The 57,671-nt window shown below is 63.3% G+C and carries 40 protein-coding genes (2 of these 40 cut by a window edge); 23 read left to right on the top strand and 17 right to left on the bottom strand.

Annotation, left to right across the window (positions count from 1 at the left end; genetic code table 11):
- Positions 1–2,265 carry the 5' portion of a DNA polymerase I gene (gene polA / locus H0921_RS11030; RefSeq protein ID WP_194538138.1) on the bottom strand. 735 nt of this gene lie to the left of the window's left edge, so 2,265 of the gene's 3,000 nt are visible here — the first part of the coding sequence; it begins with the start codon at positions 2,263–2,265; its stop codon lies beyond the left edge, outside the window.
- 215 nt (positions 2,266–2,480) lie between these two features.
- Positions 2,481–3,344 (bottom strand): RpnC/YadD family protein, encoded by an 864-nt coding sequence (locus H0921_RS11035; RefSeq protein WP_194538139.1) that lies wholly within the window; start codon positions 3,342–3,344, stop codon positions 2,481–2,483.
- A 376-nt stretch (positions 3,345–3,720) separates the two neighbouring features.
- Between H0921_RS11035 and H0921_RS11040 the strand changes: the two genes are divergently transcribed.
- From H0921_RS11040 to H0921_RS11060, 5 genes are all read left to right on the top strand, one after another.
- On the top strand, positions 3,721–4,332 hold the full coding sequence (locus H0921_RS11040) for an RNA polymerase sigma factor (RefSeq protein WP_194538140.1): 612 nt from the start codon (positions 3,721–3,723) through the stop codon (positions 4,330–4,332).
- A 315-nt stretch (positions 4,333–4,647) separates the two neighbouring features.
- On the top strand, positions 4,648–7,020 hold the full coding sequence (locus H0921_RS11045; protein ID WP_194538141.1) for a WD40 repeat domain-containing serine/threonine protein kinase: 2,373 nt from the start codon (positions 4,648–4,650) through the stop codon (positions 7,018–7,020).
- A 398-nt stretch (positions 7,021–7,418) separates the two neighbouring features.
- Entirely contained in the window at positions 7,419–8,228 is an 810-nt protein-coding gene (locus tag H0921_RS11050) for a MauE/DoxX family redox-associated membrane protein (protein WP_390622564.1), read from the top strand.
- A 623-nt stretch (positions 8,229–8,851) separates the two neighbouring features.
- Positions 8,852–9,907, top strand: coding sequence for a hypothetical protein (locus H0921_RS11055; RefSeq protein WP_194538143.1), 1,056 nt, complete (start codon positions 8,852–8,854; stop codon positions 9,905–9,907).
- 30 nt (positions 9,908–9,937) lie between these two features.
- Positions 9,938–10,840 carry a DUF1559 domain-containing protein gene (locus H0921_RS11060; protein ID WP_194538144.1) on the top strand — a complete coding sequence of 301 codons (903 nt, stop codon included), beginning with the start codon at positions 9,938–9,940 and terminating at the stop codon, positions 10,838–10,840.
- Positions 10,841–11,012: 172 nt separating this feature from the next.
- On the opposite strand, the gene H0921_RS11065 is transcribed toward H0921_RS11060, so the two are convergent.
- The 3 genes from H0921_RS11065 to H0921_RS11075 form a co-directional block, all read right to left on the bottom strand.
- The gene (locus H0921_RS11065; RefSeq protein WP_194538145.1) at positions 11,013–12,284 is read right to left on the bottom strand and encodes a pyridoxal phosphate-dependent aminotransferase; all 1,272 of its coding nucleotides are present in this window, start codon (positions 12,282–12,284) and stop codon (positions 11,013–11,015) included.
- A 126-nt stretch (positions 12,285–12,410) separates the two neighbouring features.
- Positions 12,411–13,160, bottom strand: coding sequence for a hypothetical protein (locus tag H0921_RS11070; protein WP_194538146.1), 750 nt, complete (start codon positions 13,158–13,160; stop codon positions 12,411–12,413).
- A 379-nt stretch (positions 13,161–13,539) separates the two neighbouring features.
- Complete coding sequence (locus tag H0921_RS11075; protein WP_194538147.1) at positions 13,540–15,108, bottom strand: alpha,alpha-trehalose-phosphate synthase (UDP-forming); 1,569 nt, start codon at positions 15,106–15,108, stop codon at positions 13,540–13,542.
- Between the two features lie 677 nt (positions 15,109–15,785).
- On the opposite strand from H0921_RS11075, the gene H0921_RS11080 reads away from it, so the two are divergent.
- The 12 genes from H0921_RS11080 to H0921_RS11135 all read left to right on the top strand — a co-directional run bounded on the left by H0921_RS11080 (position 15,786) and on the right by H0921_RS11135 (position 32,057).
- Complete coding sequence (locus tag H0921_RS11080; RefSeq protein WP_194538148.1) at positions 15,786–17,417, top strand: sensor histidine kinase; 1,632 nt, start codon at positions 15,786–15,788, stop codon at positions 17,415–17,417.
- Between the two features lie 42 nt (positions 17,418–17,459).
- Entirely contained in the window at positions 17,460–18,890 is a 1,431-nt protein-coding gene (locus H0921_RS11085; RefSeq protein WP_194538149.1) for a sigma-54-dependent transcriptional regulator, read from the top strand.
- 454 nt (positions 18,891–19,344) lie between these two features.
- The gene (locus tag H0921_RS18225; protein WP_194538150.1) at positions 19,345–19,692 is read left to right on the top strand and encodes an RNA recognition motif domain-containing protein; all 348 of its coding nucleotides are present in this window, start codon (positions 19,345–19,347) and stop codon (positions 19,690–19,692) included.
- Positions 19,693–19,848: 156 nt separating this feature from the next.
- Positions 19,849–20,070 carry a translation initiation factor IF-1 gene (gene infA, locus H0921_RS11095; RefSeq protein WP_194538151.1) on the top strand — a complete coding sequence of 74 codons (222 nt, stop codon included), beginning with the start codon at positions 19,849–19,851 and terminating at the stop codon, positions 20,068–20,070.
- Between the two features lie 476 nt (positions 20,071–20,546).
- Positions 20,547–20,834 carry a hypothetical protein gene (locus H0921_RS11100; RefSeq protein ID WP_194538152.1) on the top strand — a complete coding sequence of 96 codons (288 nt, stop codon included), beginning with the start codon at positions 20,547–20,549 and terminating at the stop codon, positions 20,832–20,834.
- A 213-nt stretch (positions 20,835–21,047) separates the two neighbouring features.
- Entirely contained in the window at positions 21,048–22,709 is a 1,662-nt protein-coding gene (locus tag H0921_RS11105; protein WP_228499419.1) for an NAD(P)/FAD-dependent oxidoreductase, read from the top strand.
- 203 nt (positions 22,710–22,912) lie between these two features.
- Positions 22,913–24,208 carry a metallophosphoesterase gene (locus H0921_RS11110; RefSeq protein ID WP_194538153.1) on the top strand — a complete coding sequence of 432 codons (1,296 nt, stop codon included), beginning with the start codon at positions 22,913–22,915 and terminating at the stop codon, positions 24,206–24,208.
- A 142-nt stretch (positions 24,209–24,350) separates the two neighbouring features.
- Positions 24,351–25,253, top strand: a complete 903-nt coding sequence (locus H0921_RS11115; protein ID WP_194538154.1) for an ion transporter — start codon at positions 24,351–24,353, stop codon at positions 25,251–25,253.
- Between the two features lie 497 nt (positions 25,254–25,750).
- Entirely contained in the window at positions 25,751–26,650 is a 900-nt protein-coding gene (locus H0921_RS11120; RefSeq protein WP_194538155.1) for a DUF1559 family PulG-like putative transporter, read from the top strand.
- Between the two features lie 222 nt (positions 26,651–26,872).
- Positions 26,873–27,313: a carboxypeptidase-like regulatory domain-containing protein gene (locus H0921_RS11125; protein ID WP_194538156.1), complete on the top strand. Its 441-nt coding sequence runs from the start codon at positions 26,873–26,875 to the stop codon at positions 27,311–27,313.
- A gap of 540 nt (positions 27,314–27,853) precedes the next feature.
- Entirely contained in the window at positions 27,854–30,475 is a 2,622-nt protein-coding gene (locus H0921_RS11130; protein WP_194538157.1) for a hybrid sensor histidine kinase/response regulator, read from the top strand.
- Positions 30,476–30,707: 232 nt separating this feature from the next.
- On the top strand, positions 30,708–32,057 hold the full coding sequence (locus tag H0921_RS11135) for a hypothetical protein (protein WP_194538158.1): 1,350 nt from the start codon (positions 30,708–30,710) through the stop codon (positions 32,055–32,057).
- On the opposite strand, the gene H0921_RS11140 is transcribed toward H0921_RS11135, so the two are convergent.
- The 3 genes from H0921_RS11140 to H0921_RS11150 all read right to left on the bottom strand — a co-directional run bounded on the left by H0921_RS11140 (position 32,003) and on the right by H0921_RS11150 (position 35,018).
- Positions 32,003–32,338: a hypothetical protein gene (locus H0921_RS11140; RefSeq protein WP_194538159.1), complete on the bottom strand. Its 336-nt coding sequence runs from the start codon at positions 32,336–32,338 to the stop codon at positions 32,003–32,005. The genes H0921_RS11135 and H0921_RS11140 overlap by 55 nt on opposite strands.
- A gap of 44 nt (positions 32,339–32,382) precedes the next feature.
- Positions 32,383–33,882, bottom strand: a complete 1,500-nt coding sequence (locus H0921_RS11145; RefSeq protein WP_194538160.1) for a DUF1501 domain-containing protein — start codon at positions 33,880–33,882, stop codon at positions 32,383–32,385.
- 245 nt (positions 33,883–34,127) lie between these two features.
- The gene (locus H0921_RS11150) at positions 34,128–35,018 is read right to left on the bottom strand and encodes a ParB/RepB/Spo0J family partition protein (RefSeq protein WP_228499425.1); all 891 of its coding nucleotides are present in this window, start codon (positions 35,016–35,018) and stop codon (positions 34,128–34,130) included.
- A gap of 802 nt (positions 35,019–35,820) precedes the next feature.
- Between H0921_RS11150 and H0921_RS11155 the strand changes: the two genes are divergently transcribed.
- The 4 genes from H0921_RS11155 to H0921_RS11170 all read left to right on the top strand — a co-directional run bounded on the left by H0921_RS11155 (position 35,821) and on the right by H0921_RS11170 (position 38,817).
- The gene (locus H0921_RS11155; RefSeq protein ID WP_194538161.1) at positions 35,821–36,912 is read left to right on the top strand and encodes a PseG/SpsG family protein; all 1,092 of its coding nucleotides are present in this window, start codon (positions 35,821–35,823) and stop codon (positions 36,910–36,912) included.
- A 103-nt stretch (positions 36,913–37,015) separates the two neighbouring features.
- Positions 37,016–37,237: a hypothetical protein gene (locus H0921_RS11160; protein WP_194538162.1), complete on the top strand. Its 222-nt coding sequence runs from the start codon at positions 37,016–37,018 to the stop codon at positions 37,235–37,237.
- 45 nt (positions 37,238–37,282) lie between these two features.
- Positions 37,283–38,383: a Nif3-like dinuclear metal center hexameric protein gene (locus tag H0921_RS11165; protein WP_194538163.1), complete on the top strand. Its 1,101-nt coding sequence runs from the start codon at positions 37,283–37,285 to the stop codon at positions 38,381–38,383.
- A 203-nt stretch (positions 38,384–38,586) separates the two neighbouring features.
- Positions 38,587–38,817 carry a hypothetical protein gene (locus tag H0921_RS11170; protein ID WP_194538164.1) on the top strand — a complete coding sequence of 77 codons (231 nt, stop codon included), beginning with the start codon at positions 38,587–38,589 and terminating at the stop codon, positions 38,815–38,817.
- A 92-nt stretch (positions 38,818–38,909) separates the two neighbouring features.
- Here the strand turns inward: H0921_RS11170 and H0921_RS11175 are convergent, their stop codons facing one another.
- The 6 genes from H0921_RS11175 to H0921_RS11200 form a co-directional block, all read right to left on the bottom strand.
- Complete coding sequence (locus H0921_RS11175; RefSeq protein WP_228499427.1) at positions 38,910–39,866, bottom strand: glycerophosphodiester phosphodiesterase; 957 nt, start codon at positions 39,864–39,866, stop codon at positions 38,910–38,912.
- 277 nt (positions 39,867–40,143) lie between these two features.
- On the bottom strand, positions 40,144–41,601 hold the full coding sequence (locus tag H0921_RS11180; RefSeq protein WP_194538165.1) for a sigma-54-dependent transcriptional regulator: 1,458 nt from the start codon (positions 41,599–41,601) through the stop codon (positions 40,144–40,146).
- A gap of 69 nt (positions 41,602–41,670) precedes the next feature.
- Entirely contained in the window at positions 41,671–43,215 is a 1,545-nt protein-coding gene (gene nhaA / locus H0921_RS11185; protein ID WP_194538166.1) for a Na+/H+ antiporter NhaA, read from the bottom strand.
- 151 nt (positions 43,216–43,366) lie between these two features.
- A complete protein-coding gene (locus H0921_RS11190) occupies positions 43,367–46,780 on the bottom strand; it encodes an efflux RND transporter permease subunit (RefSeq protein ID WP_194538167.1) in 3,414 nt (1,137 codons plus the stop codon).
- Positions 46,781–46,823: 43 nt separating this feature from the next.
- Positions 46,824–50,399, bottom strand: coding sequence for an efflux RND transporter permease subunit (locus tag H0921_RS11195; protein WP_194538168.1), 3,576 nt, complete (start codon positions 50,397–50,399; stop codon positions 46,824–46,826).
- Between the two features lie 28 nt (positions 50,400–50,427).
- Positions 50,428–51,696 (bottom strand): efflux RND transporter periplasmic adaptor subunit, encoded by a 1,269-nt coding sequence (locus H0921_RS11200; RefSeq protein WP_194538169.1) that lies wholly within the window; start codon positions 51,694–51,696, stop codon positions 50,428–50,430.
- Positions 51,697–51,884: 188 nt separating this feature from the next.
- On the opposite strand from H0921_RS11200, the gene H0921_RS11205 reads away from it, so the two are divergent.
- Positions 51,885–54,530 (top strand): KTSC domain-containing protein, encoded by a 2,646-nt coding sequence (locus H0921_RS11205; protein WP_194538170.1) that lies wholly within the window; start codon positions 51,885–51,887, stop codon positions 54,528–54,530.
- The gene (locus H0921_RS11210) at positions 54,527–55,069 is read left to right on the top strand and encodes a hypothetical protein (RefSeq protein WP_194538171.1); all 543 of its coding nucleotides are present in this window, start codon (positions 54,527–54,529) and stop codon (positions 55,067–55,069) included. The genes H0921_RS11205 and H0921_RS11210 overlap by 4 nt, the downstream gene beginning before the upstream one ends.
- A gap of 40 nt (positions 55,070–55,109) precedes the next feature.
- Here H0921_RS11210 and H0921_RS11215 read toward each other — a convergent pair whose 3' ends face one another.
- The 3 genes from H0921_RS11215 to H0921_RS11225 all read right to left on the bottom strand — a co-directional run.
- Positions 55,110–55,421: a hypothetical protein gene (locus tag H0921_RS11215; protein ID WP_194538172.1), complete on the bottom strand. Its 312-nt coding sequence runs from the start codon at positions 55,419–55,421 to the stop codon at positions 55,110–55,112.
- A 29-nt stretch (positions 55,422–55,450) separates the two neighbouring features.
- The gene (locus tag H0921_RS11220; protein WP_194538208.1) at positions 55,451–56,866 is read right to left on the bottom strand and encodes a DUF1501 domain-containing protein; all 1,416 of its coding nucleotides are present in this window, start codon (positions 56,864–56,866) and stop codon (positions 55,451–55,453) included.
- A gap of 266 nt (positions 56,867–57,132) precedes the next feature.
- Positions 57,133–57,671 carry the 3' end of a PSD1 and planctomycete cytochrome C domain-containing protein gene (locus H0921_RS11225; protein WP_194538173.1) on the bottom strand. It continues 2,026 nt past the right edge of the window, so only the last 539 of its 2,565 coding nucleotides appear in the window; its start codon lies beyond the right edge, outside the window — the gene reads right to left on this strand; the stop codon is at positions 57,133–57,135.

The following is a 57,671-nucleotide window of genomic DNA, read 5'->3' on the forward strand; positions in this document are numbered from 1 at the left end:
TAGAAACGCCTTGCGGAGTTGAGCGCCCCGCTCGCTCCGTGCCGGAATGTTCTGCACATTGGGGTCGCTGGAGCTGAGCCGGCCCGTTTCGGTCGCCGTTTGATGGAACGAAGTGTGAATACGCCCCGTGCGCGGATGCACCAATTGCGGCAGCACATCCACATACGTGTTCTTGAGCTTCGCCAGTTGCCGGTACTCGATGAGCTTTTTCGGCAGCACGTGTCCTTCCGCTGCCAATCGCTCCAGTGTCTCCTGATCTGTACTTGGTTCGTTCTTAATCCCTGTGCGGCGGTACACCGGCAGCTTCAACTCTTCGTAAAGAACTTTCTGCAGCTCCCGCAGCGAGTTGATCGAGAAAGAGTGCCCCGCGAGTTGGTGAATTTCCGCTTCCAATTGAGCCAACTCCTCGGCCATCGCCACGCTGAGCGACTGCAAAAAGGGAACGTCCAGGCAGATGCCTGTCAGTTCCATATCGGCCAAGACGGTGATGAGGGGGATTTCCAGCTCGGTGTAGAGGCGGTCCAACCCCTGCTGGCGCAATTGGCCTTCCAGCAGTTCCGTGAGCCGCCAGGCGGCATCGGCATCTTCGCAGGCGTAATCCCGGACTTGGGCCGCCGGGACGCGGTCCAGTGTGGGGGGCTTGCCCGATTTCTTCCCTCCGGTGTGGATCAGAGCACTCAGGGGAATGTTGCGATGGTGCAGGTACTGTTCGCTCAGTTCATCCAGGCCGTGGCTGCGCGCACCGGGTTGTAACAGATAATGAGCGAGCATAGAGTCGCCTGCGATGCCCGCCAGACGGACGCCATTCGCCCAGAGCACTTCCAGATCGAACTTGATATTGTGGTTAACCTTGGCGATGGCGGGGTCTTCCAGGATGGGCCGCAGGGCTTCGCGCACCTTGTCGGCAGGAAGATGGGCTTCGCCGGGAGGGGCCTGCACGGGCAGATAATAGGCCTGCCCCGCCTGCCAGCAGATGGCGTACCCCACGATCGGATCGCTGAGGGGGTCCAGCCCGCGGGTTTCCAGGTCAAGGGCGAAGCGGCTTTGCGAGCGCAACAGACGCAGAAAGCGCTGGAATTGCTGCGGCGTGTGCACCAGGTGATAGTCGGCGTAGCTCCAGGTGTCGCCAGGGATCGGCGGGGGGAGTTCCTCCGCTTCGGGGAACAATTCGCCTTGCGAGGCTGCGGCGGTTTGACGATGTGCACGTTTAGTGGTCTTTTTTCCAGATGCCGAGGAGGCTGCTGGCGAGGGGCGCGGGGTGTCTTCCGTCGCCGGGGTCTCGAAGAGAACAGGTTGGGTCCTGCCGGCGGGCGGGGAGGCAGAGGCCGCTGCGGGGGATGAAGCTGCGCTGGCTTCCGCGGCCAGCATCTTACGGACCCGTTCGGCCAAGGTACGGAACCCCAACTCGTGAAAAATATCCAGCAGGCGGGGATAATCCCAGCGCTGGCGCCGCCACTGCGCCCAGTCGCATTGTAAAGGAACGTGGCGATCCAGCGTCACCAACTGGCGGCTGCGCTGAAGGGTGCCATCTTCGGCTGCCTGGCGCAAAGCCGCCCGCAACTTGGGACTGCCGGGCAGTTCGTCCAGATGGGCGAGGATGTTTTCCAGAGTGCCGAACTGCTGCAACCACCGCGCCGCTGTCTTCGGGCCGACACCGGGAACTCCCGGCACGTTATCCGAGGGGTCTCCTGTCAAAGCCAGATAGTCGATCACCTGTTCCGGACGGATGCCCCATTCCCTCTCCAGAGTGGCGGCATCGATGATCTCTTCTTCCCCTTTGCGGCGCAGATGCAGAATCTGAATATGCTCGCTGATCAACTGGCGGCAATCTTTGTCGGCGGTACAGAGGAACACATGCAAACCCCGCTCCTGCGCCTGGGTGGCTACTGTCGCCAGAATGTCATCGGCCTCATAGCCCGGATAGCGCAGTTGAGGAATATGCATTGCTTCCAGAATCTGATAGATGATCGGTTCCTGGAGCAGTAAATCCGGCGGAGGGGGAGGACGATGGGCTTTGTAATTCGGGTCGATCGCCTCGCGGAAGGTCGGCTCCGCGCTGTCCATCGCCGCCAGTAGGTAGTCCGCCCCTTGTTCATAGAAACGGATCAAAGTCCGCGTGACTCCGAAGACAGCATTCGTTGGCCGGCCATCCGGGGCTGTCATCGGCCCGACACCATAAAACATCTGATAAATCAAGCCGTGAGTGTCGAGCAGATACATGGTGCCAGCAGCGGTCTTCTCGGCTGGCTTCCCTGTTTGGGCCATCGACTAGCCCTCATCTCTCCATGACGGTGCAGGAAACTTCTCGGACTTGACAGTACATCCTCTCTGCAAGACTTTTCAAGAAGACTCTCTCGAATTCGGGCCAAGGATAAGATCGCGGTCGATGAGGGGGAGATCCAGGGTCGCCGCTAAGGGGCCAATTTCTCCTTACCTCCCACTTGCCGGGAATAGCCAAGCGATTGCCCCCTCCGAAACGCTCACCACTGTAGCTCTTCGGGACGTTGCACCCGCAACAAGGACAACAACATCCCCCGCAACCGCTCCACGTCCCCCACACCCCGCACCTTCGCCTCCACTTCCCCCGGCACCTCCCCAAATCGCTCTCGATACACCAACAACACATTCTCCTGCAACGCCAACACCTGACCCTCCACCCGGCCTTCGTCCAAAATCCGCCGATAGGTCGATGACTCTTTCATCCCTTGAGCCTCCGCAAACCACCGGGCTATCTCCACCCCATCATACAACAAACCCAACAAAATGTAAGCCCCGTCCAACAACGCCGTCGCCCGCTCCCGATCCGCCACCTCCCGCTCCACCCGCCGAATGAACCGCCGCGTCCACTCCTCCACCCGCTCCCGTACCGACTCCGTCAGCAGCCCCAACATCGCCGCCCCCAACGGACCCTCCAACAACGCCTCCCCCGGCAACTCCCACACCCGCACCACATCATACTCGAACCGCAAATACACCTGCCCCTGAATGTCCCGATATTCGAGGAGGCCGCAGGAGGCGGGGGGTTCCACCCGGCGATGGAGCAACAGCACCACACTGCGAACCGGCAGGCGTCGCTGACCCCGCAGAAAGACGTTGTACTCCAGCATTCGCTGGGGGAGGTCGGATTCCCAACTGGACTGGATTTCGAGATGGAGGAGGTGGTTTTGGGGGTATCGGAGGCGGAAGACTCTGTCGGGGAAGCGTTGGATGGTGGCGAGGGCGGGATCGAGTTTTTCGGGTTCGATGGGCGGGGTGAGGTGGAGTTGGGGGGCGAGGGCGGCGAGCCAGTCCTGGGCACAGTGTTCGAGGAGGATGCGGGTCACCGTGTCGTACTCGCCGGCCATCGGGTTTCTCCGGGGAGGTGGGAGGGGTTGGGGTTGGCGGTGTGCTGGTGTGGTGCCGGTTGGGGGAGCAGCGCCATTACCGCCGTTCGAGTCTTGCCGGAAGTGTAACCGATGGGAGATGGTGGCGCTAGACCGCTGGGGAGGCGGGCGAACAAGGAGATGAGAGGCGGCTGCAAGGGGGTGGGTACGCGGAAGCGAAAGGCTGTTCGCTGGAAAGCCAAGGCCAAACCGATAGCAAACCCAGGGAAAAGGCGAGAGGGAACGGGGCGCACGGGAGCGGTCCATTGGCTACAATGAAAAATTGGGTTGGAATGGCGGGAAAACGAGAGGTGCGCAGCTATGCAGGCTCGAGTCGGGAAGTGTGAGTGACGGCAGCATGGGGGAGGCGCCTCTGACACGCGTGACTTTGCTGGCTCGGCTTCGGGACCCCGGTAACGCCGAAGCCTGGCGGGAATTTGTCCACCTCTATGGCCCGGTGATCTATCGGTTTGCCCGTCAGAGGGGCCTGCAAGATGCCGATGCGGCCGATCTCATGCAGGATGTGTTGCGCAGCGTAGCCCGCCACGTCGGAGAGCTGGAATACGATCCCCGCAAGGGAACCTTCCGCGGGTGGTTGTACACCATCACCCGCAACAAAATTTACAACTTCCTGCTGGCCCAGCGGCGCCGGCCAAGGGCTAGCGGTGATGACAACCATCAGGAACGTTTGGATGCCGCACCGGCCCGTGAAACCAGCGACTCTCCCGAGGCCCAATGGGAGCGAGAATACCAGCGTCAATTGAGCTGGCAAGCGATGGAGCGCGTGCGCCATGAGTTCCAACCCAACACCTGGCAAGCCTTTTGGCTGACCGCTGTGGAGGGGCAAGCCGCCGCAATCGTGGGCGAACAGCTCAAAATGTCCCCCGGTGCGGTCTATGTCGCCAAGTGCCGTGTCCTGGCACGCTTGCGCGAAGAAGTGCAACGACTCCTCGCGGAAGAGGACGACTGATCCTCACGGAGAATCTTCCGATGCCGCCACGAAACCCGTTGCTTCAGCGATGTCCCCCCGCTGCCCCCGTCTCGCGGTCCGCGGCCGCTCAGACCCCACAGGCCGCGGACGATACGGAGGAACCCCGGCAGCATGACAACCACCGTTGCTCCCCGCTTTGTCATGAAAAGCCTCGCTTCCCCTGTGGTAAATCCCAGCAGCGGCTTTTACCCCCGCGAAGGCCAAGAGAAGTAAAACAGCGGGGCGAAAACATGACAGCGGAAATGGAGGGCGGCCTCGCGTGAACCCGAAAGGATCGCCCCAAGGACAAGGATCATGAACGAAGTGATACCAGCGGGCGAATGCCTGGCAGAAGGGGAATTGGAGCGGCTGGTGCGCGGCCGCTTGAGCGCCAGTCGGGCTGCCTGGGCTGCCGACCATTTGACCCAGTGCCGCCACTGCCAGCAGCGGCTGGAAGCTCTCAGCGCGGGAAGCGAATCCTTGACCGCCGCCCTGCGCGAGCTGGCGCATTGGGACTTGCCCCGTGATTCCGCCTACTATCGCGCCCTGGCCGCAGTGGAACAAGAGTTGCGCCGGACGGCCGCTTTCGCCTCTCCGTCCCAGGAAGCCGCGGCGGAGGATTTCCGCTTCCTGCTCCCTTCGGAGGAACCGGGGTTCCTGGGCCGCCTTGGTTCCTTTCGCATCCGGCGGCTCTTGGGGCGGGGCGGCATGGGCGTGGTTTTCCAGGCGTATGACCCGGACTTAGACCGCGAAGTGGCCATCAAGGTGATCGACCCGCGTCTGGTCGGCAACGAGGTGGCCCGCCAGCGCTTCTGCCGCGAGGCCCGGGCCGCTGCCGCCGTCACACATGACCACATCGTGGCCGTGCACCAGGTGGCAGAGGATGAACATTCCGGCCTTCCTTACTTGGTCATGCAACTGGTGCAGGGTGAATCCCTGGAACAACGCCTGCGCCGGGTGGGAAAGCTGGACGGAGTTGCCGTCGCCCGTATGGGCATGCAAGCCGCCGCTGGTCTGGCCGCAGCGCACGCCGCCGGACTGGTCCACCGCGATGTCAAACCCGCCAACATCCTCCTGGAAGCCCCCCACGATCGCGTGAAACTGACCGACTTCGGCCTGGCCCGCGCTGTGGAGGATGTCCGCCTGACCGGCACGGGCATCGTCGCCGGTTCCCCCCTCTACATGTCCCCCGAACAGGCTCGTGGCGAAGCCGTCGATCACCGCACCGACCTCTTCAGCCTCGGTACCGTCCTTTACGAAGCCCTTAGCGGGCAGGCCCCCTTCGCCGCCTCCAGCCCCCTGACTGTCTTGCGACGCATCACCGACGAGGAACCGCTCCCCCTCACTCAGCTTGAACCGGCGGTCTCCCGTGAACTCGCCCAAATCATCCACAAACTGCTCGCCAAGCGCCCGGAGGACCGCTATCCCACCGCCTTGGCCGTAGCCGAAGACTTCGCCCGCGAACTGGCCCGGCAGCAGCAGCTCAGCCCTTTGGAACTTCCCGCCGGCGTCTGCGTCGATAGTCAATGCTTTGTCACGTCACCTTCCCGCTTGCCCTGGGCGAATTGGAAGAAACATTGGGGACACTGGTCCAGCCGCCTGCGATCCCTGCGCGGTCTGCTCCCCTGGCTCGGCGGAATGCTCCTCGGTGCAGCCCTGATGGCCCTGCTTCAGGGACCGCCGGTTCCCTCCGAGCGGATCGTCGAAGTGCCCCTGCCCCGCACCAGCGGTCCGCCCCCGCAGATCGTTCTGGACGGCCAAGCCGGCAGCGTCTGGAGTCTGGCCTTCGCCGCACCGGATCGCCTCGTCGTCGGGGCGGAAGACGGTTCCCTGCGCCTCTGGGACTTGCGCCGCGCCGCCGACGGAGCTGAGGGACTGCTCAAAACCTTTGAACCTCGCCAAAACGGCAATATCTGGAGCATCGATGTCTCCCCGAAAGGCAAATACATGGTTTCCGCCTGCGACGACTCCGCCGTCGTCCTCTGGAACCTTCAAACCCTCCGCTTTGAAGGCCTCAAATTCCCTCACCCTCACTCCGCCCGCTCAGCCGCCTTCAGTCCTAACGGCCGCTTCCTGGCCACCGGCGATCGCAATTCCACCGTCCGCTTGTGGGACCTCGACACTCAGGTCCCCGTCGAATTGCTCGGCCACCGCGGCACCATCCACGCCCTCGCCTTTAGCCCCGACAGCCGACGGCTCGCCAGTGCCGCCTCCGATGGTACCGTCCTCCTCTGGAGCCTCGACGATCAACAATGGCTCCCCCGCGAAGGTCTCGAACATGACCTCCGCCTCGCCGAACATCGCGGACCTGTTTACGGCGTCACCTTCTGCCCCCAGGGCGAACATCTCGCCACCTGCGGCTGGGATGGCACCGTCCGCCTCTGGGATGCCACCAACGGCACGCAACTGCTCAGCCTCAAAGCCCATGATGGCGACGCCTGGGCCGTCAGCTTCGGCGCCCAGGGACAATGGCTTGCCAGTTGCGGCTCCGATGGCGCAGTCAAAGTCTGGAAAGTCCCGGAAGGGCGCGAAATTTTCGCCTGGCGCGGCGAACGGGGCATCCATACCGTCCGCTTTGGACCCGATGGGCACACCCTCGCCGCCGCCGGTCGCGATGGCCTCGTCCGCCTCTGGCGGCTCCCCCTCTCCCTGCCCCACAACGACCCCTCCCATCCCCCACCCCCTTGATTCACACCACCCAGGACTTCTCTAATACCCGCCGCTAAGTTATCGAGCCGTCACGGCTGTTGACTCTCCGTTGTCAGTCAGCGGATATGGTGCGGTGCCGAACGACGGGCATCTCAAGAGCTCTGCAAATCTATGGCTGCTTGCCATCGACAGGCGACCTATACGCCTTATTTCTCGGAGTTCCCCCGGAATCTCTCTAGCCCATCCTTCCTGGCTGTCTCTTCCTGACGGACCCCCGGCAAAAAAATTTGGGATTTTTTCCTTGACGCTGACTTTCCCGTCGAATACCATCATGACAATCCACGATCTGGCAGCAAAACGGATCGTCCCATGTCTGGCTCGCAACGCACAACACGCACTATGGGCTGGCTGGCTGGCTGGCTGGCTGGCTGGCTGGCATAGGACCGCCCCTCGTAGGTCTTGTCCTATTGGCGGCGGCGGGACTGAAGCTGGCCGGCCAAGCAGTCTCCCCCTTCGCGCAGCAGGGAATCCTGACGGCTCCCCACCTCCAAGCCCTCGCTGTGGTCTGGGAGATTCTCCTGGGAGTCTGGCTCATTTCTGGGGTGTATCGCCCAGCGGCCTGGCTGGCGGCGGTGGGCACGTTTAGTCTCTTCGCCCTCATCAGCGGCTATTTGGGGTGGATGGGTCAGGCGAATTGCGGCTGCTTTGGGGTGATTCGGGCCAGTCCCTGGGCGGCCTTCACCATTGATGTCATAGCACTGACGTTGCTCCTGCTGGCACGAGTGAACCGATCAACAGTTTCCCCCGCACCTCAGGAAGCACGAGGGGTTGGCTTTGCCGGTCTGCTCGTCGGTGCGGTTCTGATCCTGACGTTGCTGGCGGTTGGAGCATGGTTACGTTATGGCTCTTTGGAGGCGGCCCTGGCTCGCTTGCATGGCCAGTCCCTCTACGCCCCGACCTATGTCGATTTTGGTTCTGCTTCTGCTGGTCAAGAATTGGTTCAGGACATTATCCTTACCAACTGGACAGATGCTCCCATCCGTGTGATCGGTGGGACTTCGGATTGTTCCTGTGTGACGACTTCGAGCTTGCCCTTGACCATTCCGCCGGGGGAAAGGCGGGCGGTGCGGGTGGTGCTGCGGCCACCGGGGGCGGTGCGGGGTTGGTTGACGCGGCGGGCGGAGTTGTGGACGGATTGCGAGCGTCAGCCGGTGGTACGGTTGGTGGTGGGGTGTCGTGTGGAGTGAGGGAACAACCTGTTTGTGGGGCCGTTGCTCCGTCAAGAGGCGAGCGGTTCTGGTGAGAGGGAACAACTTTCGGGGCGGTCCCGGAAGTGAGAGTGAGGTTGGTGAGTTGCTGGTTGTGGGAGGATTGTTTATGATGCGGGTGTATGGTGGGCTGTCGCAGGTATGTGGTTCGCTGGCGTTGGCGGTGTTGCTGGTAGGATTGGCCGCTTGGAGCAGCCATGCGGTAGGGCAAGTCAGAGGACCGACGGGATGTAGAGATTTTTGCAAGATGTATCAAAACAACGAGGCATTCCAAGATTGCTTTAATGCTTGCATGAACGGTGCTCCGTATGTGTGCGGAGACAATAGACCAAGTTGTCAGGGGAGTTCTTGTATAGGAACAGTAGGTGTTATGGCAGGTTGTGGAGCTCCAGACAGGAAATGTGGAGATACGCCTAATGGCTACCTGTGTGCTCAATATTGCTTTTGCAAAGGTTATGGTGCGCAAGATGGTGGATTTGTTTGCCATTGTATAAATAAGTAACAGAGGAGATGGGTCAGTTATTTTCGGGTAGAACGGTTTGCACCGATGAGTGGATGTGGTGCAGACCCACATGAATCATCCAGTCTCTGGGAGCAAAAGCATGTCCAGTCACCCTTGGATCCTCGGCGTCGTTGTTGTCGTAGGGACGATGCCATTTAGGACCTTAGGTCAGGCAGAACAGTCGCTCGACTTCAAGAAGGATGTGCTGCCCCGCCTCCGCTCCTCCTTTTTCCCGGAGGATATACCCGCCATTTCGATCAAATGTCGCATGACGGTGGAGCCTAGAGATGATACACCCTCAGAGACGCGCGAGGCGGTTTATCGCTTTTCACCCCGAGGCGGTTTAGTCACGCATTTACGTTGGGATAAGCCTTACATCGATGGTTACAATCCCTGGTATGCTTTTCGCATCGAACGTCCGGCTGAAGAAAAAGACTGGAAATTGGTATCCCTGTGGATGGCGGGAGACCCAGGATACGAAGAATATGTCGATAGTATTAAGTTGCAAGTGAAAGAGAGGGCGCGGATTCCACCGGTGGGTATCAAGGGTGTGAGTTTAGTGGAATTAGCTACGTTTCGGTCATTTCGGCTCACGGAATGCAAACGGGTTAACAGAGCAGGGCGAGAGTATATCCAGGTTAGCTTTGAGATTCAACCGAGTCGGGAGGAAGCTGAGCGGTATCCCGTCGCTGCCTGGGAGGGATTGGAGTTTTTACGTCATGCTACGATTATTATCGATCCGCAAATGTGGATCACGGTTGAGCGTGTGACGCAACACTTGGGTAATATCAGAGGAGATTCAAAGGTTTACATTAAAAATAATATAGAATATAGATTTAATTCTAAGGATCAATTGATAGGTTATAATATTCATGCAGAAATAACAGAAGTATCGCAAAAGCGCCGCGATGTGATTCCACGGACACCGACATCCGTAACACGGATCGAGACGATAGTTGAGACGCCGGAGGATATACCGGATCGGGAGTTTATGTTGACGGCGTTTGGGTTGCCGGAGCCGAAGGGGGTGAAGGTGCCGGGTCCCTGGATTCCGCCGTACGTTTGGTTGATCGTGGCCGGAGTGGTATTAGCCGTGGTAGCTGACATTTTTCGTCGATTGGCTCGTCAGCGGGGTGGGTCTCAGGAAGCAACGTGATTATGTCAAGATCTGCGGGGAGGGATGGCCATGACTCGTCCTCGGTGGGGGTTTAGTCTTATCGAAGTGGTGGTGGTCATCGCTATCGTCGCGCTTCTGGCAGGTCTGCTGTTGTCGGCAGTGCAGCAGGTTCGGGGTGCAGCGGCCCGGATGCAATGTCAGAATCATCTGCGGCAACTGGCTTTGGGTTGTCACCATTATGCCGCGGCAAAGGGTCAGTTGCCGCCGGGGGTGGTGATTGGCAACGGAAAGCCGGAGCAAGTGCCGATGTTTTGTTCGACCTGGCTAGTACACATTCTGCCGTATATAGAACAGTCGGCGGTGTGGGAACAGGTCCAGGCGGCTTATCGGGCCGATCCGAGTCCCTTCGGTTCGGCGCATCAGGCGGTGGCTCAGGTGGTGATTCCTGTGTATGGATGTCCATCAGATAGTCGGGTGTCAAGTCCACAGGTGATTCCGGACAGTCATTTGGTGAAGTCGCTGAGTAGTTATTTAGGGGTGATGGGGGACAATTATGCCAGTGGAGATGGAGTGCTTTATACCGATTCTCAGGTCAAGATGGTGGATATCCGGGATGGGACGAGTCAGACGTTGCTGATAGGGGAACGGCCACCGGCGGCGAATCTGACGTTTGGTCGGTGGTATAACGGTCGAGGTCAGGCGTTTACCGGTTCGTTGGATGCGATTTTGGGGGTACGGGAGATCAATTTGCGACCGCAGGGGATTCCGGATTGTCCGCGGGTGGTGTATCGGTTTGAGCCTGGGGATTTTTGGGATAATTGTGATGTGTTTCATTTTTGGAGTCCGCATAGTGGTGGGGCGAATTTTGCGTGGGCGGATGGTTCGGTGCGGTGGATTCCATATTCGGCGGCTCGATGGATGCCGGCTTTGGCTTCGCGTGCCGGAGGAGAGGTGGTGGAACTGCCAGAGTGAAGAGGGGTTGTTGTGTCCGTTCGAGGTTTGTGAATAAGTGTGACATATGTTTGTTTGATCAGTCAGGATCATGGAGCCGAGGGTGGGGGGAGTTGGGCTGGGGATAGAAAGGGAAGACGATTCCCTGCGGTTTGAGATCGTCGGGGGTGTGAGGTCGTCGGGAGTTGGGGATTCAGCGGGGCCAGTGGAATTGAGGATGTTGTTGGCGCCACCGTGTGAGGCGTTCGGCCTGGGGTCCGCTGGAACAGGCGGCGGTGAGGGTCTGTCCGATGAAGTGGACTGCTTCGACGAGGCGTTCATCGGATTCGGCACAACTGAGGCGGAGAAATCCGAGTCCGGAAGGGCCAAAGCATTCGCCCCCTAAGCAAGCGACCCCTCGACGTTCGTCGGCAGCTTCCAGCAAGAACATGGCTAGGCCGTGGGAGGTCAGACCGAAGCGTTGACACCAGAGGCGCAAATCGGGGAAGACGTAGAAGGTGCCGGCGGGGCGGCGGACGCGGACACCTTCCAGGCGGCTCAGTTCGGTGACGAGCAGGTTGACTTTGGCGCGGAATTGGTTCATTTGTTCATTCCGAGTGGGTTCGTCCAGTTCCAGGGCGGCCTGGGCGGCCTTCTGGACGAAGGGGGGCACACAGGAAAGGGACGTGTTCAGAAGTTTGCCGAAGACCTGGATGACCGGTGGGGGAGCGACGGCGAAGCCGCAGCGCCAGCCGCTCATGCTGTAGCTCTTGGAGAAGGTGTAGGCGGCGACGGTGCGTTCCCGCAATTCCGGCAGGCTCAGGGGGGTGTGGTGTTTCCCCTCCCAGACCATGTGGCAGTAGGGTTCGTCCGAGAAGAGGAGGACGGGGGTGCCGCGGAGGAGGTCGGCGAAGGCGCGGAGGTCATCGAGGAGCAGGATGCTGCCGGTGGGGTTGTGGGGGGAGTTGAGGAAAACGGCTTTGGGGCGGCTGTGCTGGCGGAGGAAGCGGGCGAGGTCGTCGGGGTCGGGGCGGAAGTGACGCTCCGGCCGCAGGGGGGCAAGGACAGGGATAGCCCCGCGGCGGAGGATGTTGGGGAGGTAGGTCGGGAAGGCGGGTTCAAAGACCAGGACGGCGTCGCCGGGTTCGAGGAAGGCTTCGCAGAAGAAAGTTTGGAAGATTTTGGCCCCGGCGCCGACGGCGATGTGGTCAGCGGTCAGGTCGAGGGCGAATTCGCGGTTGAGGGTCTGGGCGATGGCGGCGCGGAATTCAGGCAGTCCGAGGGAGGGGGCGTAGCGGGTGTGACCGGCGTCGAGGGCAGCGTGGGCAGCAGCCAGGGCATGCGGCGGGGTGGGGAAAGGACTGTCGCCGATCTGGAGTTCGATGACCTCCTTGCCAGCGGCGCGGAGGCGGCGGGCCACGGCCAGCACGTCGAAGGCGGTTTCGCTGGTCAAACCAGCGGCGAAGGCGGAAAAGGCCCAATTCATGGAATGATCTCCGTCGGGCGGGGTCAATAGGACCGCGGAAGCGTGGGGCGCTCGTCGGAGCGGTTGCTTCCGGCGGAACGGCGGCTTTCCCCGTGGTCTCGTCCTTTACTTCAGCGCGTTTGTCCTTTACTGCTGCAAGTTGATGGCCCGTGCCAGGGGTTGAAGCACCTGGGGCAGCACCGCCCCCTGCATTAGCTCTTCGAGGATGCGCCGCTGATTATGGTAGGAATCGATGAAGTTGGCGAAGGGCTGCTTATTCCAGAGCTGCCGCACGGTCAGGTAGAGGGAGATCGGGGCGTCCGGCGAAGCCTGGCCGTTGCGGAGGTGGTAGGCATTGGTGCGGGTTTCGATGTGCAAGCGGGCCTGCAACTGGAAGGTGTCGTCGAGGGCCAATTGCAGGATCGGCTGGTAATGCAGGACGGAGGCGCCCGGCATCTGGCTGAGGGCTTCCAAAGGGGTGCCGCTGGCGATGGCTTCCAGGACCAGTTGATCGTGGTTCCCCTGGTAGATCAGGTCGAAGTGGTACATGACATCCAGGGATTCGGTTTGCAGGCCGCTGAGATCGAGGTGGAACGGGGCCAGTTCCAGGATGCGGGTGATGTGTTCATCGGCGGCTTCGAGCGAGGGGGGATTGACGAAGCCACAGCAGAGGCGGCGGCGGTCCAGGGACACCCAGCGGTAGCTGCCGCTTTCCCGCTCTTCTTGGAGGAAGTAGTCCTCCTCGGCGCGCTTCTCGAATTCAGTCATGCTCGGCTGAACCTTTTGGATCGCCTCGAAGAAGTGCAGGACCGTTTCGCGGCCAGTCGGCATGTCCAGCTTGGAGTGCAGATACAGGGTGACCCCGCATTCATCGCACAAGGAAGCGTAGGGGTTCATGAGAAGGCCTCCGCGATGGTGCACCGTGGCAGAAGAAAACCTCCCGGAGGAGGACCGCCCGCGTTCGCCGTTACAGGACAGGAAGAACCGCGGTTGTCGCCGGCGGAGGAGAGGAGCCGGGATGCTAAACCTCTCCTCCCGCGCGGCCAGTATCCAGCCGAAGCGCCCGCAGGTGTGGTGTTGTTATTGTTCGTTCCGAGGTGTCAACTAGCAAGGTTGGCAGAGAGCGTGGCAGGGGGGCAGTGCTGGGGCGAACGGCAAATGCCGCCGCTCCGGGACCGGGCACCAGCGGCCTCTGGAGAGTGGGGAGCCGCCAGCGGTGAACCAGAGCAGGGAGGGGGAAATCGGCGGGAAGTAGGAGGTTGGGGGGCCGGAGCTGTCACAGCCGTGCCAGTGGGGTGAGGGTTTCGCCGGGGCGGGGCGGAGTCGGGGCGGCGGCGGATGAAACGGGGTCGGCGGCTTCGGCAACGGGCAGCGGCTCCGGAGCCATTTTCCCCAAGGCGCTGAGCAACTGGCCGGCCCAGCGATAGATGTTGTGTTCCAGAACCTGGGTCCGCAGGCGGCGCATCCGACGCTCTTGCTCTTCGACCGGCATGGTCAGGGCTTGGTACAAGCCTTGGGCCAACTCTTCCACGTCGAAGGGGTTGACCAGGACGGCGTCGGTCAGTTCGCGGGCCGCTCCGGTGAAGCGCGACAGGACCAGCACGCCGCGCTCATCCTCGCGGGTGGCGACGAATTCCTTGGCCACCAGGTTCATGCCGTCGTGCAGGGAGCTGACCACGCAACCGGCGGCCATGCGGTAGAGCAGGGTGATCTCCTCCGGTCCGAGATGCTCCTGGAGCAGAACCACCGGCTGCCAAGAGGGGGTGCCGTGTTCCCAATTGATCCGGTCGGCCAGTTCCTGGACTTCCTCGGTCAGGTCGCGGTAGGCCGGTAGATGGGTGCGGCTCGGCGCTCCGACCTGGAGGAAGTGGAAGGTGCCCCGGAGCTGGGGATGCTTGCCCAAGAGGCGATCCAGGGCGAGCAAGCGTTCGGGGATGCCCTTGGTGTAATCGAGGCGGTCCACGCCGACGAGCAGGGGGCGCTGGCCGAGGCGGAACTTTTTGCGCAGCCGGGCGGCCCGGCTTTCCCACGTGCTGCCAAGATAGCGGCGGGGCAAATCGGTATCGACACTGATGGGGAAGGGGCGCACCTGGGTTTCGTGCCCGCCGCGGGTGATCGAGAACGTCTCCCGGTTCCAGCGGCACTCCAGGGTGCGATCGACGCATTCGAGGAAGTTGTTGCAGTCATGCTGGGTGTGGAAGCCGAGCAGGTCGTTGCCGAGCAGGCCGTCCAGAATCTCCCGCGCCCAAGGGCAGACCAGGAACTTGTCCACGTTCGGCCAGGGGATGTGCCAGAAGTGGGCGATGGCCAGATCAGGCCGGGCTTCCTTGAGCAGGCGGGGCAGCAGGGCAAAGTGATAATCCTGGACGAAGATCAGGGCTGGGCCGTCCTGCGCTTCCTCCAGAACGGCCGCAGCGAATAGCTCGTTGACCTGGCGGTAGGTCTGCCAATGCTGAGGGTCGAAAAGGGGGCGGCAGAAGACTTCATGGCACAGCGGCCAGAGGCAGCTATTGGCGAAGCCGTAGTAGTAGCCTTCCTCCTGTTCCCGGCTCAGCCAGACGCGGCGGAGGGTGTAGCGGGGATCATCGGGGGGCACGCCGACGCGGCCCGCCTCGTCACACACTTCCCGATCAGCTTCGCCGGAACCGTGCGCCACCCAGACCCCGCCGCAGGCTTGCATCACGGGGTCCAGCGCCGTCGTCAAACCGCCGGCCGGGCGAATCCAATCGATCTCCCCTTCCCGGTAGCGGTGAATATACGGCTCGCGGTTCGCCACGATGATCAAGCGGGCGCCGCCCAAACGGGTCCGCGCCACTTCCAGCAGACGGTGCTTATCCCAAGCCATCGATGTCCTCCTCGGAAGGTCTCCGATTCCAGATGTTGCTCAAGCTCCGACTGCGCGGAGAGCGGTACGACCCAACGACGCAAAGCACACAGTCATCCGTGACTCAGCAAACACGGTGCCGCGGATCATCCCCACTGCCTGGCTGAACTTGATCCCCAAGAGCGGCGGAACCTCCCACTCGGCTGGCCCAGCGTTTGCAGAATCCCCTCCGGATCTGCGGCATAAAATGCCATACCGCAACGGCTTGAACCGCGCGTGCGGACGGCGGGCGGCGGAAACCCTCCGGCTGCACCAAACCTGCGGCGAATTGTGCAAATACGACCGCCCAGACATCAGCCGCTTAGGATTGGTTTCGCGGGGTTACGCTGCCCCGTCCGATGTTCAGAAACTGGCCGAGATTTGTTCAGAAATTGGACAGCCGAAAGTGGCCTTGCGGGAAAACGTAAACGTTCCTGAGGGAAAACGTACACCTTCTCCGACGTGCCGGGGCAGACTTCGCTGAGTCTCAAGGGGCCTGGCTGGCTCCCAGGAAGCGCCCCAGGGAGTGCTAAGGTTCCTCGGAGCTGTGAGGCGGCAGGGGAAGCGGGCAAGATAGCATGGAAGGATTGCCATGGGGAAGAGGTCGTGTCATGGTGAGAATAGGGGAAGTCCGAGAGGCGGGAGCAGGAGGAGCGGGGATGCGGACGTACATGATGGCCCAGTTGACCGCTCCGGTGGCGGGTTTGAGCGTACTGCTATTGGGTTTGGCGGTGGTGGCAGCGTGGTACGTGCAGGACATGCAAGCGCGGGCGTCCGGCCCGATTGCCAGCAGCGTGGCCAGCGTCACGGCGGCGCAGGAGTTTGAAATCGTCATCCGGGAAGTGACGGACATTCTCTACCGGGCGATCATTCACTTGCAGGATCGGGAGCTGGAAGAGCGTCTGCCGTGGCTGCGCCGCCGGGCGGATGAGGCCCTGGCCCATGCCGAGGAGGCGGCCCGCACGGACACGGAGCAGCAGCTCATCGTCCGGGTCCGGGAAGGGTACCAGCATTTCTTCGCGGAGTACGACCGCATCCGGGCGCATCCGCCTCCCCAAGGGCGCTATCCGGAGATCAGCCGCCTGCTCGATACGGTGCTGAGCGAGGAGATTCTCAAGCCGATCCATGAGTATCTGCGGCATAACGAAGCGATGCTCAAGCAGGCGAGCGCGACCAATGAGCATTTGGCGCAGCGGCTGAGCATCGGGCTATTGGTGGTGGGCCTGTTCGGTTCGATCGGCGGGCTGTTGGGAGGCTGGGTGATCGCGGGGGGCGTCCGCCGCGCTCTTTTGGAAAATGAGATGCAGTGGCTGCTGACGGTAGAGCGGCTCGACGAGGTGCTCCAACAGTCGGGCCAGGCGGTGGAAGGGCCGGTGGAAGGGGGTGATCCGCTGGCGCGTTTCCAGGCTTCGCTGGCGGCGGTGTTGCAGCGCTTGCAGCAGACCCAGCGGGATGCCCTGCGCGCGGAGCAACTGGCCTGGATGGGCCGGATGGCCGCCAGCATCGCCCACGAAATCCGCAATCCGCTCATGGCGATCAAGCTGCTGATTCAGACCGCGGGGGAACGGCCCGGCGGACCGCACCTGCGCCCGCGCGACTTCCAGGTGCTGGAAGAAGAGATCGCCCGGTTGGAACAGATCGTGGCCGGCTTTCTGGACTTCGCCCGCCCGCCGCGCCCGCATCCCCAAGCGGTGGATGTCGTCGCGGCTACTGCCGCCGCCCTAGAGAACATTCGCCCCAAGGCCGAGAGCCAAAATGTCGCCCTCCGCCTCGATGGCGGCGAACTTCCCCTTGTGGTGCAAGTGGACCCGAACCAGCTGCGCCAGGTCCTCTTGAACCTGCTGTTCAACGCCTTGGAAGCCCAGCCGGACGGCGGGGAAATCGAAGTCAGCGTCCGCCTGGATCGCCTCACGCCGGCTCAGCCCCATTGGCTGCTCAGCGTCGCGGACCGTGGGCCAGGGTTGCCGGAGGTGGGAGAGCGCATCTTCGAGCCGTTCGTCAGCACCAAGGAATCCGGCTTGGGTTTAGGGCTGTCGATTTGCCGGCGGATTGCCGAGATGCACGGGGGAACGCTGACGGCGGAGAATCGGCCTGGCGGCGGAGCGGTGTTCACCCTGCGCTTGCCGTGCCAGCCGCCCTTGGCCCCGCCGAACGGGACGAGGGAAGGAACGGGAGAAGCCGACCGCCTGGAAGCCGCCCCGACTCCCCGCGCTCCGGTCCCGGCGCCGGCCCTGCCCCGCCCGCGCCCGGATCGGCAGCCCCCCACTCGGCCCATCGCCGAGCAAACCTAGCAACCCCTGGCGGAGCAAGTCGAACACCCGGAGGGTGTACCCGTGGCGAAACTGCTGATCATCGACGACGAAACGAACATTCTCTACTCGCTGCAAGAGGGCTTGGCCAGCGAAGAGCTGAGCGTGGTGACCGCCAAGACGGCGCGGCGCGGCCTGGCTCTGTTGGCCCGCGAACTGCCCGATGTGGTCATCCTCGATGTCCGCCTGCCGGACATGGCCGGCCTGGACCTCTTCGACCGAATCAAGGAACAGGCCCCGCGGGTACCGGTCATCATCATCACGGCCTATGCCACCACGGAAACCGCCATCGAGGCGATGAAGCGGGGCGCCTTCGACTATCTGCTCAAGCCGGTCGATCTGCATCACCTGCGCGATGTGGTGCACAAGGCGATCGAATTGCGGCGGATGCAGTCCGTGCGGGCGGTGTTCGACCAGCCGGAAAGACCGGGGGAGGACCCGATCATCGGCCACTCGCCGGCGATGCAGGAGGTGTACAAGGCCATTGGCCGCATCGCCCCGCAAGATGTCAACGTGCTCATTCTGGGAGAAAGCGGCACGGGCAAGGAGCTGGTGGCCCGCGCCCTCTACCAGCACTCCCGCCGGGCGGATCGCCCCTTCCTGGCCATCAATTGCGCCGCCATTCCCGACTCGCTGCTGGAAAGTGAGTTGTTCGGCCATGAGAAAGGGGCCTTCACCGGGGCGGACCGGCAGCGCATCGGCAAATTCGAGCAAGCCCACGGCGGCACCCTCTTCCTCGACGAAATCGGGGACATGTCCCCCGCCACGCAGGCCAAGGTCCTGCGTGTGCTTCAGGATCAGCAGTTCGAGCGTGTCGGCGGCAGCGAAACCATCGCCGTGGATGTCCGGGTGATCGCCGCCACCAATCAGAAGCTGGAAGCCCTGGTGGAACAGGGCCGCTTCCGCAGCGATCTGTACTACCGCCTCAACGGCGTGACCATCCACCTGCCTCCGCTGCGGGAGCGCAAGGAGGACATTCCCTTGCTGGTGGACCACTTCCTGCGCCTGGCCAACCGCAAGCTGGAGAAGAACGTCAAAGGCGTGGCCCCGGATGCCCTGCGCATTCTGGAGGCTCACGACTGGCCGGGAAATGTCCGCGAATTGCAAAACGTCATCCGTTACGCCGTGATCCAGGCGGTGGGCGAAGTGCTGACGGTGGATTGCCTGCCGGCGTCGGTCCGCGGTGGACCCGCCCCCCAAACCGGCCGCTCCGCCGAAGACCCCCTCGATGTCCGCCGCCTCGTCCGGGACATGCTCGCCTTCGGCACCCCGGACATCTACCGCCGCGTCATCGCCGAAGTGGACCGTGTGGTCCTCGAAGAAGTGCTCCGCCACGTCGGCGGGAATCAGGTCCATGCCAGCGAGTTACTCGGCATCTCCCGCACCACCTTGCGCGCCAAACTCGCCGCGGACAAAACTTCCATCCTGCACGGCCCCTTGCCGGAAAACTCCTGAGCCTGGCCCTCTGGACTTTCCCTCGGCCCCTGAGGTCCGCGGCGTTTCCCCTTTGCTGACTCAGTTTCTGCTTTTTCCTCTTCGCCGCAGGTTTTCCCTTTTTCGCTGCCACCGTTTTCCTCTTCGCCGTAGGTTTTTCCCTCTGCGCCGCGGGCTGGTCTTTCCAGATTTTTCACCTGCTTTCCAGATTTTTCACCCGAATTTTGCAGGTTTCCCAACTCCCGGAGGTGGGGCGGAAGAGGGGTGGAGAAAAAATGTCACGAAAAGTCAGAATCTGCTTGCAGGACGGCCAGGAACGTTTATAGTGATGGGAACACAGAGAGTTCCAGTTCAAGGGACGATGTGCTGGCTCATCCCCTGCGGTGGGTACCTGCTCCAGCGGTCGGACGGGGCCGGAGGTGACGACGGGCGGCACAGACAAGGCCGAAGGGTTTTTGCGAAGGTTGGTTTGGGTATGGCTACGAACATCTATGTGGGCAACCTGCCCTGGAGCACGACGACGGAGGACCTCTACGCCCTGTTCCAGCAGTACGGGGTGGTGAGCCGGGCCCAAGTGATCATCGACCGGGAGACGGGGCGATCGCGGGGCTTCGGGTTCGTGGAGATGCCGAACGAGGAGGAAGCCCAGGCGGCGATCGCCGCGCTCAATGAGGCCCAGTACCAGGGTCGGCCGCTGACGGTGAATGTGGCTCGGCCACGGGAAGCGGGCGGCGGACGGGGAGGACCCCGGCGGGGCGGCGGCTACGGCGAACGCCACGGCGGCGGGGGCGGCGGCTACGGCTACGGTCGGGAGCGCTATTGATTCCCTTCCTGCCGATTTTTCCGAACCTGTTGCCCCTTTTCCCGAATCTGTACCATTAGACAGTGAGGCGGCCTCCGGTCATCCCCGGTCACCGGAGGCAGCACCGTTTTGTTTCACTCCCCAGCAAGTACCGGGGTGGCATGCGAGGGTTGACTCATGGCGAAAGAAGAGGGGATCGAAGTCGAAGGCCGGGTCAAAGAGGCCCTGGCGAACACCCAGTTCCGCGTCGAACTGGACATCGGCGGTGAAGTCATTGCCCACGTCTCCGGCAAGATGCGCAAAAACTTCATCCGCATCATTCCGGGAGACCGGGTCAAGGTGGAACTTTCCCCCTACGATCTCAAGCGCGGGCGCATCACCTACCGGGCCAAGCAGTGAAGGCCGGGCGGTTCCGCTCCCGCGGCGATCGTTCCTGTGAAATTCCTCCCACGGGCAGATTCTCAGTCGATCCACGCCACCGCTTTGGAGGTGAGCCGAGGAGAGCGTCTGGCCGAAGAGGCGTTGTCGCTCGGCTAGCTTGCCGCTTGGCATTGGCCGCACTTCCCCATCCCAAGAGCCTCAGGATTACCGGCATCCCCGGTCGCGTGAATCCGCCACGGCGGGTGCACTTCCGCTTGCCTTCTCGTCGCCCCACCGCTCCCCTGGGCCCGTACTTTTCCGACAGGCAACCTCCGGTTGCGTTGGTCTCTTTCACTCTTGGCTTTGGCGGGGCAAGCACTTGAGACAATCTGGACGAGCGGAGGTATTTTTTACTTGACGCAGGGGGGCTGCTTTGTCAAACTTATCCCTGTCGCCTGTCCCCCTTGGGGGAATGGAAGTTTCCCCCCATTGTCCCAGCCACGGAGGGTGCAAGCATGTTATTCACAGCAGAAGCAAAAGCGCAAGGCTGGCGAGCGGTGGCCGTCTTCGACGATGGCCGTCCGGAAGGTTTGGTCTTCGTGGGCCGTTCCTCCACGCATGTGCGGCAGGAGTACGCCGCCGCCTTCCTGGAACTCTACGACGAGGAGGATCGCGCCCACGTGACGGCCATCGAGCTACAGCAGTGGGTAGGGGCGCCGGATGCCGGCTACTGGACGAAGAAGAACACGCTCAAGATTCCGGTGCCGAGTAAAGCCGCGGTCAAGGTGAAGGCCGCCGCCTGAGACTCAGGTCTGAGAGTCAGGCCTGAAAAGTTGCCGTTCGCAACCGCCGCCTGAGATTCGCGCTGGATGCGCACCCGCTTCCCTCCGCTTGCGGGTCATCGGTGTTGGGCTAGCCGCCGCGGGGGAGGGAAGTCGAGCCGGCGGATTTCCCCCTGCGCGCTTCCTGCACCTCCTCCCGTTCTCCCCGGCCTGCCAGCGGCTACAATGGTTGGTATGGCCGATCGGGTGCCGTTACGTGTCAGTCAATTCCAGGTGCCGGTGGAAGAGCCGGAGGATGGACTGCCGGAGCAAGTGGCGGAGGCGCTGGGTCTGACCCCCGGCGACCTGCTGCACTGGCGTGTGGTGCGCAAGGCGCTCGATGTGCGAGACAAGCAGAACCTGCGCTTTGTGTACACGCTGGAGATCGAGACGACGGCGGAGGCGGCAGAGCACGCCCAGCAGTGGGTGGAGCTGACCGGCAGTCCACTGGTGGTGGCGGTGCGATCGGAGCCGCCGTTTTGCATGCCACCGCCGGGTTCGCAACCGTTGGGCAGCCGTCCGGTCGTGGTGGGGTCCGGCCCGGCGGGTCTGGTCTGTGCCTATTTCCTGGCGCTGCACGGCTATGCGCCGCTGGTGCTGGAACGGGGCGCCCCCGTTCAGGAGCGCATCCGCCATGTGCGGGCCTTCGACGCCGGCGGACCGCTGCATCCAGAGAGCAACTACCTCTTCGGCGAAGGCGGGGCGGGGACCTTCTCTGACGGCAAACTCACCTGCCGCAACTTCGGGCCGGATGCCCTGCGCGTCCTGGAACTGCTCGCCGAGTGCAAGGGGCAGCAGCCGGGCAAGCCGAACATCCTCTACTATCATCGCCCCCATCTGGGGAGCAACCGCCTGCCGGCTGTGGTCAAGGCCCTGCGACAGCGGATCGAGCGGCTCGGCGGCGAGGTGCGCTTCTACACCCGTGTCGAAGACCTGCATTTCGACAGCGGCGGCATCCGGGGGCTGAGCACCTCCAGCGGCTACCTGCCCGCCCAGGTCGTGGTGCTGGCCATCGGCCACAGTGCCCGCGATACCTTCCGCATGCTGGCCCGCCGCGGCGTACCCCTCTCCCCCAAGCCGTTCCAGTTTGGCGTACGTGTCGAACATCCCCAGGAACTGGTCAATGCCGTGCAGTATGGCCCGCGCCAGGACTATTACGTCCAGAAGCTGGGCAATGCGGACTACTCCCTCATTGTCAACGACAGCCGCTGGCCGCTTTACTCCTTCTGCATGTGTGCCGGAGGGTACATCATTCCCAGCGTGTCCGCGCCGGGGTATTTCTGCACCAACGGGATGAGTTTGAGCCGGCGGGATTCCCCCTACGCCAACAGCGGGCTAGTCACCACGTTGCCGGTGTCGGCCTTTGGCGGCAGCACCGCTTTGGCGGGAGTGGAATTGCAGGAGCGGTACGAAGCCCGCGCCTTTGAGCTAGGCGGCGGGGCGGACTATCGCTGCCCGGCCCAACTCGCCCGCGACTTCCTCCAGCAGCGCCGCTCGGCCCGCTTGCCGTCGAGCAGCTATCCGCGGGGCTTGACCAGTGCGGAATTGCGCGAGGTTTTGCCGCCTTTGGTCATCACTGCCTTGGAAAAAGGCCTGCGTGTGATGGATCGCTACTGGCGAGGGCGGTTCCTGCCGGAAGCGCTGCTGGTCGGTCCGGAAGCCCGCGGCAGCTCCCCGCTGCGCATCGACCGTGATCCGCAGACGCGGCAGTCCCCCGGCGTTCCCGGCCTCTATCCCGTGGGGGAAGGGGCAGGCTATGCCGGCGGCATCGTCTCCGCCGCCGTCGATGGCTTGCGCACCGCACGGGCCATCATCGCCACCTATGCTCCGTTGCAAGTGCCGGCCGCGGTCGGTTGATCGATGGGGAAACCGCCTCCCCGGCGAAACTGGGGACCTGAACAGAGCGGCTCCCGGTTCTCGCCGCTTTCCCTTCCTCCCTTCATCTCCTTTTTGCTTGCAATCCCTGGCGTGCCGATAGTACATTACATAACGTTCCAGTAACTGCCCCAGAATCGGGGGTGCGCCCTTTCTGTTCCGCAACGATTCCTGGAGACGCTGCCATGCGCTCGCTGCTGCTAGTGGGAATGACCGCCGCCTTGTTGGGCGGGGCGGTTTGGCTGGCTCAGACTCAATCCGCCGTGGGTCCTCAAGCGGGTGGACCTGCCGGTTCAGACCCAAACCAGATTCAGATCGAAAAAGGGGCGAAAAATCCCTGGACGAGCTTGCAGATCAACGCCGATCCGGAGCAATTCCAGTTCGCGGTGGTAGCGGACCGCACCGGGGGTCACCGCCCCAAGGTATTCTCCCAGGCGGTGCACCGCATCAACCTGTTGCAGCCGGAGTTCGTCGTCTCCGTCGGAGATTTGATCGAAGGGTACACCCTCAAGGAAGATGTGGTGACGCAGGAATGGCAGGAGTTCGACGGTTATGTCCGCCACTTCGCCATGCCCTTCTTCTATGTACCGGGGAACCACGATCTGACCAACCCGATGCAGGTCCGCGTTTGGGATGAGCGGTACGGCCGGCGGTACTATTCGTTTCTGTACAAAAACGTGCTGTTTCTTTGCCTGAGTTCCGAGTCGCCGCCGGATGGCATGGGCACGATCGATCCCCAGCAGCAGAAGTGGGTGGCGCAGGTGCTGGCGGCCCATCCCAACGTCCGCTGGACGTTCGTCTTTTTGCACAAGCCGCTGTGGACGGACCGCGACTTAGAGAAGAACGGCTGGGCGGCGGTGGAGCAAGCCTTAGCGGGGCGCAACTACACCGTCTTCTGCGGCCACGTCCACCGCTATCAGCTCTTCCGCCGCCACGGCATGGATTACTACCAGCTTGCCACCACGGGGGGCGGCAGCCGCATGCGCGGCGTGGACTACGGCGAATTCGACCACATCGCCTGGGTGACGATGAAAAAAGACCGGCCGGTCATCGCCCAGGTGCTCCTGGATGGCATCTTGCCGCCCGATCTGCGTGTCCCGGATAGCGACGAAAAGGGCGTGCCGGTCAAGAAAGTGGCCACCTATCCCGCGGGCGGTGTGGTGACGCTCAATGGCCAGCCCCTGCCGCGCGCCGCCGTGACCTTGCACCGCTACATCGAAACCAGCAAGACCTACCGTGCCGTCAGCGATGGCTGGACCGATGAGACCGGCCGCTTCCAACTGAGTACCTATACGCGCTTCGATGGCGCCCCGGAAGGAGAGTTCGTCGTCACCGTCCGCCTGGCTCCCAAACTCCTGAACCTGGGCGGACCCGCGGAAAAGTCCCCCATTCCCGAACGCTACAGCACCCCGGCGCGCTCCCCCTTGCGGGTCAAAATCACACCCGCCGCCAACGACTTGAAACTGGAGCTGACCGATTGAAACTGAAACTGACCGGCTCGTGACGGGTGCTGCCGACGATGCGAAAACAGGACTTGACCGGTCCATGACCGGCCCAGACCAATCCCACGGATTCGGGAAGCCGCGGTAAAACCAAGCTTTCCGATTCCCAGGTGCCTATCCCATGACGCGTTGGGTTCGCCTGCTCGAAGGACTCACCCTGGGGGTGATCCTCTACAGCGTTGTTATCTTCACCGTGGAGTTGGAATGGAGCGCCGAAACTGAGGAGCTGCCTCCCTTCTTCGCCTACTCGGAGCTGGCCATCACAGCCTTCTTCACTGTGGAGTATTTTGTCCGCTGGGCGGCTTCCCGCAGTTGGCGCTACCCCTTCAAGCCGATGGCTCTGGTCGACTTGCTCGCCCTGTTGCCGTTTTACCTGACCTTTCTGGTGGACCTGCGGGCCTTGCGCCTCATCCGCCTGCTGCGCCTGGTGCGGCTGCTCAAACTCTACCGTTACACAACGGCTTTGCACAGCATCCGCAACGCTTTCCACCGGGTCCGCTACGAATTCGGAGTCATCGGCTTTGCCCTCTTCACGTTGAGCTGGATCTGTGCCGTCATCCTTTACGAAAGCGAGCGGGAAGCGCAGCCGGAGGCAATGCGACACTTCTCCGATGCCGCCTGGTATGTGATCGTCACCTTGACCACGGTGGGTTACGGCGACAAAGTGCCAGTGACGCCGCTCGGCAAGCTTACCGCCGCCGCCTTGATGCTCGGCGGCCTGGGACTGTTCGGCACCTTCGTCAGCCTCATCGGCGGGGCCTTCGTGGAGGAGCTGCGCTTGCGCCGCCTCCGCCATCACCACCATCACCACCATCCTGTGCCGCTGCTGGTGCTGCCGCCGACCCAGCCGGGTGAGCCGCCCCGCTGCTTCCAGCCTCACGAGATCATCCAGGCCCTTGAACAGGGCCAATTCGCCGCCCACGACCCAGCAGCCCTCGCGGAACTCCGCCAACTCCTCCTCGCCGCCTGCCAGTGGATTGTCCACGAACAGCAGCATGTTCATCCGTCTCACCCGCCGAACTGATGCAACCGCTTCCCCCCGCCTGTTCTGCCTCGCTTCCATTCGCTTTCCCGTCCATTGAAGCTGATCGTGCCCTTGCCTTGCGGCTAGGGGTGGTGTGCAGGCTCAAGCAGCCGCTCGATCGGCCTCCGGTCGATCCGAGCGGTCACCCTCCGGCGATGAGATGTGACCATAATTTTTTCGTGGAAGAGAGGTCTATTCATCTCACAGTATGATCTTCTCTTCTCCAGCAAAAATTTAGACTATTTTTGGATATACAATTCCTTGTTCAGCGTCAGACAGTGTCATAGGATGGAGTGTCTGCCTCGCATCGTCCCTGCTGACGGGTCGCCATAACGGGAACAGGAGGGCGGAGGTGTACGCGGTTGGGGATATTGTGACGTTGAGGTGTCAGGATGAAAGCCATGGTGAAGCCTCGCCCAATTCATGCGTGGCCGGTGGGTAGGGGGGTAGAGGCAGGAGGCCGTGACTCGGAGCAGGGAGGGTGCAGGCAAGGAGCGGTGGAGCAGAGGGCACTCCGCCGGTACGGCTTCACGCTCATCGAGCTGTTGGTGGTGATCGCCATCATCGCCATTCTCATCGGGCTGCTTTTGCCCGCGGTGCAGAAGGTCCGGGAGGCGGCAGCCCGCATCCAATGCGGCCATCATCTCAAACAGATCGCCTTAGCTGCTCACAATGCCCATGATGCCCAGGGATCATTCCCGCCCGGTTTAGGGTACTGGGGAGCAAACGCCTACGGCACCTTCCATTTCCATCTCCTGCCGTATCTGGAGCAGCAGGCGTTGTATCAGCAGTCGTTTTACGCCGGGTACTATTTTGCAGGAAATCACGGGGTTTATTCTCAGCCGGTGGGGATTTACATTTGCCCGTCCGATCCCAGCGTGCCGGGGACGAAACAAGCCCAATGCTCGATGGGCAACTGGTGGGGCGTGGCCAGCTATGCCGTCAACGTCCAGGTGGTCTGCCAAGTCGATGGGAATGGCCGGCTCCGCTCACCGCAGCACGCCGCCCGCCTGCCCGCTTCGATTCCTGACGGAACCTCCAACACCTTGCTTTTCGCGGAGAAGTATGCCCAGTGCTTCAACACGAGTTATCCCTACGGGGGGAATTACTGGGCGTACTACTTCACCGGCGGGGTCCATTTGCAGCCGTATCATCCGGGGTTTGCCGTTTCCTGGAATAGTTGGAGCATCGGGCCGATGTCCAAGTTTCAGGTGCAACCGCGGCCCTACAACGGCAACTGTGATCCCACGGTTGCCAGTTCGCCGCACAGCGGCGGCATGCAGGCGGCGATGGCGGATGGCAGCGTCCGCTTCTTGTCCTCCTCGATCACTCTGTACACCTGGTGGTACCTGTGCACCCCCTCTGGAGGCGAAGTGCTGCCGGTGGATGCTTACTGAGCAGCGAGGAGTCGAGGGAAAAGATAGGAACCTCTAGTTAGACTGATGCTGGAATGAAGCAGCGACGAGACGGCCTCAGACCCACCTGTCCCCCAACTCCGCAGGAAGTTCGCCGGAGTTCGTGACCCACCGAAAGCAGAGGCCGGCAAAACGGGAACGACTCCCACGATAATGGTGGGGAAAAATTGCTGGCGAGGCGATGAACTTCAGGAGGAATCCAAAGTGGCTCGGCAACGGGTTGGCTTCGTGATACTGGCGGCGGCCTGTGTCGTTTTGAGCGGTTGCCAGCCGTCCTTGGCGACGGTGGAGGGCCAGGTGCGTTATCAGGGCCAGCCGCTGCCCGGTGGTTCGATCATTTTCTACTGCGCGGATGGACAGATTGTGCGCGGCCTGATCGCTCCCGATGGCCGCTATCAGGTGGTGAATGTGCCTTACGGAACAGCGCGGGTGGCGATCCAGGCGCACCGTGCCCAACCGGAGGGGTTGCGCCTGCCGCAAAAGCTGCCGCCGGTCAAAAACGGACCGATTAGTCCCGCCGGCTTGCCGCCGAATGATCCGCGGGTGGTACCCCTACCAGCCCGTTACGCCTACCCGGAGGAATCCGGGCTGAGCCTGCTTGTGGACCGGTCGGTGATAACTCAGGACTTTGAATTGAAACCATAATGATTATGTCATGAAAAAGTATAACTGGAGTATATGAATATGTCTTCCAAAATATATACGATTTATGGAGACGATTCCAAAAAATCATCAATATACCACATCGTGCAATTAATTGCGGGCATTTTGCTTATCTTACTTGGCATATTAGTGATACTATGTCAATACTATTCGGAGCGAGAACTCCTGGTCATTTTGCCTACGTTTCCTCCTCCGAAGTTGGCGGCGGGTTTATTGATCTTACTCTGGGGGGTAGCGCTGTTCTGCCTAGCGAAAAGGCTCATCCTCTTAGCTCGCCTGACAGCGGCTTTGATAGTGGCCCTGGGTCTCTTGGTCGCACTGGAAACGGCCTGGAATCGTTCCCTGCTGGAGGTGGCATTTTGCTGTCCAAGTCAAACTTCACATCAAAGCAATAATTTACCAATGACTATCATGTCCTGTTTTTTATCTTATGGACTGTGGAAATTATCGCGGAGAAATATAACAGAAAGATCGATTGTTATAGTACATTTATTAGGAATTATGTTTATTATAGGAGGTGTTTTGATATTTCTGATTCAGTGGTCGGCGAGCACACCTCCGCTACCAGCCTCTGTGATTTGCATAGCGGCTACTTTGCTGGGCGGTCTCGCTTTCCTGGCCAGTGGTTTTCTGATTCCCCATCGTGTTGCATTCCAACGACTATTCTGGCCGGAAATGGTTGGTGCAGTGGGGATTTATTGTACGCTGTGGCTCTGGTATGTGGTGGAGCGCGAGCAGGTGCAGCGGATTCAGCGGCAGGTCCAAGCCGAGGCGGCGCAAGCCCAGCGCGGCTGGCAGCAGTACACCGAGCAGCAGCGGACGGCTATTCAGGACTTCCTGCGGCGCTGGCCGCAACTGACCCCCCAGCAACGGCAGCAGGAGATCAGCCGCTATGTCGGCCAGACACCAGCTTGCCTGGGCGTCTGGCGGGTCGATAGCGAATGGACGATGCTGCCGCTGGAGGTGCGAGCAACGGCGGCGTTCGAGTGGACCGAAGTGCTGCAATGTGAGAAGACTCAAGCGGCCCTGCGCGACCCCCAGCAACGGCTTTTGGTCCAGCCGCGCTCCAAGGGGAGCAGCCGGCGCACGCTCCTGCTTTTGATTCATCCGCTGCCGGAGGAGTTGGAAAGCGGGCATCTGCTGGCCATCTATTCCCTGGAGGACTTGCTCCAGCAGTGGGTGGGGCGTTCACTCCAGACAGGCTTTGCCGTAACTGTCGAGGACGAAGAGAAGGTGGTCTTCCAGTGGCGGGAGGGGGAACGGGAAGCCCGGCCCGAGTGGCAACAAAGCTTGCTGTTGACGTGGGGAGACAACCGCTGGCGGATGACCGTGTGGCCGACACGGGACGTGCTGGCGTTGGAGGAATTGTCGCTGCCCCACTGGACGCTGGGGGTGGGGCTGATCATGACGCTGCTGTTGGCCCTGGTGATGCACCTGGCGCTGACAGCCAGCGGGCGGGCGCGGGCCTTGGAACGGGAGAACCGGCAGCGTCAGGCGGCAGAGGCGGCCCTGCGGCAAAGCGAACAGACCTATCGGACGTTAGTGGAGAATCTCGGCCAGGGGGTGTTTTGGCAGGATGCGCAGGGACGGTACGTGGCGGTCAATGGGACCTTCGCCCGCTGGCTGGGCCGGCCCGTGGAAGCGATTCTCGGCGCCGCCGACGAGCAACTGTTCCCTGCGGACCGGGCCGCACGGTTTGCCCGTGAGTTTCGGCAAGTCCTCCAGGACGGTACGCCGGTGGAAAGCGAGGAAGCCTGGGAGACTGCCCAAGGCCGCCGGATGATCCGCCGCATGCTCACTCCTGTGCCGGACGAAAACGGTGCGGCGGCCCGCGGCGTACTAGGCATCTGCTGGGATGTCACCGAGCTACGCCGCCTGGAAATGCAGTTGCGCCAGGCCAGCAAAATGGATGCGATCGGCCAGCTCGCCGGCGGCATCGCCCATGACTTCAACAACCTGCTTACGGTCATCATCGGCAATCTGGACCTCGCCTTAGCTAACGCATCCAGTGGAAGGGAACCCGCGGACGAGAAGCGCTCGCAACAATTGCAGACGGCCCTGCAAGCCGCCAATCGCGCCGCCGCTCTGACCCAGCGGCTGCTCAGCTTCGCCCGCAATCACCAACTGGACTGGCGGCCGGTGTCGCTCAACTCCATCATCGCCGATGTCGTCGAAATGCTCCGCCGCACGATCGATCCGCGCATCCGCATCGAGACGGCCTGCGATCCGGACCTTTGGCCTGTCCGTTCGGATCCGAACCAGTTGCATCAGGTGCTGATGAATCTGTGCCTCAATGCCCGCGATGCGATCACGCCGCCGGGAGTCATTCGCATCGAGGCGCAGCGACTGCCCGCCGGTTCACGCCGCCGAGAGCAGGGCTTGCAGGTGGCCGCCGGGGATTTCATCCGCCTGTCGGTTAGCGATACCGGCTGCGGCATGAGCGAGGAGGTGCAAGCCCGCATCTTCGAGCCGTTCTTCACCACCAAGGAACCCGGCAAGGGAACGGGACTGGGTCTGGCGATGGTCTTTGCCATTGTCCGGCAGCACGGCGGATGGATCGAGTGCCAATCGCAACTGGGCCAAGGCACCCGCTTTGACATTTATCTGCCGCGCGCACCGGTCAGTGAACAGTCGGCGACCCCTGCCGTGGACGAGGACCACTCCCTCGCTGAAGACACGCCCTTGCCGCCTCCCCGCCGTACGCCCACCGTGCTGGTCGTCGATGATGAAGAGATGGTGCGGAACCTGGCCAAGGCCGCCCTGCTTGCCCAGGGTTGGCAGGTTCTGGAAGCCGCGGATGGCCAGCAGGCCGTGGAAGTCTTCCTCCAGCAGCGCCAGGCCATCGATGTGGTCGTCCTGGACCTGACCATGCCGGTGATGTCCGGCCACGAGGTCTTCCGCCAGTTGCGGGAAATCGACCCCCAGGTCAAAGTCATCTTCGCCAGCGGTTATGCCGAAGAGCAGCTCGAAGAGTCCGAACGGCAGGCGATGGCCGACTTCATCAAAAAGCCGTACCGTCCCCAGGAAGTCGTGCATGCCGTCAAGGCGGTTTTGAAGCAGCGCAGCGCCGGGGAGACGAAAACCCACTCTCAGACCCTTCCTGAACTGAGCATACCTTCGTCCGTTCCCAGTTATAGTCTCTGAAGGTCTTTCCGAAAGAAAGAAGCGGCGGTATTGGAGGGGCACAGCCGGTTCCTCTGGAAGTCGGCGGGGCAGGACGCTATGAACCGATCCCGGCGCAGGGGAACGTCGAGGGGAGTGTGAGGGTGTGGGAGGCGATCGACGTTTGGGGTCCCGGCAGCAGCGGGAGCGCGACCTGTGTCTGGGACGTGATTGGCGCATTTTCAGAAGGTCCACAGTGCGGGAGGAAGAAAGCATGAGGATGGCGAAGCGGCAAATGTGGTGGGCGATCGGTGCCGGAGGTCTGCTGGCGGTGCCGGCGTGGTGTCAAACACCTGCGCCGCTTCCGGCAGCCGGGGGAGGAACGGGGGAGCGCCCCGCCGTGGCAGAATTGCCTGGAGTCGTTCCCCCGCCCGAAGGGACGCCACCAGCGTCGGCGCGAGCCACGACTCTGGCCGATTTGGAGCTGCGCACCGCTTTGCCTGCGGATCACCCCTGGCGGCTCCAGCCGAGCACCGGGCCGTGGTTCATTCTGGTCAAGAGCTATTCCCGCCCTAGCCGCTCCGGACGCGGTGAAGAAACCGGCCCGACCGCCCTGGAACTGGCCGAAGCCCTGGCCCGCGAAATCCGCGAGACCCACCGGGTGCAAGCCTGGCTCTTCGAGTATATCTCCGAGGAGCGCAAGCAGCAGATGGTGGCGATCGCCGCGGCGCGACAGCGTGCCCGCCTCTACGCCCAGGAGTTGGAGAAGATCCGTCAGCAGGCTTTGCTTCACGGCATGGAGTTTCTCGAACCGGACCGCAAGTTGCGGCTGCCGGCCATTCAGTACAACGATCAGATCGGGGTGTTCATCGGGCCATTCCAGACGCAGGAGGATGCCAGCAAAGCGCTGGCGCTGGTGAAGAAGTGGCCGGCGCCGCGCACGCAGGTGCGGGGCACGTCCCTGATGGATTGGGGGAGCATTGTCCGCCCCGGACCGGACGGCAAACCAGTCCTGGAGCAGGGGTATCTCAATCCCTACGTGACGGCGATTGTGGCTCCCAACCCGACGGTGCGCCGTCCCGTACCGGCTTCCGGCGGCCTCGACCCGTTCATCGTGCAGCTCAACGAAGGCCGGCCCTACAACCTGCTGCAAGCCCGCAAGGGGTGGACCCTGGCGATCAAGTCATTCAGCGCGCCGGTGCAGCTTCTGACGCCGGGCAGCGACAGTGCGGTACGCAAGCCGAATACGTCCACCTCAGCGGCGGATGTGCTCCAGGCAGCGGCGGAACAGGCCGAATCCCTCGCTCGTACCCTGCGGGAGCTGAAATACCCCGATGGCCGCCCCATGGGCCTGGAAGCTTTCGTGCTCCACACGCGCACATCCAGTATTGTCACGGTGGGGCAATTCGACGGACCGAACGATCCGGAGTTGCTCCGCGTCCAGCGCATCCTCAACAGTCTCAAGGTGACGGAGGACCGGCAGGGGCTGAAACCGGCGGTCCAAGCCCCCTCGCTGTTCGACACGATGATTCCGATCCCGATTCCTAAGGCCGGCCCGAACCGCGACGTTCAAGGGCTGTCCTCAGCGGCCGGTTCCACCTCCAGCAGCCGCAGCGGGCGCTGATCCTGCTCGTGCCTTTGCACCGGTCCGGCGGCGGGTTCGTCATCCACGTCCTCACCGTGGCAGCCGTGAGCCAGGATGAGGAGAGCGCCGGCGATGAACCCGCCCGCTGCCCATCGTGCCCACCAGCTCCGCCTTTGTTTCCCCGGCAGGCTTTCGGAGAGTCCTCGGAGTGCCCGCAGTAGCGAGGCTGGGCGGGGAAGCGTTCGGGCTTGTCGGAGGAACAGCGGAGCCTGCGCGGTCCGGGGCACTGTCCAGTCGGGGTTCTGCCAAGAGCTTTTCAATCCCTTTTCCTCCGACCTCGGTGAGGGGTGGATGGGCTGCCGGATCATGCCAGGGCTTCTTCGATCACTTCCCCGCCGACATCGGTGAGGCGTTCATCGCGGCCATTGTGACGGAAGGTGAGTTTTTCGTGGTCCAGGCCGAGAAGGTGGAGGATGGTCGCGTGGAAATCGTTGACGGAGATAGGACGTTCCACGGCGTGGAGGCCGAATTCGTCCGTAGCTCCGACGACGGTGCCGCCTTTGACTCCGCCGCCCGCGAGCCACATGGTGTAGCCGAGCGGATTGTGATCTCTGCCGCGGCTGCCCTGGCTGTTGGGCGTGCGGCCAAATTCGCTACACCAGACGACGAGGGTCTGCTGGAGCAAGCCGCGCTGTTTCAGGTCGGTGAGCAGGGCAGCGATGGGCTGATCGACATGGCCGCACATCTTCTCGTGGTTGGCGTTGACGTCGTCGTGGGCATCCCATTGGGTGATGAGGGGTCCGCCGCCGGAGTAGACGGTGACGAAGCGGACGCCGCGCTCGATGAGCCGGCGGGCTAAGAGCAGGCGGGTGCCGAAGTCCGCCGTGTGGGGCTGATCGGTGCCGTAGAGGCGGTGGGTGGCGGCGGTCTCGCGGGACAGATCGACGGCTTCCGGGGCTTGCGCCTGCATGCGGAAGGCTAGTTCGTAACTGGCGGCGCGCGCCTCCAGTTCCAGGTCTTCCACTGGCGGGGTTTGCAAGGCATTGAGGCGGCGCACTAGCTCGAAGGAGCGGCGGTTCTCCTCCCCGCCCATTCCCAGCGGGGGGCGCAGGTTCTGGATCGGACTGGGTCCCCGCCGCAACAGCGTCCCCTGATAAATCGCCGGCAGATACCCCGCGCCCCAACACGGCGCGCCGCCTTCCGGCACCCCCTCCGGCTGGGTCATCACGCAGTAGGCCGGGAGATTGTCGCTCACACTGCCCAGGCCATAGGTGACCCAGCTTCCCAGACTGGGATGCCCCATCTGCGTCCGCCCGCTGTGCAGTTCATACATGGCCGGAGCGTGGACCGTGGAATGACACCAGCAGGAGCGCAAAAAGCAAATGTCATCCACGCAGCGGGACAGATGCGGGAGCAGATCGGACAACTCGATGCCGCTTTGACCGCACTTCTTCCACTTGCGGGTACTCGGCAAAATGACTTCCTGACCGGTGGTGAATTGGCTCTTGGGCCGGCCAGTGGATTCCGGCAACGGTTTGCCCGCCCAGCGCTGTAAGGCCGGCTTGGGATCGAACAGGTCCATCTGGCTCGGCCCGCCGACCATGAAGAGGAAAATGACGCTCTGGGCCTTGGCGGGAAAGTGGGGCGGTTTGGCGGCCAGCGGATTCTTCTGTCCCGGCAGTGGCGAGGCCGGCCCTGCGGCCGAAGCCCTGTCCCGTGCCAGGAGCCAATTCAAAGCAATGCCGCCGAGTCCGCCGCCGGCCTGAAACAGCCACTCCCGCCGCGACAGAGCCACGGGAAAATGCCCGGTGTTTCTTCTGCTCTCTCCGCGATGCCCGCCGCTCTCTCCGCGATGCTCGGCCATCGTCTGCCTCCGCTTTCCGGGATGCGAATCCCCTTCCCAGGTGGGAACCCTCAGAGTCCCCGCGAGGCTCCGCAGCTCTGCAATTTAACCTAAACATCCCACGCCGGTGATGCAAGCGTGCCGGGCTTCGGATGCTGGTAATGCGGTGCTGGGAAAACGACAACGGGGTGATGCCTGGCACCACCCCAGTGCAGAGGGTTTCCTGCGAGTGAAGAGCGAATGGAGAAAGTGGAGCCGCCGTTGGGTTAACGGCGGAGCACTTCGATGAGGCGCTCGAAGTCGTCGTTGGAGTTGAAGGCCAGGACGATCTGTCCCTTGTCCTTAGCTTTGACGCGGATTTCGACTTTGACGGCCAGGTGCTGGCGGAGTTCATCCTCGATGGCCTGGACGTGGGGCGTTTTTTCGGCGGCGGTCGTGGCAGGTCGGCCTTCACCAGTCGGTGCCGAGGCTAACCCTTCGCTCCGCTGCTGGCGGATGAGCAGCTCCAGAGCGTGGACCGAGAGGTTCTTCATGATGACTTCCTTGCAGAGGCTGATCTGCCGCTGGGGATCGGGGATGCCCTTGAGGGCCTTGGCGTGGCCGAGGCTGATTTGACCCAGGCGGACCGCCTCCTGCACTTCGGCGGGCAGATGGAGCAGACCCAGCAGGTTGCTGATGGTGGTGCGGTCGAGGCTGAGGCGGGCGGCGAGCTGCTCCTGGGTCAGGCCAAAGCGCTCCAGATAATCCTTGAAGCTGTGGGCTTTTTCCAGCGGGTTGAGGTCGCTGCGGTGGAGGTTTTCCACCAGGGCGGCCTCGAAGAGCTGCTGATCATCCAGGCGGACGATATGGACGGGTACTTCCCGCAGGCCGGCGGCCTCGGCGGCCCGCAGACGCCGCTCCCCGGCCACCAGTTGATAATGCCCCTCGCCATGTTCCCGAACCAAAAGCGGCTGGAGCACCCCGTGCGTGCGGATGCTCTCGGATAGCGCCTGGAGTTGTTCCTCGTCGAACTGTTTCCGCGGCTGGTACGGATTGCGTGTGATCCGTTCGATGGGCACCGTCAGCGGCGCGACACTGCCGGCCGTCCGGCTGCTCTCCCCCAAAAGGGCTTCCAATCCTCGGCCCAATCGCGGCTTGGTCATGACATCCATGGTCATTCCCCCTCCTTGGCAACGGGTCCTTCCGGGAAAGCTCCCCCACCTTGGCCATGCTTCCCGGCGGGCGACGGCGGCGGCACCATAGCATCTCGTGCTAGCAGATAAAGAGGACTTTTGCCCGACACTCCCTCCCGCGGACGAGTCCGGGCTTCCCGCCCTGCTAGAACCCGGTCACTGCCCAGACAGAGTGGTTTGGCAAGCTGGGGAGACGTTCCACGTGGAACATGGGTTTGGTGGGTGTGGAGGTGAGGGGGACGGTGGTGAGGAGGACAGGGTGAAGGGGCTTGCGGCGGCGGATGAGGGAGTCGGGGGTTTGGCAAGCTGGGGAGACGTTCCACGTGGAACATGGGGGAGTGTTCGCGGCGGTAAAAGTCGGCTTGAGCGCGGCGCGGATTTGTGATTAGGATTCGGCCGCACGCTGGCGGCTCCGGAACCCGCCAGTGCGCCTGGGCTGTCACGGACCGGAACCCGTGGCGGCACAGCGGGGATTGTCGGAACGATCCCCACCGGAGAAGAGGTGTCGAAGCGTGGTGGAGTCCACCGCGATCAGCAGGAGCTGGCACAGCGTGCTGGCCGCCTTTCCTTCGCACCTGCCGGTTTGAGAGTCGCTCGTGTTCGGTCTGCCAGGGCAGTGAGTGCCGGGTAGCGCCCGGTGGTGGCTGCCGTTGGGATGGCAGGAGGGCGCGTGCTGGTTCGCGCGGAAGCGGGCCGGGGCGCTGGTCTGCCGTCCGGGAGGTAGGACCGGGCTGGGGGCGGCTGTTCCAGCGAGTCCGAGATACCGTTTTGCGGAGGAGTGCTGCGCATGGATGCGAGTCGCGGTCCGATTCTGTTTCGCTGTGACGGGACGGTGGCGTTGGGCTGGGAGGCGCTGTACCAGTGTTTGTCGCTGGCAGCGGCCTTGCAGCGGCGGCGGCGGGGCACGCACTTTTTCAGCTACCTGGAACCGCTCTCGCTCGCCACGACGATCCATCGGGGGAACAACGAGTGGCACGCCGCGGAGCAGCCCCTGGGGGCGGATAAGGACCTGGAAGCGACCATTGCCAAAGCCCGGTCGTTAGGAGCGGCGGCGATCGTCGTGGCCGGCGCCGGTATGACCAGCGACTATCTGGCCCGCCTGCGGCAGGAGACCGGGGCGCTGGTGCTCGTCTTCGACTCGACCGCGGCCATCGAGCTGCCGGTGGATATTCTGGTCAATCCGCTCCTGGCGCCGGGGAAGAAGGCGTTCCGGATCGGGCCGGGCTGCCAGCGCTTGCTGGGGGCGCGTTTTGCTCTATGCCGGGGCGTCTTCCGACGGCAGCGCGCCATCCGGGCGACCGAGCCGCTGCCTCCCTTCCGCGCCCTGCTGGCTTGGGGAGACCACGACGCCTCCGATCAGGTCCTTCTCCGGGCTGAGCAGTTGCTGGCTATCGACCGCATCGCCAAGGTGTCGGTGGCTGCCCGCAGCCATCATCCCTTCTACGACGCCCTGCGTGAACGAGCAGAACAGTCCGGCGGACGCCTGGAAGTTATCACGGAGAACAAGGAATTGCTCACCCGCCTGGTCCGGGTCCATTTCGCCCTGACCGCAGGGGATGCCTGGGCGCCGGAACTGTGCGTCGTCGGCATCCCGCAGTTGATCATCAGCACGACCCCCCGCCATGCTCTCAACGGGCGCAAGATGGACGAAGAAGGGGTGGCGACCTACCTGGGCGATGCCGCCGAGGTGGGAGCGGACCAACTCCGCGCTGCCGTCGATCTTTTGCTGGACGATCCGATGGAACGCAAGGGGATGACCCGCTGCGCCCGCAACATGTTCGATGGGCGGGGGCCGGATCGGATCGTCAACGGCCTGGAGATCCTGCTGCACAGCCCGGCCCGACGGCGCGCCGCCCTGCGCTTGCCCGCCGCGGCTTGAACCCCCCGCCGCTTCGCCACAAGGCCGTATTCCCTCTCCGCTGTTCCGGGGGGATGGCAGGAACCGAATCATCCCCTCGTTCCTTTCCCGCCCCTTCGGCAGAATGGTCCGCTTCCGGGGACGAGGAACCGGCTCCTGGGATGAGGACCAGCTCCTGGACCCGCCGGTGGAGTCCCTTCCCCTGCTGCCTTCCCGGCTGGCAGCACCCTCTCCCCTCACCGGCTCCTTGGCCGACTGGCCCTTTCCCCTTAGCTATCTATGTACGGTGGGAGAACCCCTGGCCGGACAAAGGCGGCTGCGGGCCGAACGGGATACCGCGGATTGAACGGCATACTGTTCGGACACCGCTGGCTCAACGGGAGAGGTCCTCATGGCGACGCTGCGAGATGTGATCGAAGTGCTGGAACAGATCGCTCCGCCCGCGGGTGCGGCGGAGTGGGACAACACCGGCTTGCTGCTGGGCGACCCGGCGGCAGGAGTGCAGCGGATCATGACCTGCCTGACCGTCACGAAGGCTACGGTCCAGGAAGCCATCCGCGAACAGGCGGACCTCCTTGTTTCCCACCATCCGGTGCTCTTCCGCCCTGTGCAGCGCCTGACAGCGGACAGCGGAGACGGTTCGACTCTGCTCCCTTTGCTGCGGGCAGGGATTGCCGTGTATTCGCCTCATACGGCCTACGATGACGCCCCCGGAGGAATCAACGAACAGCTCTGCGCACGCCTGGGGATCGAACAGGTTCAGCCCCTGCGCCGGCAGGGCGCCGAGGTGCTCTACAAGCTGGTCGTCTTCCTGCCGGAAGGGGACCTGCCGCGGGTGAGCGATGCGGTGTTCGCCGCAGGCGCGGGAATCATCGGCCAGTACCGGGAGTGCAGTTTCCGTCTGGCGGGCACCGGCACGTTCTTCGGGACGGACAGCACCAATCCGACGGTGGGGCAGAAAGGCCGGCGGGAAGAGGTGCCGGAGTGGCGCTGGGAGGTGGTGGTGCCTGCCGAGCGGCTGGAGGCGGTCGTGGCCGCCATGCGTGCCGCCCACAGCTACGAGGAACCCGCCTATGACATCTACCCGCTTCATGTACCTCCGCGCCGCGGAGCGGGACGGATCGGCACCCTGGCTCAGCCCTGCTCTTTGCAGGCTTTCGCCGAGCGGGTTCGGCAGCAACTCAGCGGCCCTGTGCAGATCGTCGGTCCGCCGGATCGGCAGGTGCAACGGCTGGCCGTCGCCTGTGGGGCGGGGGGAGAATTGCTCGGCGAAGCAGTGCGGCAGCGCGCGGATGCCTTCCTTACCGGCGAAGTGCGCTTCCATGACGCCGTGCGGGCCGAGGCTGCCGGAATCGCCCTCGTTCTCCCCGGCCACTATGCCAGCGAGCGCCTCGGTGTCGAACATCTGGCCGAGCGCTTGCAAGCTGCTTTTCCCCACCTGCACGTCTGGGCCAGCCGTGAGGAAGCCGACCCCTTCCGCCTCCTCCGCTAAGCCTAATCCTGTCGCGCCCTCCCCGTTTCACCGTGGCCCTGCCCCCGCCTCGCCGTGACTTCCGCTTCCTGTGTTCAGACTTGCCTTGCTCCCCGAATGCAGAGACGGTATGGAGCACCGGGCGGACCGGGAAGGGTTCGCTGGCACGCTGCCCTCAACAGGATGCGGGCGCGCTCCACCCTGGCACGGATGCCGGAGAGACCATGCGATCTCGTCTGTGGAAATGCCTGCTGCTCGCCGCCGTGGGAGGTTTGGTGGCTTGGCTGGGCTGGACCTGGCGGAGTGTTCCCTCCACTTCCAGCCCGGTCGTGGAGTCCGCCGCCAGTTCCGCCGCGAACGTGGGGCATGCCCCCAGCGAGCATTATCTGGAAGCGCTCTTCCGCTACCGCACCAATCAGCCGGCCCACTGGCGGCACATCATGTTCGCGCATTGAATCGCCGGGAACCCCTCGGAGCTGCCGCTTGTGCGTCCCAGCGCCTCCGCAGCCGTCCGAGCAATGCGGACCCAGCGCCGGGACGCTGGCAGTTAGGGCTGGGGACGATTCAGTCCCAACTGTTCGCGCAGCCAGCCGGGTCGATCGGTGGTGATGCTCTGAACGCCGGCGCGGATCATGGCGCGGGCCAATTCCACGTCATTGACCGTCCAGACGGACAGGAACAATCCCGCTTCCCGGATCGCGCGGGCATACTCGGCGGTCAGTACGCGCACCTCGGCAGATAGATCGACTCCGTCGGCGCCGAGCCGCTGAGCGATGGCGATCACTTCCTCGACTTTCCTGGGCTGACCCTTGTTCTGTCGCGGTGTCAGTACGGCGATCCAGTAGGCCGGCCGCTCCGGGTACTGCTTCTTGACCGCCGCGATCACTTCCTCGGAGAAGGAAATGATCACCGTCTGCGCCGGTTTCAACCCGGAGGCTTTCAGGACACGGCCCAGTTCCGGCAGAATCTCCGGCCCGCATTTGATCTCGATGAAAGCCCGCTTGCCGGCAGGGACGGTTTGCAGCACCTCGGCCAAGGTCGGAATGCGCTCGCCGGCAAAGCGCGGGTCCTTCCACCGCCCGACATCCAGGCGGCGGAGCTGCTCGAAGCTCAGGTCCGCCACTTTGCCGCTGACCCCCGCCGTGCGCCGCGTATCCGCATCGTGGATCACCACGATCTGCCCGTCCCGGCTCAGGAAACAATCCATCTCGATGGCGTCCGCCTGCTGTTCCCAGGCCAAGCGCATGCTGGCGAGGGTGTTCTCCGGGGCATCCCACGAGGCCCCTCGGTGCGCAACGATTTCCACCGTCTTTGCTTCGCCGATCGCAGCCTTTGGTCCGGGGGTTGAGCGCGCCTCGGCCTCACCTCCTGGCGGTGAAGAAGCGGCGACTTTGGCATTCTGGCCTGCAACGGGTTTCACCATCACTCCGAACCCCAGAGCGGGTAGCAGTACCCCAACGAGCAGAGAGACCATTCGCCGGTGCTCTCGGAGACGCGGTAGCATCGTTGTACTCTCCTCGGTTAACAAGGCGACCGGATGGGTTTAGGCAGTGCTCCCTCCTCGTTTTCCAGGAGGGGGAAGCTCCCGTGTTCCCGGAGGAAGCCGAGTTCCCGTGCCGGGAGTTCCTGGGGGAAGGAATAAGGATCAGCAGCCCGTGCGGTGCGAAAGGATGATGAAATCCCGGTGAACCTGGAGGAGCAGTTCCTTGGGACAGCCTGGGGTATGGCAGGTGGATACAGGGAAGGGGATTCCGGGAGGACTTCAGCCAACCAGGGGTTGTTTAAGTAGGGTTCGGTGGCGGGGTGGGGGTGGGTTCGCAGTGGTACTTGCGCAGGAGTTTGCGCAGGGTGGCGCGGGCCAGGCCGAGGTAGCGGGCGGCGAGCAGGCGGTTGCCCTGGGTGTGCCGCAGGACTTCGTCCAGGAGCACCGGTTCGACCAGTTGGAGCATTTGCTGGTAGAGGTCGCTGGGGGGCGGCTGGGAGCTGTCGGGGCGGCACTGCTGGCGGACCCACTGGGCGATCAGTTCCTGGAAGCGCTGGTTCCAGGAATGGGGTGAATCCAGGGGCAGCGGCGGGGGGAAGTGTTCCGGCAAGATCGGTCCGCCGTGGGCTTCGATGGCGGCGTGCTCCAGGGCGTTGCGCAATTCGCGGACATTCCCCGGCCAGGAGCGAGAGTGCAGATAGCGCAGGGTTTGCTCTGGCAGACGGCGCCCCGGCTCTGGGATTCCCAGGCGGCGCAGGAAATGCTCGGCCAGCAGGGGAATATCTTCCCGCCTCTCGCGTAGCGGCGGCAAATGGATCGGATAGACATGGAGGCGGTAGTAGAGGTCGTGGCGGAAGCGTCCGGCGGCCACCTCCGCCGCCAGATCGGCATGGGTGGCTGAGATGATGCGGACATCGACTTTCACCGGCTCGCCGCTCCCCACCGGCAACACTTCCTGCCGTTCCAACACGCGGAGCAATTTCGCCTGGACTGGCAGGGGGATGTCCGCCAGTTCGTCGAGGAAGACGGTGCCGCCGTGAGCCAGTTGCAGCAATCCTTCCCGATGCCGTTCCGCTCCAGTGAAAGCCCCCCGCACATGTCCGAACAGCTCGCTTTCCACCAGATGCGGATTGAGAGCAGCGACATGCACCGGCAGGAAGGGTCGATGCCGCCGGGGACTGTGGGCGTGAATCGCGCGGGCGACCACTTCCTTGCCCGTCCCGCTTTCCCCAGTGATCAGCACGCAGGCGGAGGTGGGCGCGACCCGCGCAATCCGCTTGAACACCGTTTGCATCGCCGGGCTGCGCCCCACCAGCGCTTCCCCGCTGCCGCCTTCTTCCGCGCTGCCCTCCCGGTTGAGGGAGCCTTCCTTGCCGGGCATTGGCTGGCTCGGCGTCAGACGCGTCAAGGCCCGCCGCGCTGCCTCCAGCGCCTGGGATAACTCGAACGGCTTGGTCAGATAGTCGAAGGCGCCGCCCTGGACCGCCCGCACGGCCGTGGACAGGTCCCCGTGGGCCGTGATCACGATGACTGCTGACTCCGGCGCCAACCGCCGCAGTTGCTCCAGCGCGGCCAACCCGTCCATCCCCGGCAAGCGCACATCCAGAAAAATCACCTCCGGCGGCTGCTGCCGTACCAAGCCCAGACCCGCCTCCGCCGAGGCCGCCACCGCCACCCGGTAATGCTCCCGCTCGAAGGCCCGGCGCAAGGCCCAGGCAATCGTCTCCTCATCGTCGATGATCAGCACTTGGGGCATGCTGTCATTGTAGCAGAGCGCCCTGAACCTAGACCTGGAAGCACAGCGCCGATTGTAGCAGAGCGCCCTTTACCTGGACCTGGAGCTATTGGATTCGGAACCAGCCGGTGGATCGTCCGGAGGGGAGATGGTACCCGACGCGGAGGCAGCATCGACAGGGGAGACAGCAGCCGATGAATTATTGTTGGACGAATGAGCGGCGGCGGAAGCGTTGTGGTTAGACGAAGCGGCGGAGGAACCGTTGTCCAAGGAGTTGGCATTCCCCGGCGATTCGCCCAGTCCCAGCAGCGGCTTGTCCCGGTAGGGCAGGAAAACCAGCAGCAACGTGGTTCCGGCGAGGACGCTCAAGAGCGACCCTGTGAGAGTGCCGATCTTGCCGCTGGCTAGCCGATGGGGATCGTCGCCAAAGGCCAAACCGGCGACGAACAGCGACATGGTAAAGCCGATACCGGCCAGGCTGCCGCCGCCCAAAAGCACTTTCCAGTTGACGCCCTGCGGCAAGCGGGCCAAACCTGCCTGCACCGCTCCATAGCTGAAGAGGAAGATGCCGATCGGCTTGCCCAGGAGCAATCCCAAGGCCACCGCCAGCGCGATCGGATCGGTGATTTCGTCCCATTCGATATGGACGCCGGCATTGGCCAAGGCGAACAGGGGCATGATGACGAAGCCGACCCAGGGGTGCAAGGCTAACTCCAGGCGTTCGAGCGGGGAGATGCACTCGCGGGCGGTAAAGCTGACATCCCGCAGCACTGAGTAGCGCTCCGGTCCTGGTCCCGGCGCCCGCACCAGGGCATCCTGCAACACCTCACGCAGCGTGGCATCCCCCACCCAGGCGCTCGCCGGCGTGAGCAGACCCAAGAGCACCCCCGCGATCGTCGGATGGACCCCGGACTTGTAAAACGCCAGCCAGATGAACGCTCCGACCACCACGTAAGTGGGCACGGCCCGCACCCCCAAACGGTTGAGCGTGTAGGTCAGGGCGAACCCGCCCCCCGCCAGCGCCAGCATCAACAGGTTCAGGTCGTCGGTGTAGAAGATGGCAATGACGATGACCGCTCCGATGTCGTCCACGATCGCCAGCGACAGGAGCAGGATTTTCAGCCCGAAGGGAATGCGGTGGCCGAGCAAGGTCATGACGCCGACAACGAAGGCGATGTCCGTCGCCATGGGAATGCCCCAGCCGCGGAAGCCGGGCTGGCCCCATTGCAAGGCCATGTAGATCGCCGCCGGCACCACCATTCCCCCCAGCGCTGCCGCCACAGGCAAGGCGGCCTTCTTCGGGTCTCGCAGTTCCCCCGCCACCAGCTCCCGCTTGATCTCCAAACCGACCACGAAAAAGAAGATGGTCATGAGCACATCGTTGATGAAAAAATGACCCAGGCCGCCGCCTAACTTCCAGGAGCCTATCTCCACGCCGACATAGGTGTGCCACAGGTCGTGATACCACTGCTGCACGGCTTCCAGATTCGCTAGTGTCAGGGCAATGACCGTGCACACGAGCAGGACCACGCCGCTGGCGGACTCAATCTGCAAAAAGTGCAGCAGCGGGCGCGCAATTTTCCGCACTGGCGGCTTGGGCAAAGCGGGATGCGCAGAGGCGATCACCTTGGCCATAGACACTCCATTCTCTCGGAACCCTGCTTTCCACGTTCGGCTTCCGCCGTCGCAATCCACCGGCATCCACCGGCTTGTCGGGACCCATGGTTCCAGAAACAGGCCGGTCCTCACAAGCTGAATGTGATCGCCGGCCGTACCCTATCACTACTCAGGATGAGACGGGCGGCTGGCCAGAGGCTTCCGCGGCGGAAAGGGAGGCGGCTGCCGTAGCGGGGGACGTTGCCGTTGTGCGGCTGCGCTGGAACCAGACCACCACCTGCTGGATGGCCAGGAAGAACAGCGGCGTGAGGAAGATGCCGAAGAGGGTGACGCCGAGCATGCCCGCGAAGACGGCCACCCCCAGGTCCTGGCGCATTTCCGCCCCCGCTCCTTCCGCCACCACCAGCGGCAGCACGCCGATGATGAAGGCGAGGCTGGTCATGACGATGGGCCGCAGGCGCAGGCGGCAGGCTTCTAGGGCCGCTGCGCGGAGATGAGCGGGGTCCTCCAGGGCGCGCCGCCGGGCAAACTCCACAATCAGAATCGCATTTTTGGAAGCCAGCCCGACCAGCACGATGAACCCCACCTGGGTGAAGATGTTGATCTCCCGGCCCGTTCCGCCCACCCCCCAGGCGGCGCTGAGCAGGCACAACGGCACCACCAGAATCACCGCCAGGGGCAACGCCCAGCTTTCGTACTGTGCCGCCAGGACCAAAAAGACCAGCACCACGCTGAGCACGAAGGCGCGCACGACCGTGTCCTGCGTCTGGAGCTGTAAGAGGGCCAATTCCGTCCAGGCCGTGCGATACTGCCGCGGCAAGTCGGCGCTGGCCTGTTCCAAAGCCGCGATGGCTTCCCCAGAGCTGACCCCCGCCGCCGGCAGGGCATTGATCGCCGCACTGTTGTACAGATTGTACCGCTGGATCATCACCGGACCGCTGCTATCCCGCACGTGCAGAAAGTTGGCCAAAGGAACCATCGCGCCGCTGCGGCTGCGGACCCAAATCGTGCGGAAGCCGGCGAGCCGATCCCGGAATGGGGCGTCCGCCTGGACGTTCACCTGCCACGTCCGGCCGAAGAGATTGAAGTCATTGATGTAGTAAGAGCCGAAATAGACTTGTAGGGCATTGAGGATTTCCGCCGTGGGGACGCCCAGGGTGTAGGCCGCATCGCGGTCGATGTCCAGGTACAGCCAGGGGGTGTCGGTGCGCAAGCCGGTGAAGACTTCGTGCCACTGGGGTTGCTGCCGGGCACGCTGCACGACCGAGCGGGCCGCCTCTTCCAGCGCTGCGGGGGGACCGGCGGAGGGGTCCAGGACCACGAGTTTGAAGCCGCCGGCTGTCCCCAGGCCGTCTACCGGCGGAGCGCCCAGCACGCTGATCTCCGCCCCCACCGCCGCCTCTGCCAACGAGGCACGCAGCCGCTCCGCGATTGCCTCCGCGCGCAACGCCGCACTCCGCCGCTGTTCAAACGGCTCCAGCATCACGTACAGCGTGCCCAGATTCGGCGCGTTGGTGCCTAGGAGCACCGATTGGCCCGCCACGCTCACCGTGTGCTTGACCCCCGGCGTCTGGAGGGCGATCTGCTCCAGGCGGGCGATTTCCGCTTCGGTCCGCCCCAAGGCGGCAGCATCCGGCAGAATCACGTTGACCAGCAGATAGCCTTTGTCCTGGGCGGGGATGAAGCCGCTGGGAGTCTGTTGCAAGGTGGTCCAGGTCAGATACACCAGGCCGGCATAGGCGGCCAAGCCGAGCAGGGCCGCACGCAAGAGTGCGCCCACCGCCAGCAGGTAAGCCTGCGTTGCCCGTTCAAAACCGCTATGGAAGGCAGTAAAGAAGGCGGCGAGCAGGCGATTGCCCCAACGGCTAACCAGGCCAGCCAGCAGCGCCCCACCCAGGGCCAAACCCACGGCCAAGACCAGGGGCGGGCAGCCCCACTGCTCCAGCGCCGCCGGCCAGGAGGGGGGCACCAGCGGCACCAGCCCCCACCACGCCCCCGCTGCTCCCAACAGAGGAAAGGCCAGCCGCGGCAGCGGGTCCCGCGCCTGTTCCTCATCCCGCAAAAGCAAGGCACACAACGCCGGACTGAGCGTCAGCGAGTTGAACACCGAAAGCAGCGTGCTGACCGCGATGGTGACCGCAAACTGCCGGTAAAACTGCCCCACAATGCCGCTGATGAACACGCAGGGGACGAACACCGCCGCCAAAACCAGCCCGATGGCAATCACCGGGCCGGCCACCTGTTCCATCGCCAGGGCCGTCGCCTCTCGCGGCGGCAACCCCCGCTCGATGTGATGCTGCACCGCTTCCACCACCACAATGGCATCGTCCACCACGATCCCCACGGCCAGCACCAGCCCAAAGAGTGTCAACGTGTTGATGGTGTACCCCAGAGCCGCCATGACGGCGAAAGCCCCAATGATGGCCGTCGGCACCGCTGCCAGGGGAACTAAGGCGGCCCGCCAGGAACGCAAAAACAGCAGCATCACCAGCGCCACCAGGATCACGGCATCCCGCAGCGTGTGGAACACTTCCCGGATCGACTCTTCGATGAACGGCGTGGTGTCATAGACGATGGCGTAATCGATCCCTTCCGGGAAGCGGGGGCGCAGTTCCTCCATTTTGGCGCGGACGCGCCGGGCCACTTCCAAAGCGTTGCTGCCGGGAAGCTGGTAGACGGACAGGGCCACCGACGGCCGGCCATCGAGGGTGCAGGTCTGGTCGTAGTTGAGGGCGCCCAGCTCCACGCGGGCCACGTCCCGCAGGCGGACCAGCCGACCCCCCTCCGCATCCGCCTTGATGATCATCTCCGCGAACTGCTCCGCCGAAGACAGCCGCCCCTCCGCGTTGAGCGGGAACTGGAACGCCTGCCCTGTCGGCGCCGGCGGCTGCCCCACCTGACCCGCTGCCACCTGCGCGTTCTGCTGCTCCACTGCCGCCACCACGTCCGCCGTCGTCAAACCCTTGCTGGCCAGCTTCTCCGGGTCCAGCCACAGCCGCATCGAATAGTCCCGCTGGCCCAGATAGGCGATGTCCCCCACCCCTTCCAGCCGCGCCAGCTCATCCCGCAACTGGATCGTGGCGTAATTGCTCAGATACAACAGGGCTTCCTGCCGCCGCTGCGGATCGCTCCCCGCCTCCGTTCCCCGGTGATACAGATTGATGATCATCAACTGGCTGGGGGACTTCTTCTTGACCGTCACGCCCCGCCGGCGGACCAACTCCGGCAGTACCGGCAGCGCCAGATTCACCCGGTTCTGCACCAAAATCTGGGCGATGTTCAAATCGATCCCCGGCTGGAAGGTGATGGTGAGAGTGTAAGAGCCGTCGTTACTGGACACCGAGGCCATGTACAGCATGTTCTCCACGCCGTTGACCTGCTGCTCGATGGGGGCGGCCACGGTGTCGGCCACGGTCTGGGCATTGGCGCCGGGGAAGACGGCGGACACCTCGATGGTCGGCGGCGTGATCTCCGGATACTGGGCCACAGGCAGGGAGAACAGGGCCACCGCCCCGGCCAGCGTCACAATGATCGACAGCACCGAGGCAAAAATCGGCCGGTCGATGAAGAAACGGCTGAACATGGTCCTCCTCAACGGTCTAGGGGGGCGGTTCACGGGGGCGGCTTCAGGAGGTCGAGGACGGAGGCGTCGGCGTCGCCGCCGATCCTGATGGCGGCTTCCCGGAGATGGGCCGCTTCCCCGCCAGGGAAGTGACACCAGCCAGTCGCTGCCGCCACCCCTGCCCCACTTGCATCAGCCAGCGGTATCCCTGGCTGACCGCCCAGCGCACCAGCCCCACCCCGCTGCCCCACCAGAGCAGCTTGGAAAGCCAACGGGTAACCCGGCTCTGCCAGCCGCTCCATTGCGCCAGCCGATCCACCACGACGAACCATACCGGCGTGAACAGGATGCCGAAAAACGTCACGCCGAGCATGCCGCCGAGGACCGCCACCCCGATCGCCTGGCGGATTTCCGCCCCAGCCCCTTGCGCCGCCGCCAGCGGGAGCACCCCGAAGATAAACGCCGCCGAGGTCATCAGGATCGGGCGGTAACGCAACTGACAGGCTTCCAGCACCGCTTGCCGCCGGCTCAGCCCTCGCAGCCGTGCCTCCCGCGCATACTCCACCAGCAGAATCGCATTCTTGCAGGCCAGGCCCACCAGCACGACGAACCCGACTTGCGTGAAGATGTTCACGTCCTGATTGCGGATCCCCAACCGGGTCAGACCCCGCTGCAGCGGAGCGATGCACTGCTCATCCCACCACCGGGCCGCATGCACCAGCCAATCCCCCAGCCCCCACCAACTGCCGGAGGCCCCCAGCCACTGCTGGACCGTCGCGGCGGCGGAGGACGGATCGGTCAGCCACACCGCCCAAAGCGAACTGGCCACGCACACCGGCACCCCCAGCATCACCGCCAGCGGGAACAGCCAGCTCTCGTACAGCGCCGCCAGCACCAGAAACACGAACACCACGGACAGGGCAAAGACCGCCATGCCTGTGTTGCGCGACTGCTTCTCCAGGAAGGTCAGCTCCGTCCATTCGTAAGCGAGGCGGCTGGGCAACTCCTGCTGCGCCAGCTTTTCCACCAGTTCGATGGCTTCCCCCGTACTCACCCCTGGGGCGATATTCCCGTTGACCGTGGCGGCCGGATACATGTTGTAGCGGGTGATCACCAGCGGGCCGCTCCGTTCTTCCACCTGGAGCACCGCGCCCAGCGGCACCATCTGGCCCCAGCGGTTGCGCACCCGCAGACGCTTGATGTCCTCGATTTGGTCCCGCAAGTGCGGCTCCGCCTGGACATTCACCTGCCAGGTCCGGCCAAAGCGGTTGAAGTCATTGACATAGCGGTTCCCCATCGTCGCCTGGAGCGTCTCGTACACCTGGCTCAGCTCCAGCCCGCGCGCCGCACAGGCCGCCCGATCCACCCGGATGAACCACTGCGGCGAGCTGGCCTTGAACACCGTGAACAGCCCCACCAGTTGCTTCTGCTGATTGGCTTTGTCGATAAAGTTATCCGTTTGGCCCTGGAGGGCTTCCGGTCCGACATCGCCGCGATCTTCGATCATGAGGCGGAAGCCGCCGGCCCGGCCCAGGCGCGGTACCGCTGGCGCCCCGAACACATTCACAATCGCTTCGGGCGCCTGGCGGGCAAACTCCCGCCGCAAAGCCGCCGCCACCGCATCCGCACTCAGCTTCGCCGAACGCCGCCGCTCGAAACTCTCCAAAATCACAAACATCGACCCGAAGTTGGAACCATAAGCGCTCAGCACAAACGAGTTCCCCGCCACCCCACTGACATGCCGCACCGGCTTGACCTTGTTCCCCGCTTCGTCTTCCAGCTCCAGATTCAACGCGATCTGGCTGATCCGCGAGATGAATTGGCGCGTCCGCTCGGCACTGGAGGCATCCGGCAACTGAATGCTACAGATGAGATACCCTTTGTCCTGCTGCGGAATGAAGCCGATGGGTAGCGACCGCCAGGCGGCATAGCCGCTCGCCAGGATCGCGGCGTAGGCGGCCAGGACCAAAACCGGCAGGCGCAGCAGCCAGCCCACCAGGCGGACATAGCCGCGGCCGGAGGCCTGAAACAGGCCCTGAAATGCTCTGTTGACCAGACGCAGGGGCAACAGAGGCAGGAGCAGCCCCCGCCGCCACCCGCTCGCCGGCCGCTTCGCTCCCGGACCCCGCAGCAGAATGGCACACAGGGCCGGACTGAGCGTCAACGAATTGAACGTGGAAATCAACGTCGCCGACGCAATGGTCAAAGCAAATTGCTTAAAAAAAGCACCAACGATTCCCGAAATGAAAATGCAGGGGAAAAAGACGAACGACAGGACAAAGCCAATGGCGATGATCGGGCCGGTGACCTGATCCATCGCCCGCTGCGTGGCCTCCCGCGGAGGGTAACCCAGCTCCAGTTGATGCTGCACCGCTTCCACGACCACGATGGCGTCATCGACCACAATCCCCACGGCCAGAATCAAGCCGAAAAGTGTCAGCAGGTTGACCGAGAAGCCGGCGGCGTACATGACGGCGAAGGTGCCCACAATGGCGGTGGGGACGGCCGCCAGCGGGATCAAGGCCGCCCGCCACGATCCCAAAAACAGCAGCACGACCAGACCGACGAGCAGGATCGCGTGCCCCAGAGAGCGGTACACTTCCCGGATCGACTCGCGGATGAACGGGGTGGTGTCGTAGCCGACTTCGTAGTGCAAGCCGGGCGGAAAATCCTGGCTGAGCCGCGCCATCGTTTCCAGAACCGCCGCCGCTGTCTCCAGGGCGTTGCAATCCGGCAGGATGAAGATGGCTAAGCTGACTGTCGGCCGATCATCGAACCGGTTGCTGACATCCTCGGCACGGGCTCCCATCTCCACACGCGCCACATCCCGCAGGCGGACGAGCTGGCCTCCTTCCCCGACCTTGAGCACGATCCGCTCGAAGTCTGCCGGTTCCACCAGCCGACCCACACCGGTCAGGGGGAACTGATACGGCTGATCCGGTCGGACCGGCGGCTGGCCCAACTGCCCTGCTGCCAGCGGCAGATTCTGCGCCCGGATCGCCGCCACCACGTCGCTGGCACTCAGGTGCAAAGCCGCCAGTTTTTCCGGGTCCAGCCATACCCGCATGGCGTAGTCCCGCTGGCCGAAGATCGTCACGTCGCTGATCCCCGGCAGCCGTTGCAACTCGTCCCGCAAATACAGCAGGGCGTAATTGCTCAGATAGAGCTGATCGTAACGCCCCTGGGGATAGTCCGGTTCCGGCGGCGAGGTCAGCCCGATGGTCAAGAGCAGCTCCGGCGACCGCTTGCGCACGGTCACCCCCGTGGCGCGCACCACCTCCGGCAACTGCGGCAGGGCCAGATTCACCCGGTTCTGCACCCGCACCTGCGCCAGGTTCAGATCGGTCCCGCTCTTGAAGGTGATCGTGCAGGTGTAGCTGCCGTCACTGGTGCACTGCGAGTTCATGTACAGCATGTCTTCCACGCCGTTGACCTGCTGCTCGATGGGGGCGGCCACCGTCTGCGACACCACCAAAGCACTGGCGCCGGGATAGTTGCAGTCGATCTGGATGGTCGGCGGGGCGATCTCCGGGAATTGCGACACCGGCAGGGTGGTCACGGCCAGACCTCCCGCCAGGGTGATGACCAGGGAAAGCACGGTGGCGAAGATGGGCCGGTCGATGAAAAAGCGCGCGATCATAGCGGTGCGAGAGGTGAAGGCAGCGGCTTTAGCGCAGGTCCGCCGGCAGCGGGGTGCGGACCGGCAGGGCTAGCTCGGCGGGCCGTGGCGGCGGCGCCACATCCGCCACTTCCTCCGGCGGCAGGAAAAACTCCGGCAGCGGCGGCAGCTCCGCCACCTTCGGCTGCACTACTACCCCCGGACGCACCCGCAGCAAGCCCTCCACAATCACCCGGTCCTCCGGTGACAGTACTTTGTCCTCGATCACCCGCCAAGCTCCATAGCGGGCGCCCAGGCGCACGTTCCGCCGCTGGACCTCGTTCTTCGCATTGAGCACAAAAACATACTTCTGTCCCTGGTCTGTGCCGATGGCCTTTTCCGGAATGAGCACCGCGGGATGGGGCGGCCCCAACGGCAGGCGCACCCGGATGAACTGGCCCGGCGAGAGCATGTACCACGGCGGACGGGTGATGCGGGGATTCTCCAGCAAGGCCCGGATGCGTAGGGTGCCCGTGCTGCTGTCAATTTGGTTGTCCGTGAAGACGATTCGGCCCGCCAGGGGGAAGCTCTCCTCATCGGTGGCCAAGCCAATGTAGACGGGCCGGGGGCGTTCCCGCGACGAGGTGTATTCCCCTTTGGCGATCATGCTGCGGAAGCGCAGCACCGTCCGCTCATCGACATCGAAGGTGGCGTAGAGGCGGTCCAGGGCCACGAGCGTGGTCAGGATGGTGTCATCGGCGCGGACCAGGTTGCCGGGATCGACCAAGCGGCGGCTGAGCCGGCCGGCAAAGGGGGCGCTGATGCGGGTGAAGGCCAGGTTGGTCGCCGCCAGGTCGCGGGCGGCGCGGGCCGCCGCCACATCCGCCTCCGCTTCCGCCAGTTCCCCCACCGCCTGATCATACGCCTCCTTGGCCGTGGCGTTGCGCTCGTAAGCATACTTGGCCCGCTCGTAATTGAGCCGCATGGTCTCCAAATGCCGCTCGGCTTTCAGGAGCGCAGCCGCGGCCCGCTCGTACTCCGCCTTGTAAATGCTGGCGTCGATCTGGAACAGCGGCGCGCCCGCCTCCACGTCCTGGCCGTCCTGGAAATAGACCCGTTCCAGATATCCGGTGACGCGGGCGCGGATTTCCACCAGGCGGTACGGCTCGGTTCGGCCCGTGAAGTCTTCGTAGTCGCACAGGATGTGGACCTGGGGCTGGGCCACGGTCACCACCGGCGGCGGGGTCGGCGCGGGTTCCACCGCTGGCCGCGCACATCCCAGGCTCAGCAGCAGAGCTGTTGCCAGACCGGCTGCCATGACTGCGCTGTGTCGCCCCATCGTCAAGTTCCCTCGGTTGAAGCGGGGGTTCCCCTTACGCTACTCTCATACCACGCCGGCCCGGCGATCTTACGGGACGCCGCTACCGCTACCGTGGGTTGAGCATGCCTCCGGTGGGTCAAGCATGCCTCCGGTGTTGGCGGGCAAGAGTCGGATGCGCCATTTCCGGCTGCGGTTGGGCGGAACGGATGGGGAAACACCGCCTTGGCCAACCTCCACCTGCCAACAGCTCCAAGGGGCGCAACCGGGCTGGTCGGCTGACTCCCGTGGTCGTCAGCGAATCTTCCGCAACGACCACGGCCCGACCGGCAGCCCAGTCCACTCGCGGTGATAGCAGCGCTGGCTCCGGTAGTTCATCCTCGGCTCGCGACACACGCTCCTTGGAAAGCGATCAGACGGCCAGTCGTCCTGAAACATCCGCGGGTAAGAAAAAGAAACTGCGGGACGCTCTGACGGCTATCAGTCGGCATGTCCAGGAAAAACTATCGCTTTCCCGTCAGGCCATTCAGCAGATTCGTCACAAAGCGGAGAGCCGTTGGCAGCGATTGCAGGAAGTCTTGAAACAGTGGCGAGCCGGCCGGGCGTTACTGCATCTGAAATCGTTGGCGGTGGAAACCTTTCATGCCTTGGAGCATGTCGCGCTTTATGCGGCGAAAAAGACACAGGTCATTGCGGCGGGAGTGGGTCGGGAACGTGGCTGGCCGCCAGAAAAAGTCGAGGCGTTCCGTCAGTCGCTTTACTGGGCGGATTTCGTGGGGGGATATGTAACGGGCGGGATGGCTCTGGCCACCTTAGGTCCTGTTGCCGGTAAAGCGGCTGCGGTGTTACCCTCCGCCTCGGCCGTTTATCTGGCCTATTCCACAGTGCGTAATCCTTTGGCGGTCTGGCGGGCGGCCCGGCGAGTCCTGCGTCAGACTGTAACGGAAAACGTCGAAGCTGCGTCTCACATCGCCACCGGCATCGCCAGACGGTTACGTGGGCGGAAACACGAAAAGGCCATGGCTCAGCGGGTCTGGTACGAACACCTGGCCGACCTTCTGGATCAACATCCCGATCCGGACTGGGTTTGGGCACTCTTTCTGGCGGCCACGGCTCACACCCAAGGGGATGTTCCCAAAGCGCTGGCACTGGTGCAGAAAGCCCTGTCTAGTCAAAAGAAAGCGAAATCGCCCACGCCGCCGTCGCAGTCGCAACACCGGGTTGGGGAAGTCTGGCAAGGGAAAGACGGAAAATGGTACACGCTCATTCAGGTCGGTCAGCACGTTGTGCCAGTGCGAGCCCATGCACCCGACGCGCATCAAGACGAAAAGACGGATCTAAGCGGCTGGCATGCCACCCCAGGTTCTTCTGCAATTTCTCACGTCCACTATGATGCGGCAAAGCAACGTCTGACGGTAAAATGGCGGGGCCGCTCTGATCCGCGTTTTATCGCCTACGAGGGAGTAAGCCCGGAACAGGTTCGGCGCATTCTGAGTTCGCCCAGCGTGGGCCGCTCCATCAATCGCCAGCTGCGACATGATGCGCACCGACGGTGGACCGCCACAGACATCGACGCCCTCACCGAACTGGCTTTGCAGCACGAAGATATTCGACGGATTGTCACCCAGGCACGCCGACAAAAAGCTCAGCAACTTTCCGCAACGCTCAGTCAATTGATCGTGCCCCAAGAGCAATGGTCCGCAGACTACGCGCAACTGGCGAACGCCGCCATTTTGAGCGTTATCCCACAAGAGAAAGACGGAAGACGGAAATGGAATTCCGATAACGTCGTTGCCTACGAAGTCATGTATGCCATTGCCGTCGACAACGGTTACATTCACCACGGCGGCACACATGCCATCGATGTCAGCAGTGGTCAGACACTTTACGAAACGGCCGACGGTACGAAAGTCGTGATCGGTATTGACACGAAAACGTCCTTTGGCCAGTCCAAGGTTGGGGATTTTGATGAAAATCGCGCCTCGCTGCGGCAGAAATGTGACTTCCTCGCCTATCGTCCGAACGATCCCGACGACCACTATGTCACTCAAGGTGTAGCCCGGGGTGTCCCGCGTATGGTGGTTTACCACGCCGGGGTCGATGTGCACGGCCAGGAGAAAGATTATGGGTTCGCCTACTATGCTTTACTAGGCGGCACGACCAAGTATACTAAGCTTCATGCAACTGAGGATATCACCTTCACCGTGCCGCCAAACCAGGAAATTACGCTAGGTAAAAAGACTTACCGTGCAGGGAAGAAGATACAGATTCCAAAGGGAGCAGAGATTCCGCCGGATATTCTGGCTATAGCACAACCCGAGCAGCTGCGCTCTTGGGGTTTTGACCCTTTGCAGCATGCGATGCCGATCAAGATTCACGGCTTGCACAGCCCGGAGGACCTGGTGAAAAATCCCCAACTGATGAGACAGTCGGATGCACGACTGCAAGAATACCTTCGCATGGTCAAGTACGAAGACTATGCGGAGAAAGTCGGTATCAAACTTGAAGAGCACGCTGAGCGGGAAATGAAGCAGACAGCCGACTTCGTGGCCAGCGTCGTGCGGTTCCGGGGCGGCAGTACGGGGAAAGAACACCTCGATATGGTCGCCTATCACGCGGCACGAGCCGACAAAGCCGAACAGGCCCGACAAGAAGCCGAACGCCGGCACCAGGAACTGTCTCAGCGGCACCAGCGGCATTTGGAGCTGACCAAACGGGCGGCTCAACTGGGCAACCCCGAAGTCCTGATGCAGCTGATAGGACATATGGAAACGGGGGATTACGATGCGGCGGAGGAGCTGCTACGTCAGCATGAAGGCAGCAAGCAACGCCCAGCCCCGAGGAAAAAGCGATGAGTTCTGAGGTCTACTTTTACTTCAACGGTCGAGAACCTGCGGGGGTCGTGTACAACTGGGGTGAGTTCTGCTGGTGGGCCCGGCAGCATGGTCCGCTGGGGAAAGCCCTCCAGGCCCTTATCGAACATGACCAGACCGTCCCAGCCGCCGAGGTGGAACGGGACCTTATCGCTTGCTTTCAGCGGGCCAAGGAATGGCCGGATGAGGCGGAACAATTCCTGGAAACTGTGCTGTGCCGAGTCTTCGACAACCCTACCATCGGCATAGGATACAATGCTCCCGAAGAGGAAAGGGAAAAAAGAGAGGACCGGTTGTTCTCGGCACGTCCGCTGATTGTGCGCTTGGCTGACCATGCCCAACGGGGAGAGGAGGCGTGGCGGCCGGTGAAGGAACGGGCCGTGCTGCTGGTGGAGATAGCCGGCCTGCTACTGACCCCTCGCAGTGAGTTGAGTACGGAGCCAGACGAAGACGGCTATTCCGAGCTGGATCGTCATGACAGCGAACTGGCGGCGGCATTGGCTCTTTTGCCACAGAAATAGCCAGCATTTCTTTCCCTGCTTTGTGCTTAGAGCTTAGAGCTTAGAGCATAACCAGTGCGGCGCGTGGTGGTACCCAGCAAGCCAGAGCGACCGCATCGCCGGCGTCGGGGGACCGACCCAGACGCTTGCGCAAATCATCCTTCGATTCCACGGTGATCCCCTGGGCCCGTAAGGCGTAACGGACCGCCAGCAAATCCCGGGCTAAATCCGGGTCCGGCGGTAAAGCCAGACGTGTTTCTTCCGGACCACCTTCCGGGTCGAGCCAACTGCGCAACACGCGGGCCGCGCAATGGCGGAACCGCTCGCCCGTCCTGACACCGCAGCAACCGCCTCCGTCAGCTTTCCCGCACACGCTGGCGGTTCCGGGGAACTGCTCCCGGACTAGGCCAGGATGTCCCGCACGATGCGCCCGTGGACATCGGTCAGACGGTAATCCCGGCCCTGGAAGCGATAGGTGAGCCGTTCATGATCGATCCCCAGAAGATGGAGCATGGTGGCGTGCAGATCATGGACGGACATGCGGTTTTCCGCGGCATGGTAGCCGAACTCGTCGGTGGCGCCGTAGGTGAGGCCGCGCTTGATCCCCCCGCCGGCCAGCAGCACCGAGAAGCCTTTCATGTGGTGGTCCCGGCCGCTGCCTCCCTGGGACATGGGAGTGCGCCCGAACTCGCCGGTCAGCACCAGGAGCGTTTCCTCGAACATGCCCAGGCGCTTGAGGTCCTTGATCAGGGCGGCTAAGGGCCGGTCGATCTCCTCGATTTTGAGCTTGATCTGCGGTTTGATGCTGCCGTGGTGGTCCCAGTCGCGGTGGTAGAGCTGGATGAAGCGGACGCCGCGTTGAGCCAGCCGCCGGGCTAGCAGGCAATTGGCAGCGAAGGAGCCATCCGCCCCTTTGGTCCCGTACATCTCCAGGATCTGCACCGGTTCGTCCCGCAGGTCCATCAGCTCCGGGATGCTCATCTGCATGCGGAAGGCCAGCTCGTATTGCTCGATCCGTGTGGCGATCTCCGGGTCGTCCACCAGGGGGTTGTAGCGGCGATTGAGCTGTTGCACAGCGTCGAGTACGTCCCGCTGCCGCGGTCGGTCCACGCCCGGCGGATTGGTTAGGTAAAGCACCGGATCGCCCTGACTGCGCAGGTGCACCCCTTGATACTTCCCCGGCAGGAACCCCGCGCTCCACTGCCGCGAGGCGATCGGTTGATTTTGTCCGCCTCGACCGTTCGAGGTGAGTACCACAAAACCCGGCAGATTGTCCGATTCGCTCCCCAAGCCGTAGGTGATCCAGCTCCCCATGCTCGGCCGGCCGGACACGGTGCTTCCCGTGTTCATGAACGTGTGGGCCGGATCGTGATTGATCGCCTCCGTATACAGCGAGCGGACAATGCACAGGTCATCCGCCACCTGGGGCAGGTGCACGAACAACTCGTTCATTTCGATACCGGCCTGTCCGTGCTTTTTGAACCCCCACTGCGGCGCGAAGCAGATCAGCTTGGCGCCTTGCAACTGGGCGATCGGCTGCCCCTTGGTGATGGACTCCGGCATGGGTTGGCCGTGGCGGCGGGCCAATTCCGGCTTGTTGTCAAACAGCTCCAGATGGCTCGCTCCCCCCGCCATGACCATAAAAATGACCCGCTTTGCCTTTGGCGGATGATGCGGTTGGCGCAACACTCCCGGCAAGGCGGACGCTTGCCGCTCCAAGAGGCTGGCCAAAGCCACGGCCCCCACGCCCCGGCAGGTCTGAGCCAGAAACGTCCGCCGCTGTAACAAGCGCACCTGCTGCAACTGTGGCATCGGCATCATCATTACCGGACCTCCCTAACGCAGGCCTGAGGCGGACCGGCCTGGCCCGACTTCTTCGGGGCACACCTCGGCCTGCCTCCGCGGAGTTGACCTTGATCCAATGGCTTTTCCAGTTCTCCCGAAATTATGCCTCTTATCCTCTTGTCATGGTGTCATGCTGTTCTGGTGTGACGGCGGGTGGCGATCGCTCCGTCATCTTCTCCGTTGGGTTGGCCTCCGGGGTAACGCATTTGGTTTGGGGCATGGAGGTTGTCGCCACGGTGTCAGGGCCGGGTGATGGTTTCGTGGAGGTTAAGCAAGGCCCGTGCGACGCTGGTCCAGGCGGCCACTTCCGCCGGGGGGATGGTCTGAGGGGCGGGATGGTCTCCCACGCTCAGCAGTCGGCGGGCTTCTTCCGGCTGGGCCTGGTAATGCTGGCGGTGCTTCTGGAGCAGTTCGCGGAGGATGTGCACCTCCGGCTCCTGAGGTTCGCGCGAGGTGGCGCGGCGGAACATCCAGCGGAGGCGCTGGGCGTCGTCAGGTCCGCTTTCGGCGAGGGCTTTCTGGGCGAAGGCGCGGGCTGCTTCCACAAATTCGGGGTCGTTGAGCAGGACCAGGGCTTGCTGCGGGATGTTGGAGCGGGGCCGCTCGCAGGTGCATTCCTCCCGGCTGGGAGCGTCGAAGGCTACCATCGCCGGATGGGGGAAGGTCCGCTGCCAGTGGGTGTACAGGCCGCGGCGGTATTGCTTGTCTCCGCTGTCCTTGATCCATTCCCGCGGCGGGAAGTTCAGGGCGGCCCAGTAGCCGGGGGGCTGGTACGGCT

Origin of the sequence: Thermogemmata fonticola (genome assembly GCF_013694095.1) — a bacterium.
Classification (GTDB): domain Bacteria; phylum Planctomycetota; class Planctomycetia; order Gemmatales; family Gemmataceae; genus Thermogemmata; species Thermogemmata fonticola.

Excerpts from the sequence above, each read along its gene's own strand:
- H0921_RS11035 (WP_194538139.1), bottom strand. The coding sequence starts at position 3,344 with ATGGCCGGCGAGTACGACACGGTGACCCGCATCCTCCTCGAACACTGT.
- H0921_RS11040 (WP_194538140.1), top strand. The coding sequence starts at position 3,721 with ATGGGGGAGGCGCCTCTGACACGCGTGACTTTGCTGGCTCGGCTTCGG.
- H0921_RS11045 (WP_194538141.1), top strand. The coding sequence starts at position 4,648 with ATGAACGAAGTGATACCAGCGGGCGAATGCCTGGCAGAAGGGGAATTG.
- H0921_RS11055 (WP_194538143.1), top strand. The coding sequence starts at position 8,852 with ATGTCCAGTCACCCTTGGATCCTCGGCGTCGTTGTTGTCGTAGGGACG.
- H0921_RS11060 (WP_194538144.1), top strand. The coding sequence starts at position 9,938 with ATGACTCGTCCTCGGTGGGGGTTTAGTCTTATCGAAGTGGTGGTGGTC.
- H0921_RS11065 (WP_194538145.1), bottom strand. The coding sequence starts at position 12,284 with ATGAATTGGGCCTTTTCCGCCTTCGCCGCTGGTTTGACCAGCGAAACC.
- H0921_RS11070 (WP_194538146.1), bottom strand. The coding sequence starts at position 13,160 with ATGAACCCCTACGCTTCCTTGTGCGATGAATGCGGGGTCACCCTGTAT.
- H0921_RS11075 (WP_194538147.1), bottom strand. The coding sequence starts at position 15,108 with ATGGCTTGGGATAAGCACCGTCTGCTGGAAGTGGCGCGGACCCGTTTG.
- H0921_RS11080 (WP_194538148.1), top strand. The coding sequence starts at position 15,786 with ATGCGGACGTACATGATGGCCCAGTTGACCGCTCCGGTGGCGGGTTTG.
- H0921_RS18225 (WP_194538150.1), top strand. The coding sequence starts at position 19,345 with ATGGCTACGAACATCTATGTGGGCAACCTGCCCTGGAGCACGACGACG.
- infA (WP_194538151.1), top strand. The coding sequence starts at position 19,849 with ATGGCGAAAGAAGAGGGGATCGAAGTCGAAGGCCGGGTCAAAGAGGCC.
- H0921_RS11100 (WP_194538152.1), top strand. The coding sequence starts at position 20,547 with ATGTTATTCACAGCAGAAGCAAAAGCGCAAGGCTGGCGAGCGGTGGCC.
- H0921_RS11105 (WP_228499419.1), top strand. The coding sequence starts at position 21,048 with ATGGCCGATCGGGTGCCGTTACGTGTCAGTCAATTCCAGGTGCCGGTG.
- H0921_RS11110 (WP_194538153.1), top strand. The coding sequence starts at position 22,913 with ATGCGCTCGCTGCTGCTAGTGGGAATGACCGCCGCCTTGTTGGGCGGG.
- H0921_RS11115 (WP_194538154.1), top strand. The coding sequence starts at position 24,351 with ATGACGCGTTGGGTTCGCCTGCTCGAAGGACTCACCCTGGGGGTGATC.
- H0921_RS11135 (WP_194538158.1), top strand. The coding sequence starts at position 30,708 with ATGAGGATGGCGAAGCGGCAAATGTGGTGGGCGATCGGTGCCGGAGGT.
- H0921_RS11145 (WP_194538160.1), bottom strand. The coding sequence starts at position 33,882 with ATGGCCGAGCATCGCGGAGAGAGCGGCGGGCATCGCGGAGAGAGCAGA.
- H0921_RS11150 (WP_228499425.1), bottom strand. The coding sequence starts at position 35,018 with ATGACCATGGATGTCATGACCAAGCCGCGATTGGGCCGAGGATTGGAA.
- H0921_RS11155 (WP_194538161.1), top strand. The coding sequence starts at position 35,821 with ATGGATGCGAGTCGCGGTCCGATTCTGTTTCGCTGTGACGGGACGGTG.
- H0921_RS11160 (WP_194538162.1), top strand. The coding sequence starts at position 37,016 with ATGGTCCGCTTCCGGGGACGAGGAACCGGCTCCTGGGATGAGGACCAG.
- H0921_RS11165 (WP_194538163.1), top strand. The coding sequence starts at position 37,283 with ATGGCGACGCTGCGAGATGTGATCGAAGTGCTGGAACAGATCGCTCCG.
- H0921_RS11170 (WP_194538164.1), top strand. The coding sequence starts at position 38,587 with ATGCGATCTCGTCTGTGGAAATGCCTGCTGCTCGCCGCCGTGGGAGGT.
- H0921_RS11175 (WP_228499427.1), bottom strand. The coding sequence starts at position 39,866 with ATGCTACCGCGTCTCCGAGAGCACCGGCGAATGGTCTCTCTGCTCGTT.
- H0921_RS11180 (WP_194538165.1), bottom strand. The coding sequence starts at position 41,601 with ATGCCCCAAGTGCTGATCATCGACGATGAGGAGACGATTGCCTGGGCC.
- nhaA (WP_194538166.1), bottom strand. The coding sequence starts at position 43,215 with ATGGCCAAGGTGATCGCCTCTGCGCATCCCGCTTTGCCCAAGCCGCCA.
- H0921_RS11190 (WP_194538167.1), bottom strand. The coding sequence starts at position 46,780 with ATGTTCAGCCGTTTCTTCATCGACCGGCCGATTTTTGCCTCGGTGCTG.
- H0921_RS11195 (WP_194538168.1), bottom strand. The coding sequence starts at position 50,399 with ATGATCGCGCGCTTTTTCATCGACCGGCCCATCTTCGCCACCGTGCTT.
- H0921_RS11200 (WP_194538169.1), bottom strand. The coding sequence starts at position 51,696 with ATGGGGCGACACAGCGCAGTCATGGCAGCCGGTCTGGCAACAGCTCTG.
- H0921_RS11205 (WP_194538170.1), top strand. The coding sequence starts at position 51,885 with ATGGGGAAACACCGCCTTGGCCAACCTCCACCTGCCAACAGCTCCAAG.
- H0921_RS11210 (WP_194538171.1), top strand. The coding sequence starts at position 54,527 with ATGAGTTCTGAGGTCTACTTTTACTTCAACGGTCGAGAACCTGCGGGG.
- H0921_RS11220 (WP_194538208.1), bottom strand. The coding sequence starts at position 56,866 with ATGCCGATGCCACAGTTGCAGCAGGTGCGCTTGTTACAGCGGCGGACG.